The following is a 54,560-nucleotide window of genomic DNA, read 5'->3' on the forward strand; positions in this document are numbered from 1 at the left end:
AGGCCTCCCCAACAAATAACAAAAGCCGACCGCGCGCCGCCCGCCGCACTTGGCTAGTCGCGCGTGTATGTCGAGCCCCGCGCCGGATTTTTTGCCCAGGGCCCCGGGCGGCCAGCCGCGGGGGGGCCCGCGGCAAGTCACGGATGTACTGGCGGTCGCGCGAGAAGCGCGCCGGAGCGGAAGACCCCGACAAGCCGAAGCAGCAGATTGCTGCCGGCCCGGCCAAAGCGCTCCCGATCAGGCTACCAAGCATGGGAAGGCGGGATTTTGTCCCGCCTTTTTGCTGTCTGGATTTTGACCGACGATTGGCGAAACCGCAGATACAGCGTCCTTCTCCCCGTCTCTATACGGGGAGAAGTGCCCGGCAGGGCGATGAGGGGCAGCGCAACGTATCAGGACTGCCCTTCGCCAAGCCAAGCACGATGTCACAACAAAGGCTGGCGCCGCCCCTCATCTGGCTGCCGCCATCTTCTCCCCGTATAGTGACGGGGAGAAGGACGCCTTCGCCGAAGTTTTCGCCAATCGGCGACGTTGCTCGGCCCAATGTTGCTCAGCAAGATTGGCGAGTTGCACTCAACCTACCCACTCCAGCGGCACATGCCCCGGGTCGGCCTCGACCCTTTTCAGCCAGGCGGCGACCGCCGGATAAGCGTCGAGCTGAAAGCCGCCCGTCTCGGCCGTATGCGTATAGGCATAGAGCGCGATGTCGGCGACGCTGAGCGCATTGCCGGCGAAGAAGCTGCTCCCGGCCAGGTGCTTGTCCATGACGCCGAGCGCCTTGTTGCCGCGCTCCAGCGTCATCGCCAGCCGCTCGGGCGTCGCGTCCCTCGCTCTTTCAGGGAAGGTCAGCAGCGCTCTGCGCACGGCGATATAAGGCTCGTGGCTGTATTGCTCGAAGAACAGCCATTGATAGGCCAGCGCGCGTTCATATCTGTCCGACGGCAGGAAGCGCGTGCCTTCGGCGAGATAGAGCAGGATGGCATTGGATTCGGCCAGCCGGCGGCCGTCGTCGAGTTCGAGCAGCGGCACCATGGCGTTCGGGTTTTTCGCGACATAGTCGGGCTTGCGCGTGTCGCCGGTGTGCGAACTGACCTCGACATTGGTGAAAGCGATGCCGAGCTTGGCCATCAACAGGCGCGGCTTATAGCAATTGCCGCTGTCGATCATTCCATAGAGTATCATCGGTGCTCCCCTTGCTCGCAACCACCCGTCTCGGGGTTTGATCCAGCCTCTATCGCGGCAGCGGCGGCTTCATCCAGTGATTTGTTTTGGCGTAACCATCAGCGCCGCTGATGCATTCATCCGAACAAGGGGATGACGTTGCTATCCCTGCCGAGCAGCCTGTCGATCGACAGCGGCTCCTCGTCGAACAGTGTACCGGCCAGCGCCGGCCGGGCGAGGTAAAAGCCCTGCAGCAGGTCGACGCCGCCATCCAGTGCGACGCGCAGGTGCGTGGCGTTCTCGACGCCTTCGACCAGCACCTTGGCGCCGCGGTCGTGCAGCGTCGAAACCAGCGGCCGGAAAAACCGCTCAGCGGCGGCATGGCGGCAGAATTCGGCGAACCAGGTGCCGTCGATCTTGACGATGTCGGGCTGCACCAGCGCTACCCTTTCTTCGGTAGAATGCCCGGTGCCGAAATCGTCGATGGCGATGCGGACGCCGTCGCGCCGCATCTCACGCGCCAGGCTGACAAGCACCTTATCGCCGGCGGCCTGCTCGGTGATCTCGCAGACCAGCATGCCGGGATGCAGGCCGAAATCCGCCAGATGCCTGGTCATCAGCCTGATTTCGGCCAACGCCCGTGCGGGGTCATCGTTGATCAGCGGATTGTAGTTGAAGAACAGGTCGAGCCCGTCGAGGCCGATGTTGCGGAAGTTGCGCAAATGCAGCACCCGGCACATGGTTTCGACAAACAGCCGATCCGCTGCCGGCACACCTTCGAAGAAGACTTGCGGCGCCACCGGCCTGCCTGCACGATGCGGCTCGATCAGTCCCTCGACCGCGACGGCGGCGAGAAACCTGCCGCGCGGCGCGAAGACCGGCTGGTAGGCGCTCCTCAGCCGGAATGCGCCGTAGACGCCATATTCGATGCCGACCTCGTCGGCAAAGATCGCCTCGCCGACCTTGCGCCGCATGTCTGCCCGCCCGGTCACGATGCCACCCTGCGGCCAAAGGCTCGCATCGGCCGCCGCGATGGCGAAACGGCGGTGGCCACCTTCTCCGTATCGGCCGGCACCGCGGCCGCCTGCCCGCTCTTTTCGAAGACGCGGAAGCTGGTCGGCGCAAGCTCGGGGCGCGCCAGTACATAGCCTTGCACCATCGAAGCGCCCGACTTTTCGGCGAGCTCGAGCTGCCAGCCCGTCTCTATGCCCTCGAACACCGTGCGGATGCCTTGCTCTTCGAAGCTTGTCACCATGGCGGTCAGCAAGGCGAAGCCGGCACCGGATTCCATCAGCGTCATGATCCAGTCGGCATCGAACTTGACGATGTCAGGCCTGGGTTCCTTGATGCGATTGATGTCGGACTCGTCGGCGCCGTAATCGTCGACGGCAATGCGCAAACCATTGCCCCTGAGCGCCTCGACAAAATTGTAGAGTGTTTCCTGCGACGCCGATTTCTGCTCGGTGACCTCGCAGACGACGCGGCGCGGATCGATGTCGGCCTCGTGCAGCACCAGCCGCATGTCGCGCAGCGCCTTGTCGGCGATGCTGCGGTCGGTGAACACCGATGGATCGAAGTTGATGAAGATGGAGGCGTCTCGCGGCAGGCAGGCGCCGGCGTTCAGAAGGTGCAGCGTCCGTGTCAGCGCCTCGATATGCAGGCGGTCGACCGCCGGACAGCTGTTGAAGAAACTCATTGGCGGCTGGGGCTCGCCTTCGCGGAACGGCCGGATCAGCCCCTCGAATGCGACGACGGAAAGCTTGCCCTTGTTGAAGGCGAAGATCGGCTGGAACGCGCTTTGCAGCGTATAGACCCCCCAGACACCGCTGGCGGTGCCGTCGTCATGGCGGATGATATGGGCAAGCCCGATGCTGCGCGTCACGGTTCCTCGCTGTGCGAGACTGGCGGACCGGCTACGGTCCTGCCGTTCAAGCTTTTACCGATCGTTGATGAATTTATCGTTGCCGGTGTTGCGCGCTGGCTCATTCGACAATGCCTGCGCTGGGCTTGCGCTTGACCAGATGATGCGACATGAGAGGCGCCGCGGCGCCTTCGCCGCGCCGGTCGTTCTGGAGATATCTGTCATGGCCTTTCTTGCCGACGTCCTTTCCCGCGTAAAGCCTTCCGCGACCATCGCGGTGACGCAGAAGGCGCGCGAGCTGAAAAACGCCGGCCGCGACGTGATCGGGCTGGGCGCCGGCGAGCCGGACTTCGACACCCCCGACAACATCAAGAACGCCGCGATCGAGGCCATCCGCCGCGGCGAGACGAAATACCCGCCGGTATCCGGCATCGTGCCGCTGCGCGATGCGATCGCGAAAAAATTCAAGCGCGAGAACAACCTCGACTACCGGCCGGAGCAGACCATCGTCGGCACCGGCGGCAAGCAGATCCTATTCAACGCCTTCATGGCGACGCTGAACCCCGGCGACGAGGTGATCATCCCGCGGCCCTACTGGGTGAGCTATCCTGAAATGGTGGCGATCTGCGGCGGCACCTCGGCCTTTGCCGACACCTCGATCGAGAACGGCTTCAAGCTGACGGCGGCCGTGCTGGAAAAGGCGATCACGCCGCGCACCAAATGGCTGCTGATGAACTCGCCGTCGAACCCCTCGGGCGCCGCCTATACCGAAGCGGAGCTCAAGAGCCTGGCAGACGTACTGTTGAAGCATCCCCATGTCTGGGTGCTGACCGACGACATGTACGAGCACCTGACCTATGGCGACTTCGTCTTCAAGACCATCGCCGAGGTCGAGCCTAAACTCTATGAGCGCACGTTGACCATGAACGGCGTGTCGAAGGCCTATGCCATGACCGGCTGGCGCATCGGCTATGCGGCAGGCCCGGTGCCGCTGATCAAGGCGATGGACATGATCCAGGGCCAGCAGACCTCCGGCGCCTGCACCATCGCCCAATGGGCGGCGGTGGAGGCACTGAACGGCCCGCAGGATTTCATCCCGAAGAACAAGGCGATCTTCCAGGGCCGGCGCGATCTCGTCGTCTCGATGCTCAACCAGGCGCGCGGCATCACCTCTCCCTCGCCGGAGGGTGCGTTCTACGTCTATCCCTCCTGTGCCCAGCTGATCGGCAGGAAGACCAAGAGCGGCAAGGTGATCGACAGCGACGAAACCTTCTGCTCGGAACTGCTCGAGGCCGAGGGCGTGGCGGTTGTTTTCGGCTCGGCCTTTGGCCTCGGCCCGAACTTCCGCATCTCCTACGCCACGTCGGAGGCTCTGCTCGAAGAGGCCTGCACGCGCATCCAGCGCTTTACCGCCTCGCTGGCCTGAGACCATTCAGCCGCCATACTGCTCGTCGCTGACCTTCTCCAGCCAGTCGACGTGCACACCGTCGAGCGCCTCCTGCATGGCGATGTGGGTCATCGCTGATTTCGGCGCGGCGCCGTGCCAGTGCTTTTCGCCGGCCGCAAAGGAGACGACGTCGCCGGCCGTGATCTCCTCGATCGGCCCGCCCCAGCTCTGCACGAGACCGGCACCGGACGTGACATAGAGCGTCTGGCCGAGCGGATGCGTGTGCCAGTGGGTGCGGGCGCCGGGCTCGAAGCTGACCAGCGTGGCGCGTAGCCGCGCCGGCGCCTCTTTCTCGATGATCGGCGTCTGCAAAACCCGGCCAGTGAAGTATTTTTCCGGCGCAACAATCGTCGGCACGCTGCCGCAGGCAATAATCTTCATCGTAGCAAGTCCTCGATCCAATCCAGTGTCTTAGAGCCTACCACTTTCGTCCGATGCCGGCTGCATCTCCTGCCGGCTACGGGCAAGGCGCGGCCAGAACAGGCCGGTCCGCGTGCGGTAAGCGTCGTAGGCATCGGCCAACCTTGTCCGCGAAAATTTTCGCTCTTCGTCCAGGGCTGCGATCACGTAGATCGTAACGATGCCGGCGACCGGCACCACCGCCCAGACCGACCAGGTCGCGATACCCCATCCGATCCAGAAGATGATGTAGGACGTGTAGAACGGATGGCGGAGGTGGAAATAGGGGCCTTCGGTCACCAGGCTGTCAGGATTGTCCGGATCGAACGCGAAACGCAGGCGCGCCTTGCGGGAGACCGAGATCGCCCACCAGAACAGCGCCGTACTTGCCAGTTGGATGGCGAGCCCGCCGATCTTCGCTGCAACCGGTTGCCGCTCGATCCACAGCAGTGCAAGGAAGAACAGCGCCGTGCCGACCACGACGGCCGAAATGATCATCGCGCCTTGGGACATGCTCGGCGACTGGAAATGCCCGCGCATCGACCAGGCATATTGGCCGAGCGTCGCGATGCTGCTGATCGAGACGAGAAGGTCAAGCGTGGATTCCATCATCAGGCTCCGGGGGTTAGCTGTGGTGGATTCGGTCATCATACCCGGCAGAAACCGAGAAATCATTTCTTAACCACCGTTCTAAACAACATGGTGACCTCGGCATGCGATGTTGACCTGGAGACAATCCCAAGGTCCAACCAGATATGGCCGTTTCCCACCGCACGATCCGCACGCCGCACGCGGATTTGCGCCTCAGCCAGTCGTCGGGACCCGGCATCCCGCTTGTCCTGATCCACGGCTCGGGCAGTTCGCGCGCCGTATTCGCCCGCCAGTTCGACAGCCCGTTGGCCGCTGCCCATCGGTTGATTGCCTTCGACCTGCCCGGCCATGGCGAATCCTCGGACGCCCGCGATCCGGCGACGGACTACACCATCGCCGGCCTTGCCCAATCAGCGGCTCAGCTCCTCGACGCCTTGGGGATCGGCCGCGCCGTCGTCTTCGGCTGGTCGCTTGGCGGGCACGTGGCAATCGAACTCGCGAGTTTCCACCGCGCCGTCGGCGGGCTGATGCTGACCGGCGCGCCGCCGGTATCGAAGGGCCCTTTCGGCATGCTGCGCGGCTTCCACGCGCATTGGGACATGCTGCTGGCGTCCAAAAAGACCTATTCCGAACGCGATGCCGAGCGCTTCGAGACGCTGTGTTTCGGCGACACCGCCGATCCGTCCTTCCGCAAAACCATCCTGCGCACCGACGGCCGGCTGCGCGCCGCCGTGACGCGCGGCATGCTCACCGGCAAGGGCGCCGACCAGAGACAGGTGGTCGAGCAGGCGGCATTTCCGGTGGCCATCGTCAATGGCGAGAACGACCCGTTCGTCCGGCTCGGCTATTTTGAGACGCTCGCCTACGGCTCGTTGTGGGAGCATTGCCACATCATTCCCGGTGCCGGGCATGCGCCTTTCTGGGAGCGTGCGGACCTGTTCAATCCGTTGCTCGCGCGCTTTGCCGAGACGGTGGCGGTGCAGCGCGTCGACGCAACGCCGCTGGCGTCGCGCCTAACCGGCACCGGCTGAACCCAGCCCCTCAACTTCAAATCCCTTCAACTTCAAATCCCTTGCCCTCCCGGCCTGCCCGTGGGACGATGCCTTTTGGGTAGGTGGCAAATTGAAAAAAGCCTCGCCCGCGACGGCCGACAGGCCGGCCGCCGCTCACAGGGAAACGCCTGAGTGGAGGTCAGCCATGGGTACTCGCGCCGGAGGACGACGCACGGGACCGAAATGCATTGCCATAGTCGGTCCCTTCGCAAGCGGTAAGACGACACTTCTCGAAGCCATACTCGCCCGTACAGGCGCCATTCCCCGCCAGAATCCCGTTTCGTCGGGAAATACCGTTTCCGATCATTCGCCCGAGGCGCGCGCTCACGGCATGAGCGTCGAGGCGACCTTCGCCACCACCGATTTCATGGGCGAGCCGTTCACCTTCGTCGATTGTCCCGGCTCCATCGAATTCTCCTTCGAAGCCGAGCCGGTGCTGGCCGCCTGTGACGTCGCCGTGGTCGTTGCCGAGGCCGACGAGAAGAAGATCCCTGCCCTGCAGCTGATCATGCGCAAGCTCGACGATCTCGGCGTGCCGCGCATGCTGTTCCTGAACAAGGTCGACAAGGCGATATCAGGCGTACGCGACACGCTGAAGATGCTGCAGCCGGCAAGCTCGGTGCCTCTGCTGCTGCGCCAGATCCCGCTGCGCAAGGACGGCGTCGTCATAGGCTCGATCGACCTTGCTCTGGAGCGTGCCTACATCTACCGCGAATATGCCGAGAGCGAGGTCGCCCAGATCCCGAGCGACGACAAGGCGCGCGAGCTCGAGGCGCGCTTTTCCATGCTGGAGACGCTCGCCGACCATGACGACCGCCTGATGGAGCAATTGCTGGACGAGATCGAACCGCCGAAGGACGCGATCTTCGACGACCTCGCCGCAGATCTGCGCGACGGCACGGTGACACCGGTGCTGATCGGCACCGCCGAGAAGGGCAATGGCGTGCTGCGCCTGTTGAAGGCCATCCGTCACGACGCACCCGACATCGAAGCGACGCGCCAGCGCCTCGGCGCTCCCGATGGCAATGCCACCGTGGTCCAGGTGATGAAGACCATCCACACCGCGCATGGCGGCAAGCTGTCGGTGTCGCGCATCCTGTCCGGCCAGGTCGCCGACGCCGCCGAGCTGTTCCTTCCCACCGGCGAGACAGCAAAGGTCTCCGGCATCTACAAGATGCTCGGCAAGGACCAGGTCAAGCTGACTTCGGCCAAGGCCGGCGACACGGTGGCGCTCGGCAAGCTGGACGCCGTCAGGACCTGCCAGACGCTGAGCTCGACCAAGGGCGGCATCAAGCCGCTGGTCACGCTGGCGCCGCCGCAACCGGTCTTCGCCTTCGCGCTACGGCCGAAGGAGCGCAAGGACGAGGTCAAGATGTCGGCGGCCATCCAGCGCCTGGCCGAGGAAGATCCCTCGCTCAACTTGCATCACAACCAGGATTCCGCCGAAACCGTGCTTTCCGGTCATGGCGAGATGCATCTGCGCGTCGTGCGCGAGCGGCTGGAAGGCAAGAACCAGATCCCGGTCGAAGGCCATGTGCCGGCCGTGCCCTATCGGGAGACGATCCGTAAAGCGACGCAGCAGCGCGGCCGCCACAAGAAACAGTCGGGCGGCCACGGCCAGTTCGGCGACGTGGTGCTGGAGATCAAGCCGCTGCCGCGCGGGTCAGGCTTCCAGTTCACCGATACGATCACCGGCGGCGTCGTCCCGAAGACCTACATCCAGTCGGTCGAGACCGGCGTGCGCGATTACCTGAAATCCGGCCCGCTCGGCTTCCCGGTCGTCGATGTTGCCGTCAACCTTTCCGACGGCTCCTACCATGCGGTCGATTCCTCCGACATGGCCTTCCAGATGGCGGCGAAGCTGGCGATGAAGGAAGGCATGGCCGCCTGTTCGCCGGTGCTGCTCGAACCGGTGATGAAGGTCGAGATCGTCACGCCGTCTGATGCGACGTCGAAGATCATCGCGCTGATCCCGCAGCGGCGCGGCCAGATCCTCGGCTACGACGCGCGGCCGGATTGGCCGGGATGGGACGTCGTCGAGGCGACCATGCCGCAGGCCGAGATCGGCGACCTCATCATCGAGCTGCGCTCGGCCACGGCGGGTGTCGCCAGCTATCGGGCCGTCTTCGACCACATGGCCGAACTCACCGGCCGGTTGGCCGACGAAGCGCTGAACGCCAACGGCAAGGCCGCCTGAAACGGCAGCTTGCGGCAAGAACGCTAATGCATGTCGCGCAAAAGTGTGCAGCGGTTTTGCGATAACGACATGCTTCAAACAAGGAAACGGCGCCCGGATCATTCGGGCGCCGTTTCGTTGCGGACCGTCTTCGTGGGAGGCGAAACGGCAGGTCCGCCGCATACTTGCCGCCGGTGCCCGGCGGCGGAGGAAGGTTCGGACGCGGTAGCTGCCTGAGCCCGGATCGTCCGAGTGATGCCCCCATCCCCCGGACGAGCCACACCGCGTCCTATGCTCTTCTTAATCGATTTGGCGCGCCCGCGGCATGTTACCCGAGGTTACATGTCACTGTTACGCGACCGTTCCGGCCGATTTTCTGGCGATGTGTTGGTTTCGGGCAACAAAAAAGCCGGATCAATGAAGACCCGGCTGAGTTTGATTGGAAGTGCCTGTTAAGGCTAACCTCCAGAGGGGAACACTCGAGAGCGCTAATGGGAGGAGAACGCGCTCAGGAGATGAGCTATATATGTGCTCTTCATGCCCAAGAAACAAGCATCTATTTTGCAACACACACATGCAAAAAGGCGCCGGCTGTGGTCTAATCGGTCCTGAAGCGCAATAGGACCAGTTGAATCGCTGAAATACGGCGTGCGGCAAGGCAAAAATCGATCCACAGCCGCGAATCAGCAGCGATTCCTGCTCTGAAAGTCGAAAAACGCAGGATGACGTGGAATCGTGCAGCATGCGTTTGTTTTTTCGGCAGCCAGACGCTGCTGGTGCATGCCGCCCAAAAGCCCGCCATCGAGCTTGAGCTGAGGGTGCAGCGGTTTGGGTTACATGCCGGACAAGACCTGAAGCGTGTTGCGGGAGACCGTTCAAGGGCGCGCCCGTAAGGAGACCTACATGCGGGCCGCTTCGGCGATCGCCGGTAGCGTCATCTTCCTTGCTGCAGCGCCCGGCGTGGTCGCCGGACTGCTGCCTTGGCTGCTGACCGACCGTTATGGCCTGCCCTGGTCGAGACTGCCCGGTTTCGTTCCTGTGGGCTGGCTGCTGGTTATCGCCGGCACAGCCGTGCTGCTGCATGCCTTTGCCCGGTTTGCCCTGGAGGGCCTGGGTACGCCAGCCCCGGTCGCGCCGACCGAAAGGCTGGTCGTCGGCGGCATCTACCGCCATGTCCGCAACCCGATGTACGTCGCCGTGCTGTCGATCATCCTCGGCCAGGCACTGCTGTTTTCCAGCCGGACGGTCGCCGCCTATCTAGTCATCGCCGCGGCCGCTATGATCTCCTTCGTGAAACTATATGAGGAACCGACGCTTGTCCGCCGCTACGGTGACGAATACGAGGCCTACCGCCGCGCCGTACCAGGCTGGCTTCCCCGCCTGACACCTTGGCGCGGGTAATTTCTGGACGCCGACAATTGGCGAAACCGGCGATACGGCCCCCTTCTCCCGTCACTATACGGGGAGAAGGGCCCGGCAGGGCGATGAGGGGCGGCGCAACATATCAGGACTGCCCATCGCCGAGCCAAGCCAAGTACGACAAAGGCTGGTGCCGCCCCTAATCTGGCTGCCGCCATCTACAGTGACGGGGAGAAGGACGCTTTCACCGAGCTTTCGTCAATCGCCGGCGTTGCTCGGAAAAGTCGGCGCGCTCCTAGAGGCTAAAACGACCAGCTGCGCGCCTTGGCGATGATGAAATCGCGGAAGACATGCAGCTTCGCCTGGTTCTTCATCGCGTCGGGATAGGCGAAATAGGTATCGAAGGACGGCACTTCGGTTTCGGGCAGCAACTGCACCAGCCCGGAATCCTTGCTGACCACGTAATCGGGCAGCATGGCGATGCCGGCGCCGCCCTGCACCGCCCGCTTGATCGACAGGATGTCGTTGATCTGCAGCGTCGGCACCCTTTGCCCGCCTTCGAAATCGCCGACCGTCTCCAGCCAGTTCAGTTCCGACAGATGCGCCGGCACCGGCACGCCGAAGGTGACGATACGATGGGTCTTCAGCTCGGCGATCGAATTCGGCTTGCCGTATTTGTTCACATAGGATGGCGCCGCGTAGAGATGGAAATGCACTGTGAACAGGCGGCGCTGGATGAGGTCCGGCTGCTGCGGCTGGCGCAGCCTGATGGCGCAGTCGGCCTGGCGCATTGTGAGATCGAGTTCCTCATTGGCCAGGATGAGCTGCAGGCTGACCTCGGGATAGAGCTCGATGAATTCCTGCACGCGCTCGGTCAGCCAGCCGGCGCCGAGGCCGACCGTGGTCGTCACCCTGAGCACGCCGGAGGGCCGGTCCTTGGTTTCGGTCAGCCGCGACTTGATGGTTTCGAGCTTCATCAGCACGTCGTGCGCCGTGCGGAACAGCATCTCGCCCTGCTCGGTCAGCACCAGGCCGCGGGCGTGGCGATTGAACAGCGGCACGCCGACATCATGCTCGAGCGCGCTGACCTGCCGGGAGATTGCCGATTGCGACAAATGCAGTGTTTCCGCGGCATGGGTGAACGACCCCGCTTCCGCTGCGGCGTGAAACACGCGTAGCTTGTCCCAATCCAACGCCATGATTTCCCCTCGTCCTGTTTTCTGGCGTCCGCCTGTTATGGCGTCTGAATGAAAAATCAGGCTTTTGCGCGGCTCTTCTCAGCCGCTTGTCGAACAATCACTCCGCCGCTTCGCGGTGAACCTCGATCCCTGCCAGATATTTTTCCGCCTCGAGCGCGGCCATGCAACCGAGCCCCGCCGCCGTCACCGCCTGGCGGTAGATATCGTCGGTCACGTCGCCGGCGGCAAACACGCCCGGCATGTCGGTGCGGGTCGAATCCGGCGCCGTCCACAGATAGCCGTTCGGCTTCTGCTTCAGCTTGCCGGCAAACAGCTCGACCGCCGGCGCGTGGCCGATCGCCACGAACACGCCGTCGACCACCAGATGCATCTCCTGCCCGGTCACCACGTTGCGCAGCTTCAGCCCTTCGACCGAAGGCGGCAGCGGCGCCTTGCCGGGCCGGCCGGTGATCTCGTCGACCACCGTGTCCCAGATGACGCGGACATTGTCTTTCTGGAGCAGCCGCTCGCGCAGGATGCGCTCGGCGCGGAAATCGCTGCGCCTGTGGATGACGGTGACGCTCTTGGCCAGGTTGGAGAGATAGAGCGCTTCCTCCACCGCCGAATTGCCGCCGCCGATCACCGCGACATCCTTGCCGCGGTAGAAGAAGCCGTCGCAGGTGGCGCAGGCCGAAACGCCAAACCCCATGAAGGTATGTTCGCTCGGGATGCCCAGCCACTTCGCCTGGGCACCGGTGGCGATGATCAGAGCGTCGGCGGTATAGATCGTGCCAGAATCGCCCTTGGCGCGGAACGGCCGCACGTTGAGGTCGACCTCGGTGATGATGTCGTTGACGATATCGGTGCCGACATGCTCGGCCTGCCTGAGCATTTCGCTCATCAGCCATGGACCCTGGATCGGTTCGGAGAAGCCCGGATAGTTTTCGACGTCGGTGGTGATCATCAGTTGCCCGCCCTGCTGCAGGCCGGCGACCAGCATCGGCTTGAGCATGGCGCGGGCGGCATAGATCGCCGCCGTATAACCGGCGGGGCCGGAGCCGATGATGAGAACAGGCGCGTGCTTGGTGATCATGAAAAACCTCTGCGGGGAGCAGCCATGGATTGTGGCATGAACTCTCGTCGATTGTTGCGCGTAATGTAAGTGTTGCCTGCGACGCCAGCAAGGCAAGTTGCCGTTCGTCCCCGGAAAGCTTCGGCGACGGCGACGGCGACAAGCAACCCCCAGCAAGATGATGCGAAAATCCTCGATCCAGCGGATGGAATAGACAGCAAAGTCGTTTAACTACAAAGTCGCGAAAGATTCTTTCGCGTCACCACGGAAGCCACCATGCCGATCAAGGCCGATCTCGATGCCATCGACTGGAAGATCCTGCGCGAGCTTCAGCAGGACGGACGCATGACCAATGTCGAACTGTCGGGCCGCGTCGGCATTTCGGCGCCGCCGTGCCTGCGCCGCGTCCGGCGATTGGAAGAGGCCGGTATCATCCGCGGCTACCGCGCTTTGCTCAACGCACCGGCGCTCGGCCTCGACGTCGTCGCCTTCTGCCTGATCGGCCTGCATCACCAGGCCGACGCCGAGCTCAAGACCTTCGCCGAGCGCACCCGCGGCTGGCCGATCGTGCGCGATGCCTGGATGGTGTCGGGCGAATCCGATTTCCTGCTGCATTGCGTGGCGAGTGATCTCGGCACCTTCCAGACCTTCGTCATCGAGGAACTGGCCTCGGCCCCCAATGTCGACACGGTGCGAACCGCGCTGACCATCCGCCGGGTCAAGGATGAAGGTTTAGTGGCGTTCAATGCCTGATCGGGACCACAGCAACCGAAGCTTTGATATTCGACAATAGGAATTCTAAAACACCTATAATATTAATTCCAATATTAATATTCTAATAAATCTGATCGATTTAGGTAAAACTTCCAATATAATTGCCAGTTTAATTCATATTATCGTCTGCACTTACACTCCGAAATTAGACAGGCGAAGCGTTGAGCACGACAGCACTGACACGCTCAATGTCGGCAAGCGACTGGGGGCAGTTGCTGCTTCTGGGTTTTCTGTGGGGCGGCACCTTCTTCTTCGCGCGCATCGCGGTAGCCGAGATCCCGCCACTTGCCCTTGTCCTTTATCGGGTGTCGATCGCCGCCTTGGTCCTGCATTTATGGCTGAGGACGCGCGGCATTTCCTTCGCTCCCGCACTGGCGAGGCCCGGCCCCTTCCTGTGCCTGGCTTTGCTCAACAACGTGATTCCATTCTCCCTGATCTTCACAGGACAAACCGAGATTGGTGCGGGTCTTGCCTCTATCTTCTATGCAACAACACCTCTCTGGACGATCCTCGTTGCAAACCTGCTGACGGCGGATGAGAAATTGTCGGCGACCAAGCTTGCGGGAGTGGGGCTCGGAATCGCCGGAGCCGCCCTCATGATCGGCCCCGGGCTGCTGTCCAATCTTGGTGGCCCTGCCTGGGCGAAGCTCGCCGTGATCGGGGCGGCCATCTCCTACGGCTTCGGCGTCGTCTACGCCAAACGTTTCAAGAACATGAAGCCATCTGTGGTGGCGACCGGCCAACTCACTGCCTCCACCATAGTCATGTTACCGATCGTTTTCCTTCTCTACAGTCCGGAGGCGATCGTGACGTCAAGCGTCCCCATATGGGCGGCAGTGGCTGTTCTCGCGGTCTTCACGACGGCGCTGGCATTCATCCTCTATTTCAACCTGATCGCCTCGGCCGGAGCGACAAACGCTTCCCTCGTGACGCTTCTGGTGCCTGCCAGCGCGATCCTGCTTGGCACGGTGTTTCTCGGGGAAAGGCTGGAGCCGTTCGAGTTCGCGGGGATGACATTGATCATTGCGAGCCTGCTCATCATCGATGGCCGGCTTTTTCGCCGCTGGATGACGCAAAAATCCTGACTTCATCAGGCCGACGCCGAGCTCAAGACCTTCGCCGAGCGCACCCGCGGCTGGCCGATCTTACGCGAGGCGTGGATGGTGTCGGGCGAGTCCGATTTCCTGCTGCATTGCGTGGCGAGCGATCTCGGCGCCTTCCAGACCTTCGTCATTGAGGAACTGGCCTCGGTCCCAAATGTCGATACGGTGCGAACCGCGCTGACCATCCGCCGGGTTAAGGATGAACGGCTGGTGGCGTTTTCAGCTTGAGAGACCAGGCAAAGCGCCTGAGAGACAAAAACCGGAAACAAAAAAACCCGCCTCGGCGGGCGGGTCGTCGGTGGGAATCATCACCATACCCAAATTAGTAGCATAGCTGCCGGCACAAAGCAAGAACAAAATGTGGCGGCCTCGACGAATTTGCCGATCTCCCCCCTTGCGGGGGAGATGCCCGGCAGGGCAGAGGGGGGTGTGACGGATCGCCAAACGTCCGATTTCGACTCTCTACCTACCCAAATCAGCCCGTTGGCCGAGGATTGCTGTAATTGCTTGACAGGTCGGAGGGGCAGCACCCCCCTCTGGCCTGCCGGCCATCTCCCCCGCGGGGGGAGATTGCAGCTTCGCCGACGGCATCAACTCCGAATGCCCGATCACCCCACGTCGCAGAGGCGCGTTTCGACCATTTCGCAGAGATGGTGGTAGAGGCACAAATGCCCCTGCTGGATGATCGGCGTCGAGGTCGAGGGTACGCTGAGCAGGACGTCGGAGAGCGGCTTCAGCTTGCCGCCGGTCTCCCCGGTCAGGCTGATCACCGTCATGCCCATCATGCGCGCTTGTTGGGCGGCGGCGAGGATGCTTGGCGAATTGCCGCTGGTCGAGATGGCGAGCAGCACGGCGCCCGCCGCGCCATGCGCCTCGACCTGGCGTGCAAACACCGTGTCGAAGCCGTAATCATTGCCCCAGGCGGTCAGCACCGCCGCGTTGGCCGGCAGCGCGATGACGTTGTAGGCCTTGCGCTCCCTGAGGAAGCGGCCGACCAGCTCGCCGGCGATGTGGATGGCGTCGCTGGCCGAGCCGCCATTGCCGGCTATCAGCAGCGCCTTGCCCTGCGAAAGCGCGGCGACGACGGCGCTGACCGCCCGCTCCATCTCGCGGGTCAGGTCGCGCTCGACCATTGCCGAGATCGCGGCCGCCGAGCGGGCCAGGTAATCGTTCAGTTCGGACATGAAACCCTCAGTTCCCGGCGCGTAGTTTACCGATGGTGCCGGTGGTGCTCTTGCCGGCGACGAGGTCGACCAGCACGACGCGCCCGCCGGCCTTCTGCACCACATCGGCGCCAACCACCTGATCGACCGTATAGTCGGCGCCCTTGACCAGTATGTCGGGGCTCAGCGCCTCGATCAGCGAAAGCGGCGTATCCTCCTCGAAGATGACGACGGCGTCGACCGAGGCAAGTGCTGCCAGCACGCAGGCCCGGTCATGCTGGTCGTTGACCGGGCGCCCCGGCCCTTTCAGCCGGCGCACCGAGGCATCGCTGTTGAGGCCGAGCACCAGCCGGTCGCACTGGCTGCGCGCCGCATGCAACAGGCTGACATGGCCCGCATGCAGAATATCGAAACAGCCATTGGTGAAACCGACGCTCAAGCCCTCGTCTTTCCAGCCCGCCACCAGCCGCGCCGCGGCGGCGGCATCGAGGATGGCATCCTTGTGGGCAACCGGGCCGTGCGAGCGAAACAGCGCACCGGTGAGTTCCTCGATCGTCAGCCGCGCGGTGCCGCGCTTGCCGACCACAACGCCGCCGGCGGCGTTGGCGATCGATCCGGCCATGACGCGATCCGCCCCTGCCGCCAGCGCCAGCGCGAAGGTCGCGATCACCGTATCGCCCGCGCCCGAAACGTCGAACACTTCGCGCGCCTGCGTGGCGATATGGCGGGCGTCGTCCGCACCGACGACGCTCATGCCCTTTTCGCTGCGCGTCGCGACGACGAAATCGAAACCGTGCGCCGAAATCAGCCGGCGCGCCGCCGCCTCGATCTCGTCGTCGGCAAATACTGCGCGGCCGACCGCCTCGCCGAGTTCCTTGCGATTGGGCGTGATTGCCGTCGCGCCGGCATAACGCGCATAGTCGCTGCCCTTCGGATCGACCAGCACCGGCTTGCCCGCTTCCCGGCAGATCGAGATCAGTTCGCCGGCGACGCCGTCGAGCAGCACGCCCTTGCCATAGTCGGACAGGATGACGATGTCGGCGCGCGCCAGCGCTTCGCGAAAATGCCCGACCAATGTCGCGCGCTCGGCATCGCCCAGCGGCTTGATTTCCTCTTCGTCGAAACGCAGCACCTGCTGGTTGAGCGCGCTGAAGCGGCTCTTGGACGAGGTCATGCGATCGGCATCCTGCGCCAGCCCGCCGGTGTCGACGCGAAATTCGCCGAGCATGCGCATGACGTTCTTGCCGGCCTCGTCAGCGCCGATCACCGAGACCGGTATGACGGCAGCGCCGAGAGAAACGATGTTGGCGACGACATTGCCGGCACCGCCCATCGCCAGCGTTTCGCCGCGCCCGTGCAGCACGGGGATCGGCGCTTCCGGCGAAATGCGCTCGATCACGCCGTTGACGAAACGGTCGAGGATGAAATCGCCAACCACCAGCACGGTGGCGCTGCCGAAGCGCGAAATGGCGCGGTGAAGAGGTTCGGGAGAGGGCAGCTTGATCATGTCAACGCGCGGGAGGGCCGATTTTCAGTGACGGGAAATTCGATTGGCAGGGCCGGCCGTTCATGGCGATGCCGATATACCGCAATTTCAGCCGACGCAACGCCGGGGGTTTGACCGATCGCGGCGGCGAGACAGTGCGTCAGCTTTTTTGCAACGCGACATGCACGCCCAGCCCGACGAGCACCGCACCGCCGGCGCGCCGCATCAGGCGCTGCGCCCGGCTCGACTGCCGCAGCCTGGCGATCACCGCGCCGGCCAGTATCACGCAAACAATGTCGGCCGACGAGAACATCAAATTGACGATCGTTCCAAGCACGACGAACTGCAGCCAGACCGGAAAGACTGCCGAGGCATCGATGAATTGCGGCAGGAACGCCATGAAGAAAATCGCCGTTTTTGGGTTGAGCACCTCGACGGCAACGCTCTCGAAAAAGGCGCGGCGGGCGGATTTCGGCTGAATTCCCGGCAAGACAACGTCACCTTGCGCCTTGGCGCGAAACAACGAAACACCGAGCCAGATCAGATACAGCGCACCGACCAGCTTGACCGCCATGTAAAGCACCGGCACGGCATGGAAAAGCACCGACAGGCCAACGGCGGCGGCGAAGACATGAACGTAGCCGCCAAGATGGATGCCGAGCGCCGCCATCAGGCCGGACCAGCGGCCGCGCGCCATGGTTTGCGCGGCGGCATAGAGCATGGCGGGACCGGGGATATAGGCGAAGATCGCCGTCGTGGCGAAAAAGGCGACAAGCAGTTCGGTTGACGGCATTACCTTGCTCCTGTCGCCGATCGGCCGGCAGGCCGACTGAAACGTGACCTTTGCGGCGTCACTATGGCGCTCATCCGGCCGCCCCGCCACCTGCTTTGTCGACAGCCCGGCCCGCCTCCCCTATAAGGCCAGAATCCCACAAGGGCTACAACCGGCACAAAGGTACCAGAGGCTTTCATGATCATCGTCACGGGCGGCGCCGGCATGATCGGTTCCAACATCGTCGCCGCGCTCAACGCCGACGGTTTCAGCGATATCCTCGTCGTCGACGACCTCACCGACGGCCACAAGATCGCCAACCTCGCCGATCTCGAGATCGCCGACTATCTCGACAAGGGCGATTTTCTGGCGCGGATGGAGGCCGGTGACCTCGGCCGCATCGAGGCGGTCTTCCACCAGGGCGCCTGCTCGACCACCACCGAATGGGACGGCAAGTTCATGATGGAGGTCAACTACACCTATTCGAAGCGCCTGCTGCACGCCTGCCTGGCGCTGCGCGTGCCCTTCCTCTATGCCTCCTCCGCTTCCGTCTATGGCGGCGGCGCCGAGTTCCGTGAGGAGCCGCAATACGAGCGGCCACTGAACGTCTATGCCTATTCGAAAAAGCTGTTCGACGACTATGTCCGCCGTACCGTGTTCGATACCGACCATTCGCCAGTGGCGGGCCTGCGTTATTTCAACGTCTACGGACCGCGCGAGGCGCACAAGGGCGCCATGGCCTCGGTCGCCTTCCATTTGTTCAACCAGGTCGAGCAAGGCCAGAACCCGAAGCTGTTTGGCGCCTATGGCGATTTCGGGCCCGGCGAGCAGAGCCGCGATTTCATCCATGTCGGCGATGTCGCCGACGTCAATCTGTGGCTGTGGAAACGCGGCTCGAGCGGCATCTTCAACTGCGGCACAGGCAAGGCCCAGCCGTTCCGCGCTATTGCCGAAACGGTGATCGATACGCTCGGCAAGGGCCAGATCGAATTCATCGAGTTTCCTGACCACCTCAAGGGCAGCTACCAGAGCTTTACGCAAGCTGATATGTCCCGCTTGCGCGCAGCCGGTTACAATGGCCAGTTCCGCACAGTGGAAACCGGCGTCAGAGACTATGTCGAATGGCTGAAAGCCCAACGATCCTCGTGATCGGCCCACGCTGGGTGGGCGACATGGTGATGGCGCAGTGCCTGTTCTCGGCGCTGAGGGAGCTTCATCCGAACGCCGCGATCGACGTGCTGGCGCCGGCCTGGGCAGCGCCGCTGGTCAAGCGCATGCCTGAAATCCGCCAGCAGATCGACCTGCCGCTGAATTCCGGCGCATTCGAATTCCGCACCCGAAGGCGCTTCGGCCGCCTGCTGCGCGGCCGCTACGACATGGCCTTTGTCCTGCCGGGAAGCTGGAAATCGGCGCTGATCCCGTTTTTTGCCGGCATTCCGCGCCGTGTCGGCCATCTCAAGGAAATGCGCTACGGGCTTCTGACCGACATCGTGCCGTTGCCCGACCGCCTGAAACGGCGCACCGCGCAGGCCTATTTCAGCCTTGCTCGGGGTGGCGCCTTCCAGGCCCCGAAGCTTGTCGTCGATCAAGCCAGCCAGGCGGCACTGCTCGGCCGTTTCGGGCTGACGGCGGGGAAATTCGTGGCACTCATGCCCGGCGCCGAATTCGGTCCGGCCAAGCGGTGGCCGAGCGAACACTATGCCGGCCTTGCCCGTGAGATGATGGCGAAAGGGTTTGGCGTGGCGCTGTTCGGATCGAAGAAGGACGCCGAGGTGACGGCGGAAATCGCCGCGCTTGCGCCGGGCGCCGTCGATCTCGCCGGCCAGACAAGGCTCGAGGATGCCATCGATCTGATTGCGGCGGCGAGGCTCGCCGTTTCCAACGACAGCGGGCTGATGCATGTCGCCGCCGCCGTCGGCACGCCGGTCGTCGCCGTCTACGGCTCGACATCGCCTGAGAACACGCCGCCGCTCGCCGAGAGTCGCGAACTGGTCTGGCTCGGCCTGTCCTGCTCGCCCTGCCACAAAAAAATCTGCCCGCTCGGTCATCTCAACTGCCTGAAGACGTTGGAGGTCGAACGCGTCGTGGCGGCGGCGGAGCGGCTGCTGGAAATGCCGGCCGCCGCATGAAGGTGCTGATCGTCAAGACGTCGTCTATGGGCGACGTCATCCACACCTTCCCGGCGATCGAGGATGCACGCCGCGCCCGGCCGGATATCTCCTTCGACTGGTGTGTCGAAGAGGCCTTTGCCGGCATCGTGGCGCTGCACCCAGCCATCCAAACCATCCACAGCGTGGCGATCCGGCGCTGGCGCAGGAAGCTGCTCCAGCCCGGCACATGGCGGGAAGTGGTCGGCTTGCGCCGCGCCTTGCGCGATTGCCGCTACGACCTTGTCCTTGATGCACAAGGCTTGCTGAAATCGGCGCTGGTGGCGCGGCTGGCGGCAGCGCCGATCGCCGGTTTCGACCGTTCGAGCGCCCGCGAGCCTTCGGCGAGCCTGTTTTATGGCCGTCGCTACCCCGTGCCGCGCGGCCTGCATGCCATCGAGCGCACGAGGCGGCTGTTCGCCCTGGCGCTCGGCTACGAGCCGGATTTTTCCCGGCTTGAATCGGGCATCGTGCCGCCAGCCGAAAGGTCGACTTTTGCTGGTGAAAAGACCGCCTTCCTGCTGCACGGCACCAGCCGCGAGGACAAGAAATGGCCGGTCGCGGACTGGATCGAAACCGCCCGCCTGCTGGTGGACAAGGGAATGACACCGGTCACCACCTGGTCGGACGACCGGGAAAAGGCAGTTGCCGAGGCGATCGCCGGCGCCGTCTCGCAGACCGTGGTGTTTCCCAGGTCGCCGCTTGCCGAGATCGCCGCCGTCATCGGCGGCTCGACGCTGGTGATCGGCGCCGACACCGGCCTGACCCATCTCGCCAGCGCTTTCGGCCTGCCGACGGTGGCGATATTCCTCGCCACCGAGCCCGGCCTGACCGGCCCGCGCGGCCCATTCTCGTCGACGCTGCTGGCCAGGTCCGGCCGCAGCGTCACGCCGCCGGAGGTGATGGCGGAAGCAGAGAGATTGCTGGCGCTTAAATTACAAGGCGCTGCATAGGACCTTTTCAGAATTCGCTCTGGCGAGTCGAATAGCGTGGTTTTCGAGAACCGGAGCGGAGCGTACTTAAAGTACGTGAGCACCGGAAGCGCAGAAAACCGCGCTAGTCGGCCGCCAGAGTAGAATTATCAAAAGGTCCTAGATGAACTGCACCTGGACGATCTCGTAGCCCCTGGCGCCGCCCGGTGCGTTGACCTCGATGGCGTCGCCGACTTCCTTACCGATCAGGGCACGCGCGATCGGCGAGGAGATCGAGATGCGGCCGGACTTCACGTCCGCTTCCTGGTCGCCGACGATCTGGTAGGTCTTTTTCTCCTCGGTATCCTCATCGACCAGCACCACGGTGGCGCCGAACTTGACCTTGTCGCCGCTGAGCTTGGTGATGTCGATCACCTCGGCCCGCGCGATCAGGTCCTCGAGTTCGTTGACCCGGCCCTCGTTGAGGCTCTGTGCCTCTTTTGCCGCGTGATATTCGGCATTTTCGGAGAGGTCGCCATGCGAGCGCGCTTCGGAAATCGCCTCGATGATACGCGGCCGCTCCTGTTGCTGGCGCCAGCGCAGTTCTTCCTTCAATGACGCGAACCCCTCGCCTGTCATCGGGACCTTGTTCATAATGCCTGACCTTTCCTGCCGCCGCCCCCGCGATCGGGAGCGACCTTGTCGATGGTACAAAAAGAAAACGGTCCGGCAGCCTCGCTAACGGAACCGTCTCACCACAATCTTGCAAGATATAGCAATCTTCGCGGGTTTTTCACGTCCAAAAAGTCGGATTTTGAAAAATCATCCACCGATTGGGCAGCTGACCTAACGTCAAGGAGCGCATCAGGTGCGCCGTGATGCCAAATTCCGGGTTCGGGGCAGCATTCCAGCACAGCAAAAAACCGGCTGCGATCGCTCACAGCCGGTTATGAGCAGCGTTCCGGAGGTCGGATCAGCTCCTCATGAAATGATCGATCTGCTCCGACAGCATGCCGTATTCGCGAGATCCCTTGCCCGTGCGCTTCTCGATTTCGCGGAGCTGTTCCTGGGCGCCGGCAAGATCGCCAATCTGCAAGTGCGCCTCGCCGAGATATTCGCGTACCAGCGTGTAATTCGGGTCGATGCGCAGCGCTTCCTCGTAGTAGCCGAGGCCAACGGTGACACGGCCGGAATGGCGATGCGAATAGCCGAGATAGTTGAGGATGCGCGGGTCCTGCTTGTTGGCGGCGAGGCTGAGCACGGCGATCGCCTCGTCATAGCGTCCATCCATCGCCAGCGCGCGACCGGCATCATAGATGCTGTCGTCGTCCAGCATGCCTTGCTTTGGCGAGACACATTTCTTCTGCTTCTTGTCCCAGACCTGCCCCTTCTTGCACTGGCTCTGGCCGCCATCGCTGCCGCCTCCCCCGCCTTCACCAGCCGAAAACGCCGGAGCCGCAATCAGCGGCAGGGCGGCGATGGCCATGGCGTAAATCAGCAATCGTCTGCGCATCGAACTCTCCTTTGAACCTGACAATGCAACACTAACGCCGGGCCGAAGCCGTTTCGTCCCCGGAAAATGCCATCCTATCTCAAAACCGCGATCTCTCCCAGGAAGGCATCTTATCCCGGGAACGGAGCGCATCGGAAATCATGCTTCACGATTAACGCCGACGCGCAAGATAACGTGACGAGCGCTGCAAATCCGCTATCATCGGGCCGACCGAGCACGAAGCAGGGAGACGGCCGGTGCAGCAGCGCGTTGAACGAGACTGGGAGCTTTCGATCGGTCCCGACACCGTGCGTCTGTTCATCCTGAAGGCGAAGGCGCTCAGCGCCGCCGTCAACGAAGACTATGCCGACGGCGCCGAGCACGAGGTAGAGCTCGACGGCAACGCGCACGACAACCACCATCATGACGGCCTTGCCGAGGAAAGCTCCGAAGATCTCACCGAAGAAGAACTGCGCGAGCTGATCGACGATCTCAATGTCGACGAAGCGGCCGAACTGATTGCGTTGGCCTGGGTCGGCCGCGGCGACTATGACGCGACGGAATGGATGGACGCGCTGACCGCCGCCCGCGAGCGCGCCAACAAGCGCACGGCAAAATATCTGCTCGGCATGCCGCTGCTGGCCGACTGGCTCGAGGAAGGCCTGGAAGCGATCGGCGCGTGACGGCGCGGTTACCGATTGTGATCGGCCGCCCCCCTCGCCCAAGGCAACTTCCCTGCATTCTGGCCGTTGCGACGTAATGGCGGCGCTAGGTTTTTCCAAAATGCGCAGATTGCTGCTGGCCGCTGCGGCTACGCCGCTGGCGGGACCCGTTTTAGCCAAGGCGCCCGAGCTGCCGCAAACTGCACCGGTTCCGCAGCTCAACCAGCAAGTCACTCCGCCGCCACCAACCGAGATCCCGGTCCCCGAACCGCGCCCGGCGGATGCCCCGGCGGCTGAGCCGCCCCAGGCCACTCAGCCGCAAAGCGGTCAGTCCCGGAACGGCCAGCCGCAAAACGGCCAGCCCAAGACGGAGCAGCCGGAACCGCCGGCGACCGCCCCAAAACCTCCTGAAAAGCCGGCACAGGCAGAGCCACCGGCAAGCCCACTGAACCCTTCAGAAAAACCGGCCGAGGCGGGGGAGAAAAAAGAGGAGCAAAAAATCATTCCAGATCCTCGATCGGCTGCCATTGCCGGGAAAGAAATGCCGGCGGAGGAATTGGCCTGCCGCAGGCGGCTGAAATCGATGGGCGTCGATTTCGAGGAGCGCAAACCCGAGCATGATACGGCGGTCGGTTGCTCGATCCCTTACCCGATCGTGCTGAAGACCCTCGGCAAATCCATCGCCATCGGCCCGGACCCCGAGCTCAATTGCCAGATGGCGGAAGCGGCCGCACGCTTTGCTGCTTCGGTCATCCAGCCTGCTGCAAAGGCCGAGTTCGGCACGGATATCAAATCGATCGGCCAGGCCTCCGCCTTCGTCTGCCGCCCGCGCCACGCCGGCGGCAAACTGTCGGAGCACGCCTTCGGCAACGCGCTCGACATCGCCAGCTTCACGCTCTCCGACGGGAAGGAGATCGATGTTGGTGCAGCGCCGCCAGAGAAGGACGCGAAATTCCTGGATACAGTGCGCAAGGCGGCCTGCGGGCCGTTCAAGACCGTGCTTGGCCCCGGCAGCGATGCCGATCATTCGCTGCATCTCCACTTCGACCTCGAACCGCGCCGCAATGGCGGCACGTTTTGCAAATGATGGCGGGCGCCGCAATTTGGCCGCAGGCGTGAACGGCGCCGCTGATTTTTCCTTTACTCTTCAGGTTTAGAGTCTGTGCCATCTGGGGACAGGAACCCTTCCGATGGCCGGGCTACTTCGCGCTGCGTTTGCCGCTGCGCGGCACACAGAATGCGCGCGCATAGCCGGCAGGCTTGCCGCCCTGCTTGCCATTGCGGCGGTCTCGGCCTGCAACACCGGCAGCGTCCTGTCGCTGCAGCCGGCCGTCGATGTCGGCAGCCAGACCGCTGCCGTCCCGCCCAATTCCGACCCACAATATTCCGGCCCACAAGATTCCGGCCCGGAATATTCGGGTATGCAGCGCCTCGTCCCGTCCAACCCCTATATGACGGCCGCCTATCCGCGTATGGATAACCCGATGTCGCCGACCGAACAGATGCCGGCCACGGAGATCGATTGCCGCAAGGAACTGAAGCGCCTCGGCGTCGTCTACACCGACGTTGCGCCGATCCACGAAGGCCAGTGCGGAATCGATTATCCGGTCAAGATCTCGGCCATCGGCAGCGTCGAGATGAAGCCGGCCGCGACGCTGACCTGCGACATGGCCGCCACCTTTGCCGGCTGGACCAGGAACGAACTCGTCCCGTCGGCCCGCTGGCGCTATTTCTCAGGCGTCAAGACCATCCACCAGGGCTCGAGCTATTCCTGCCGCAGGATTGCCGGCGAAGGTGTTTTGTCGGAACACGGCAAGGGCAATGCGCTCGACGTAATGAGCATCGAGCTCAACAATGGCGACGACATCGACGTCCGCAAACCCGGCCTGTTCGCCTTCCGCACACGCGGCTTCCTCAACAATGTGCGCGCCGACGGCTGCCAGTATTTCACCACTGTGCTCGGCCCCGGCTACAATTACGATCACCGCAACCATTTCCATTTCGACATCAAGAACCGCAAGAACGGCTACCGCGCCTGCCGCTGATTGCAGCCCCTGCCCAAGACCTGCTGCGCCGATTAAGATGATGCGCAGACGCTTGGGTGGTGCCTCTTGAGCCAACGAAGCCTTCGACGACGTGCGACGACCTGGTTGGTGGCATGCTGTGCCGCTTATCTTTCGCTCGCCTATTTCGCCGCGCCTGAGTTCTGGACGTTGCGGGACCGCAATTTTCGCAATCAGCAATTCGAGATGGTGACGCACACGCCGCAAGGCATTCCGGGCGATCCCATCAATGTCGGCCTGGTCGGCACGAAGAAGGAGCTTGTCCATGCTTTTGCCGTCGCCGGCTGGGATACGGCAGACGCCATCACGCTGAAGACCGCCATCGAGATCGGCGAAAGCGTGCTGTTTAACCGCCCCTATCCCGACGCGCCGGTCAGTCGGCTGCTGTTCGAAGGCCGCGCCCAGGACCTCGCCTTCGAAAAACCGGTCGGCGACAGCGCCGACCGGCGCCACCACGTCCGCTTCTGGCAGACCGATTCAACCGGAGACGACGGCCGGCCGCTTTGGCTTGGCTCGGCAAGCTTCGACCGCGGCGTCGGCCTCAGCCATGACACCGGCGCGATCACCCATCATATCGGCCCCGACATCGACGCCGAGCGCGATGCGCTGATGCGCGACCTCTCCGCCGCCGGCATGCTGATCTCGACCAGCGAGATACCAGGCGTCGGCGCCACAAAGACCGGGCGCAACGGCGAAGGCGATCCCTATTTCACCGACGGCAAGGCCATCATCGGCGTCCTGCTGCAACTGCCGTAGGCGCGCAATCGGCCTTCCCGTCTGACAGCCATTTCGTCCCAACGGGCTCAGGGCACGGTGATCACGATCTTGCCGAACGGTCCTGTCTCCAGACGCTCAAATGCCTGCGGCACATCGTCGAAGCCAAACACCTTGTCGATCACCGGCTTGATCGTGAGCGTCTCGATCGCCTGGTTCATTCGCTCGAAAGCGCGGCGGTGGCCGATCGATATGCCTTGTACGACGATCCGGTTGCGCAGGAACGGAATGATCGGGAAACTGAGCTCCATGCTGCCGAGAAGGCCGATGAGCGACAGCCTGCCGTCGGCGCCCAGCGCATTGAGCGAGCGCCGCGCATTGTCGCCGCCGACCATTTCCAGCACATGGCTGACGCCGGCCCCGTTTGTCAGTTCGCGCGACGCCTCGTCCCATGCCGGCTGGCTGCGATAATTGATCCCCTTCCAGGCGCCGAGCGCCTTCGCCCGCTCGAGCTTCTCATCGCTGCTCGAGATGACGATGGCGCGCAGGCCGAAGGCGGCGGCAAATTGCAGCGCAAACAGCGACACGCCGCCGGTGCCCTGGATGAGAACGGTTTCGCCCGGGATCGGCTTGGCCGCCTCGACCAGCGCGAACCACGCCGTCAGCGCCGCGATCGACCACTTCGCCTACCGCGTCCGATGTCGGCACGAACGGAAAGCTGAGGTCCGGTATCAGCACGCCATCGACGATCATCCTGTCCTTGTAATTCAGCGATACCGCTGTGACGCGTACCAGCAGATCATGCGGTCCGGGTTGGGGCAGCTTTCCCTCAGCCGGCTTCAACCTGGACAGGCCGAAACCGTTCATCTGCCAGGATCTGTTTTCGGTGCTCATTTGGTTCGCGCTCCGTGGTTGATGGCTGCGCGAGACATTTACGCCGTTTCACTATGGAGAAAAGTGCTTCCATGTGGCATGTTCTGCAACAGATTAAGGAGCAAAACTCTACAATAGGGGCGCTTTATTGGAATCGGCCAATTTGCAAGGCATCGTCGCATTCGTTCACGCGGTGGAGGCCGGCAGCTTCACCGGCGCCGGCGCGCGGCTGCATGTCACGAAATCGGCGGTCGGCAAGTCGATCGCGCAGCTGGAACAGCGATTGGGCGTTCGCCTGCTCAACCGCACCACCCGCAGCCTCAGCCCGACCAGTGAGGGCCTGAGCTATTACGAAGCCTGCGTCAGGGCATTGGCCGAGATCGAAGCCGCCCAGTCGCTGTTGGCATCGCGCAAGCAGGTGCCTTCCGGCCGGCTGCGCGTCGACCTGCCTTTGGCTTTTGGCCGCCGGTGCGTCGCCCCGCTGCTGTTCGACATTTCCAAGAAATTCCCGGACCTGACGATGGAAATCTCGTTCAACGACCGGCGCGTCGACCTGATCGAGGAAGGCATCGACCTGGCGGTGCGCATGGGCGACCTCGACGACAGCTTGTCGATCGCCGCGCGCCGCATCTATGCCCAACGTTCGGCCATCTGCGCCGCCCCCGCCTATCTCGACGCCCATGGCAGGCCGCAATCGATCGAGGACCTGGCCAGGCACAGCCTCATCGGCTACGGCCGCGACGGCACGGTCCATCCCTGGACCGTGAGGCATGCCGACGGCCGCCTCGAAAAGTTCGCGCCCAGGGCGCGGCTGGTGCTCGGCCACGGCGAACCGATGCTCGATGCGGTACTGGCCGGCTGCGGCATCGTCTATCTGCCGACATGGCTGACGGCCGACAGCATCAGGCGCGGCGAACTCGAAATGGTCCTGTCGGACCGTCTTGTCGAAAACACCGTGGTGCATGCCATCTGGCCGGTAACACGCAACCTCGCGCCAAAGGTGCGCGTCGTCGTAGACGCCCTGATCGAGCATTTTTCCGCACCGCCGTGGGATGCCGGATGGGTGCCGCCTCACTGCTCCGCTCGCTAAATTTAAAAAGCGCGACCGTCCTATTTTCGAAAACCGCGCGGCAATGCTATGGACCCGGCATGCTTTATGCTGAAATTGCCATCGTGGTCGTCCTCATCTGCGTGAACGGCCTTCTGTCGATGTCCGAGCTCGCCATCGTCTCGTCGCGGCCGGCGCGCCTCAAGACGATGATCGACCGCAACGTCAAGGGCGCCGGCCGGGCTCTGGCGCTCGGCGCCAATCCGGGAAAGTTCCTGTCCTCGGTGCAGATCGGCATCACTTTGGTCGGCGTCCTGTCCGGCGCGTTTTCCGGCGCCACGCTCGGCGAGCGGCTGGCCACCTTCCTGGCGTCGGCCGGCGTCCGCGAAAGCCTCGCCGACCCGCTCGGTGTCGGCATTGTCGTCGCCATCATCACCTATGGCTCGCTAGTCATCGGCGAACTGGTGCCCAAGCAGATCGCATTGCGCGACCCCGAACGGGTCGCCGTCAGGGTCGCTCCGGCGATGACCATCCTCGCCAGCGTTTCGGCGCCGCTGGTCTTCCTGCTCGATTTTTCCGGCCGCGCCCTGCTGTGGCTGCTTGGCCAGCACGGTCAGAGCGAGGATAAGGTCACCGACGAGGAGATCAAGATGCTGGTCGCGGAAGCTGAGCACCACGGCACCATCGAATCCGACGAACGGCGCATGATCGCCGGCGTCATGCGGCTCGGCGACCGTGCCGTGCGCGCGGTGATGACGCCGCGCACCGAGGTCGACTGGATCAATCTGCAGTCCGACGAGGCGGCCATCAGGAAGCTGCTGATGGACACCCAGCATTCGCGCCTACCGGCCGGCGACGGCGGCGTCGACGCCATGATCGGCGTCGTCCAGACCCGCGACGTGCTGGCGGCGATGCTCGGCGGTCGCGCTCTCGACCCGCGCCGGCACGTGCGCACGGCCCCAATCGTGCATGACCAGGCCGATGCGCTGGACGTGCTTGCGACGCTGAAGGAATCCGACGTGCCGATGGCGCTGGTACATGACGAATACGGCCATTTCGAAGGCATCGTCACCCCGGCCGACATACTGGAAGCGATTACCGGCGTCTTCCGTTCTGATCTCGATGCCGGCGAAGAGGAAAACGCCGTCAAGCGCGAGGACGGCTCATGGCTGCTCGCCGGCTACATGCAGGCCGACGAGATGGCGGAGGTCCTCGGCATCGACCTGCCCGAGAACCGCGATTACGAAACCGTCGCCGGCTATGTGCTGTCGCATTTGCACCATCTGCCGGCGACCGGCGAATGTGTCGACGCGCAAGGCTGGCGCTTCGAGGTCGTCGACCTCGACGGCCGCCGCATCGACAAGCTCATCGCCACCCGCCTGCCCGGCGGCCACCGCGAGGTCGTGCGGTAACGAGCGACGCGACTTATGGGCTAAATGCTCGCGGCGACACCGCTCGCACAGTCAAAGTTGATTGGGAATACCGCCTATGGTCGACCACCTTTTCGCCGACTCATATCTCGCTGCCGTCTACGATGCCTGGCACCCGAGATCTGCGCGCGACGACTATGATTTCTACCTGCCCCGCATTCTAACAGCAGACGCGGTGCTTGATGTCGGATGTGGAACGGGCACCCTCCTTCACGAGGCACGCCTGGCCGGACATTCAGGGCGGCTCTGCGGCATCGACCCAGCACCCGGCGTGTTGAATCGCGCACGAACGCGCACGGATATCGAATGGGTCCTCGGCGATCTCCAATCGGCCGCCTGGACAGCCGAGTTTGATCTCATTGTGATGACGGGGCACGCATTCCAGGCCCTTGTCAGCGACGAAGACCTGGGGGATTTCATGGCGGCTGCGCGACACGCCCTTGTGCCAGGCGGATGCTTCGCGTTCGAAACGCGGAACCCTTCGGTGCGGGCGTGGGAACGCTGGACACCCGAAAATGCGGTCGTCGTTGAGCTACCTGACGGATCTCTGGTGCAGATCACAACAGAGGTGATCATACCGTTCGACGGACAGACGGTGACATTCACCCACAGGTTCGGCGGAAAGCATCCGAGCCTTCCGCAAGTTAGTCGCAGCACCTTGCGCTTCCTCGACACGGACGCCTTATCGAGCCTGCTGGGGAACGCAGGGCTACGGATCGAACAGCAATTCGGCGGCTTTGACGGCAGCCCGCTTGGCCCTTCGAGCCCCGAGATCGTTACGTTCGCGGCGAGATGAAAGGAAGCATCCGCTCTCCAGCCCGTGCAAGGAACGACAACTCACGGACCCATTGCGGACGTGGAGCCGTATTTCGCGGCGGCTGCGACGCAGAAATGAGACTGCCGCCGACCGTCAGCCAGGTCAATCTTGGCAATCGCAGGACTTCGCGATCAATCGATCGCCTCGATGCCCTGCGCCTTCAGCCGTTCGAGATGGTCCTTCATCTCTTTCAGCCTCTCGGGCGAGTGGCCCTGCCACTCGGTGACCTCGCCCGTGATCCTGAGCGGCTCGCGACAGCGATAGGACTGCGTCGGATTGCCGGGAAATTTCTTGTCCGTAAGATTGGGGTCGTCGATGATCGGGCCGGTTGGCTCCACGACGTAGATCCTTTCGCGTCCGTCACCGGCGGCCAGTTCTGCACCCCAGATAGCCGCGTCCAGAGTGCCGGTCAGATAGACCCAGCCTGCCTGCTTTCGCGCGCCGTAATTGGAGCTGTAACCGGCTTCGATCAGGTCTCCCGGTTTAAGGTCGGCCCGGGTGCCGTGGTAGAATTGGCGCGGCTTGTCGGAGGCTGTCATCGGCTCGCTACTCATCCTCGTTGTCTCAGGCAGCATGGCGTCGTGGCGCGCACTATGTCATGCATGTCATCGAATCAAGCGTCTGGCCGCGCGGTTATCGGCTTCCGACACCCATTCCGGTCATCCCGCCCGATGCGCGCTAGCCGTCGGCTGCCGGCGCGGTTATTATCGGCGCCCTGTACCGTCGCTATGGTGAAAAATGGATCTGCAAGCCTTCAGGGATTCGATTGCCAAACCACAGCCTCCAGCCGGCTTGAGCCCTGCCCTGCAGGCGCTGTGGTGGGATGCAAAGGGCGATTGGGCTAAGGCGCACGAGTGCGCGCAGCAGCGCGACGATACGGCGGGCATGCACGTGCATGCCTACCTCCACCGCAAGGAAGGCGACCAGTCGAATGCGGAATACTGGTATCGCCGCAGCAATGCGGCGCCGTCGACCTTAACGCTTGACGAGGAATGGCAAGAGTTGGTGCGTGCATTTTTTGCAGCAAAGCTGACGCTGCTCAGTCACCGCAAAATAGCCGGTCCTGCAACCACTCGCCGGAGTTTCAGCTGGCGCCCTGTGGCTTGTCCCGGCCGTTCCATTCCGCATTGCGCGCCCGCGCCTCTTCGGCGATCAGCTTGAACTCCCGCATCTTCGCAGCTTCGATGGCGAATGCGCTGCTCGGCAGGACGCCAGGGTCCTCCTGACTGTTCTGAAACTGAAAACGTGCCTCCAGTTCGGCCCATATTCGCTCGGGTGCCGTATCGAGGCTAGCAAGCAGCGCGACGACCAGCGCCAAAGTCTCGCGATGGGCGTTCAGCCGTCCCTCGATCTCTTCATTCGGCAATTTGGACATGCAGGTCGCTTCCAGTTTCTGGCTCAACGGCAAAATCGCACCCTTGTTCCGGAATTCAGCGCCGGCACGTGAGCAATTCCGAAGACGCGAGCAACAGTTTTTCCCGTTAACCGACAGGGTCCGACCGGGGCTGAATTCCGCACCGTCGACCCTCCAGGTTGACAGCGCAGGCCCCATCGATTTAAGTTCGCGTTAGTGGCCACTAACGCGAAACATTGGACAGCGCTCGGAGACTCGACGAGGCGCACGATATTCGAACTGTTGGTCGAACAGCCTTGTTCGGTCAGCGGACTTGCTCGTGTGCTGCCTGTGACCAGGCCGGCGGTCTCTCAGCACTTGAAAGTACTCAAGGATGCCGGGCTCGTGGCCGACACGCGCTCTGGCAAGGAACGAATATACCGTATCGATCCGAACGGCCTGGCAAGTCTGCGCGCGGAAATCGATGAGTTCTGGAGCAAGACCCTGGCAGGCTACAAATTGGCAGTCGAGCATCCAAAGAAGGACCAGCCATGAGCAAGTATCCTGCAACCGCGCCCGTAAAGCATTTCGTCGTTGTCGACGCACCTATCGAGCGTGCCTTCAAGGTCTTCACCGAGGGTTTCGGGAGGTTCAAACCTCGCGAGCACAATCTTCTTGCCGTGCCGATCGCAGAGACGATCTTCGAACCCAGGGTCGGGGGTCACGTTTACGATCGCGGCGTGGACGGCAGCGAATGCCGCTGGGCTCGTGTGTTGGCTTACGATCCCCCCGGCCGGCTGGTTCTGAGCTGGGACATCAGTCCTCGGTGGCAGATTGAGAGCGACCTGAACAAGACCAGCGAATGGGAAGTCAGGTTCACGGCTGAGACGGAGAACCGAACCCGGGTTGAGATCGAGCACCGGAACCTCGAACGCCATGGCGAAGGCTGGGAGGGCGTGCGCGTTGGGGTTGATAGCGATCAAGGCTGGCCGCTGTACCTGCGGCGGTTCCAGGACCTTTTCCCTGGTGCGGCGGCCTGAACCGTCCGCGCCTTCGCGAGCATGACTCGCAAGCACCGTCTGGTTCACTGCGATTCCAGGGAGCGGAGACAACATGGAAGTCTATTGGTTAAGCATTCTCGGCGTGCTCGTGCTCTGTTTGCTATCGGTAGTATCGGCAGTCTACTCGGGTTCGTCCAAGGGATTTGCAGGAGCGCTGGCGGGACCGGTAGTCCCGGCAGACGACGACAATCGGCTCTATAGGATAGACCGCGTTCACATGAACTCGGTCGAGGCACTGGCGCCCTTTATCGTGCCCGCGGCGCTAGCGATGATGGTTGGCGTCGGAGCGGCCACTTTGGCGATATTGGTCTGGACCCACCTGGCGATACGCCTCCTCCACCTGGGAGTCTACCTGCGTGGCGGAAACGCCGCCAAGGGAGGTAGTGTCAGGACGATCTTGTACGTCTCTGGAGCGCTGGTCACGTTTGCCCTTATTCTTGTGACTGGATGGACAGCGCTCAATTAACGTTGGCGCCACTCCGTGGAGGCTGCAGTTCGCGACACTCGGCGGCTGACGCTATGAAACCTTCTGATTTATAAGCCGTTATCGCCGGATGCCCGAGGCTAAATTAAAGCCGAAATCGGTTGACGACGCCCAATCGCGCGATGCCGAGAAGTCGCGCCACGAGAAACAATCGACCTTCGAAGTCGCGTCAGAGGTCGTCGGCGAGCCCGCGCCGCCGCCGGATGTCACCGAACCCGATCCTGAGCTGACACCGGAAGAGGCCGAGCGGGCGCGCAAGAGATACCTGCTTAAGCGCTTCTGGATCAGCGCGCGCGGTTATTGGGGCAGCAGTGGCGACAAGCTCGCTTGGCCGTTGACGATCGGGCTTTTGGTTCTGATCGTCACCAATGTCGGCTTCCAGTATGGGATCAATGTCTGGAATCGCGCAATTTTCGACGCCATCGAGCAACGCGATGCCCATACCGTATATTGGCTGAGCGCCGTGTTCCTGCCACTCGTGTTCGGAAGTGCAAGCCTTGTGGTGGCACAAGTCTTCTTTCGCATGAGGATACAGCGCCGCTGGCGCTCCTGGCTCACCACAGCGGTCATCGCGCGTTGGCTGGCGAGCGGCCGCTACTATCAGCTGAACCTCGTCGGCGGCGACCACAGCAATCCCGAAGCCCGCATCGCCGAGGATTTGCGGATTGCCACCGAATCGCCCGTCGATTTCATCGCCGGTGTCATCGTCGCATTTCTGTCGGCCTCGACCTTTATCGTGGTGCTGTGGACGATCGGCGGCGCGCTGACCCTGCCGATCGCAGGTTCGACCGTCACCATTCCCGGCTTCCTTGTCATCACCGCGGTGCTTTATGCCGCGATCACGTCCACCTCGATGGCGGTCATTGGCCGCCATTTCGTCCGCCTCTCCGAGGGAAAAAATCAGGCGGAAGCCGAGTTCCGCTACACGCTGACGCGCGTGCGGGAAAACGGCGAGAGCATCGCATTGCTCGGCGGCGAGGAGGAGGAGCGCAGCGGCATCGACAAGACGTTCGCCAATGTGCTCCGGCAATGGGCGCTCCTTGCAGGCCAGCACATGCGCACGGCGCTGGTGTCGCAGGGGTCGAGCCTGTTTGCGCCCGTCGTGCCGGTCTTGCTTTGCGCTCCAAAGTTTCTCGAAGGCAGCATGACACTTGGACAGGTCATGCAGGCTGCCTCGGCCTTTGCCATCGTGCAGGGCGCGTTCGGATGGCTGGTCGACAACTACCCCCGTCTCGCCGATTGGAACGCCTCTGCACGGCGCATCGCCTCGCTGATGATGTCGCTCGACGGGCTCGAGCGCGCGGAACAGAGCAACACGCTGGGCCGCATAAAGCGCGGCGAAACCGGCGGCGATGCAATGCTCAGCCTGAACAATCTCTCCGTGTCGCTCGACGACGGCACCGCCGTGGTCAAGGAAACCGAGGTCGTGATCGAACCGGGCGAACGGGTGCTCGTGGCCGGCGAATCCGGCTCGGGCAAGAGCACGCTGGTGCGGGCCGTCGCAGGTCTGTGGCCATGGGGTAGCGGCAGCGTCAACATCCGCGCCGACAGACGGTTGTTCATGCTGCCGCAACGGCCCTACATCCCGACCGGGACGCTTCGCCGCGCGGTCGCCTATCCAGGCGCCGCCGACAACTGGACGCTGGATAAGATCAAGACCGCCCTCGACAAGGTGGGGCTCGATTATCTCAACGACAGGATCGAGGAGGACGCGCCATGGGACCAGACCTTGTCGGGTGGAGAAAAGCAGCGCCTCGCCTTCGCGCGTCTTCTGCTGCACCGCCCCGATATCATCGTGCTGGATGAGGCAACGTCGGCGCTCGATGAGAAGAGCCAGGACAAGATGATGGAGATGATTATTCGCGAATTGCCGAAGGTCACCATCATAAGCGTAGCGCATCGCGCCGAGCTGGAAGCCTTCCATAGCCGCAAGATCACATTGGAGCGGCACAAAGGCGGCGCAAAACTTGTCAGCGATATCGAACTCGTCCCGCGCAAGGACAGACGGAACTTGCTCATGCGCCTTCTGAGGCAACGGCGCGCCAACGGAAAGCCAGCGCGACCTTGAGCAAAGCGGCGCTGCCCCAGACAAAAAGTGAGGCCGCCGGTCGGACCAGGCCGACCATCGCCCATTCGAGTCACTGCCCGCATCTGGTCCTGAAAGCACCAGCCGTGATACCTTGATTCCGGGCAGGTGTTGCTGTCGGAACGTCGATGGCACGAGCGCATTTCCATGTTCGTGGTGCAACGCCGAGGCCGGTTGTGAAAAACCCGGGTTGATTTCAAAAGCCCAGATTGATTTCGAAAGCAAAGGGACCAGCAATGACAATCGCCAAGAACACGATCTGCCTTTGGTACGACAAGGACGCCGAGGCTGCGGCTCGCTTCTATGCCGAGACTTTTCCCGACAGTTCGGTGAAGTCCGTCCACCGCGCCCCCAGCGACTACCCGTCCGGCAAGGCGGGCGACGTGCTGACGGTCGAGTTCACAGTCGCCGGCATCCCCTGTCTCGGCCTTAATGGCGGGCCCGCGTTCAAACACAACGAAGCCTTCTCCTTCCAGATCGCCACCGACGATCAGCAGGAGACCGACCGCTACTGGAACGCCATCGTCGGCAATGGCGGCCAGGAAAGTGCGTGCGGTTGGTGCAAGGACAAATGGGGCATCTCCTGGCAAATCACGCCGCGCGTGCTGACCGAAGCGATGGCCGCCGGCGGCGATGAAGCAAAGCGCGCATTCGACGCGATGATGGAGATGAGGAAAATCGACGTCGCGGCGATCGAGGCGGCGCGGCGCGGTTGACAGTCCGGGGGTGGAAGTCGGTGCATAACCCGGGCGAGGAGGTCATCGAACAGAGCGGCGCCAGGAATGCCGTCCTAGTCCACGAACCAGTCTTCTACAGCCTGGACGTCGATGCCGCTTACCGCGGACGGGTGCTTTTCGACTCGCGTGCCTGGATCATCACCGCAGTTCGGGCGAGCAGCTAGTAACCGCTCGATTTGATCTGTAGACGATCCTGTTTTCTCGGTCTTCCCGTCAACCCATTTGCGGCGCGACTTCTGAAAGCAGCCAATCCCGGAAAGCCTTGACCTTGCGCTGACGGATCGCCTCCGGCGGGTAGACGAGATAGAAGCTGGAGGGGGATTTCAGGGCGTGGCCGAAGGGGCGGACAAGTCGCCCGGCGGCAAGGTCGGCCGCAACCAGCATGGTCCGGCCGAGCACCACCCCCTCGCCCTGTGCGGCCGACTCCATGGCAAAGGTGGCAGAGTCGAAGGTAATCCCGCTCCGTGGGTCCACGCCCTCGACCCCGGCGCTCGCCAGCCAGGTCGCCCAGTCGATCGGAAAGCTGTCACGGATCAGCGTGTGGTGTCTGAGGTCCTGAGGCGTTCGGAGCGGACGTGCACCCTCAAGAAGCTTTGGGCTGCACACTGGAAACACCTCCTCGCCGGTGAGGAACTCTGACGTGAGCCCCGGATAGTGCCCGCTGCCATAACGGACGGCGACGTCGATGCCGTCGCCGAGGAAGTTGGTCAGCTTCCCGCTTGTCGAAACACGCACGTCGACGTCGCCATGTGCTCGGTGAAAGCGGTAGAGGCGCGGCACCAGCCATCTCCCCGCGAAGCCATCGGAGGTACTGACGTTCAATGTCGAGCTCGAATAGCGAGCTGTTGCGGCAGCGGTGGCGGCCGCCAACTGGTCGAGCACCTCGCGCACCGCCCGCGCATAGGGCTCGCCAACGGCTGTCAGGCTCACCGAACGCGTAGCGCGCTCGAACAGCTGCACACCGAGCTGATCCTCAAGGTTCTTGATCGCCCGGCTGACGGCGCCGTGGGTGACATGAAGTTCCTCTGCCGCCTTGGAGAAACTCAACAGGCGCGCCGCCGCCTCGAAGCTCGGCAAGGTGGTGAGGGGAGGCAGCTTCCGGGGCATGGATCGATATCTGTATGTGTGAGTACTGCTCACACATTGTCGCCGATAAGTCGTTTGTCGTCCAGGTCGGAAGACGGCATGTTTGCTCGCGTATTCAGTCACTCATCGCCGCTGCAAAGGCAGGTTTGATGTGACTGAAACTCTCGCTGATGAAAGTCGAGGGGTAACTGCAACACCAAAACTGCCGCCACTCTGGGAGAGCACCATGAACCCCAAACGAGTTGAACCTATCGTCGACGCCCTCGCCGGCAGGGCCGGCCGCATCCTCGCCTCGAGCAGCCGGCGCCGGACCGAGCGGCTTATTGCACGCTTCTCGGCCCGCCGGCTCGAAGACCTCGGGTTTGCCCGCGACTGGGACGGCTCGGTCTATCGGCCGTCGCACCACCGCTAGCCTGAACGAAAGCAACAGCGGACAGGCTCTTCGCCAAAGATCGCTGTCGCAAGGAATTAACGGAGAACGGACATGGCCACCATCCACCCATTCCTCTGGTTCAACACCAATGCGGAGCAAGCCCGCGATTTCTATCTCTCAGTCTTCAAGAACAGCAAAGCGCTCCAGACGATCGAATACACCGACTGGGTGTCCGGAACCAACAAGACGGTCCCGCATGCCACCTTCGATTTCGAGCTCGAGGGCCTGCACCTTACAGCGCTCAACGCCGGGCCGCAGCCGCCCTTCAACGAGCGGCTCTCGCTCTACGTCGAGACCAGGGACCAGGCCGAGACCGACTACTACTATGAGGCGCTCACCGCCGGCGGCGGCAGGGCACAACCCTGCGGCTGGCTTACCGACAAGTTCGGCGTCTATTGGCAGGTCATCCCGGAAATCCTGCCGCGGCTCAGTGGCGACCCGGACCGCGAAAAGGCCAACCGCGTCCGGCAGGCGATGTATGGAATGCGCAAGATCATCATTGCCGACCTCGAAGCCGCCTATGCCGGCAAGGCCTGACCCTCACCGAAATCGCAAACGAATGGAGAACCCCCAATGACATCGCTCGTGGACAGGAAAGTCATCGTCGTCGGCGGCAGCTCCGGCATCGGTCTCGGCGTCGCGGAAGCTGCTCTCAACAGCGGAGCGAAGGTCGTGATCGTCGGCCGCTCGCCCGAGAAACTGCAGGCAGCCAAACGGCCGCTCAATGCAGGCCGCGCGACGAGCGTGGTCGCCGACATGACCAACGAAGCAGACGTTGCTCGCCTGTTCGAAGAGGTCGGTCCCTTCGATCACCTGATATCGACCGCCGGAACACTGCCGCCCGGCGATCCCATCGGCAGTACAGACATGGAGGCTGTGCGACGCTTCGTCGATAACAAGCTGATTGGCGCCGTCATGCTCTCCAAGCACGCTGTGAGCACCCTGAAGGCCGGCGGCTCCATGACCTTCACCTCGGGAATAAACAAGGATCGGCCGCCGGTGCCGGGAGGCTCGGTCGTCGCCGCGATTGCCGGTTCATTCAGCTACTTCGCCCGCGCCCTGGCGCTCGAACTGGCTCCGACGCGCGTCAATGTCGTGTCGCCCGGATGGGTAGACACACCGATGTGGGACATCGTTGGAGAAGCCAAATCCGGCTTCTTTGCCGACATGGCTGCCCGGCTGCCATCCAGAAAAATTCCGACCGCTGCGGGCGTCGCCGCCGCCTATGTCTATCTCATGGAAAGCGACTTCACGACCGGCGAGACAATCCGCATCGATGGCGGCCATAACCTGATCTAGCCGCCATTTGCATACCGCGACCGCTAGTCCGGTGCACTGCTGCCGAAGGCGGCGGACGTCGGCGGGTCATGCCGGCGTCGCTCAATCGGGGTTTACATCGGCAGCCAGGTCCCTAGTTTTAGCGTTTCGCGCCGCGCACCCGAGTGCGTGGATGATCGAGGACGGGACCGTGAGCTTTGGCCGGCCCCTCGAAACTTTCAAAGGATGGCTATCATGACACAGGCCAAGAATGGCGACACCGTGCGCATCAATTACAATGGCCGCCTGGCTGACGGCACTCAGTTCGATTCTTCCGGCAACGAACCGCTGCAATTCACGTTGGGTGAAGGACAAGTGATCGCCGGTCTCGAAACCCATGTCGAGGGCATGGAGGCGGGCGCGAAAAGCACCGTCACCATTCCCGCCGACGCCGCCTATGGCCCCCACCGCCCCGAAGCGGTGATGACCGTCGATCGCGCCCGCGTGCCAGACAACATCAACGTCGATATCGGCACTCGATTGCAGGTCAGAACCCCAGAAGGGCGCCCGATGCCGGTAACAGTCGTCGGCGTGGACGACACCAGCGTCAAGCTCGACGGCAATCATCCGTTAGCGGGACGGGATCTGGTGTTCGACGTTGAACTGGTCGAGATCGTTCAGGCGGCATAGGGCACGGCAAAGCGCGTATCCGCCACGATTTTCGGGTGACGCATTTCGACCGGCGGTTCCGGCGATGCGTCACCTGTCGGAGGGAAAGACCGCGACGGCGGAAATCGTGTAGCTTACAGCAACCCATAGAGACATTCGGCATCTGGAATGTCCAATTCAGCGTCGCAGTCTCCAGGACCTGTGGAAGCGTAGTGTCTCAGTTTGAGATCTAGACTGTAATCCCATTATCGCACGTGTCGAAGTTCGCACGCTAGCGCACTTTCAGTACACCGCCATCTTGTAGATTAGCGAGGCTTGATGATTGGCTGCCATGTGAGTGCGTGCGAATTTGCGACAGCGCTCATCTGTGTTGATTTGCTGCTTCCGTGGAACTATCCGGAATAATGTAGCAGACGCCACAAGATCGTAGCTTCGTATGCCACGACTGCTTCAATCTCCCATCAGAATTACACCCACGCCGTCCTCTCAGCCCTTTGTCGAGCAGTCGCTGCGATGACCGGCTCGCTGCGCCATGATCTGTGCTGCATCCTCGATCAAGGCTCTGACAATGTCAGACGCTGGTAGAATCTCATGCACCAATCCGACGGACTCGCCCGCGTAAATGGCGAAGTCGTCGATTTCCCCCTGACCTCCACTGAGAAGGCTGGCGAACGAGTAGCGCCGCACTGGGTTGCCATCGGGAGTGCGGCCAATCTCTTCGCCCTCCCCAGGTCTCGAACCGGACTCGGGGTGCCCCACCGCTTCCCATGCCTCGACCGTGCGGTTCCGCAGCACGCGGCTCGGTGCATCCGGCCAGCCTCCGTCAAAAAGAGTGGTCTCGATCGTGTCACTCGCGGCAGCTTCGATGAGACGCCGCTTGTAATCGGCGTGACAAGCCGCTTCAGTCGACGCAAGAAACCGTGTGCCGAGCCATACACCTGACGCGCCCAGCATGAGAGCCGCAGCAAGGCCTCGCCCATCGGCAATTCCACCAGCCGCGAGAACGGGCACCTTCCCGGCCACATCGGCCACAAGTGGCACGAGCACCATGGTTGATAGCTGGCTCCACACGTGACCACCGGCTTCATTGCCCTGCGCGACCAGAATATCCACACCGAGATCAATTGATCTACGCGCCTCTTCCGGAGTCCCGACGGTGTGAACGACCAGCGCACCCGCGGCTTTTGCACGATCCATGTAGGGCGCGATGTCACCCCAGAAGAAAGAGACGATCCGAGCGCCGGCCGATAGCGCAGTTTCCATCCTCTGGTGCTGATCCCATTCAAGGACGAAGTTGGCGAGGAAGGGAGCATCATCAGTAAGCCGCCGCACGGCACCGACTAGCTCTTCGATGCGCTGCGGGCTGTCCCAACTGAACCCAAGCCCGCCGAGGCCCCCGGCGTTGGTCACTGCTGCGGCAAGTTCCGGCCGTGATGCACGCCCCATCGGGGCCGACACGATTGGATGGCGAATACCGAGCAGGCGAGTGAGAGGAGTGACAATCGGTCCGTCGGCATCCATGAAGGTGCTTCGTTTTCTGAACGCGCTTGAACACTCGCGCTCGAATGCACTCGCGACAATGCCACGCTACGGTCTACGTGTTCTTTGACGTGCGATCCCGCGTGGTCCGCTGCGGATATTATTGCTTGACATTCGAGCCTAATGTCAACGACCGGTAGTAGCGCATTTCGAAGGTCAACGATCTTCCATTGCTGGCCGCAAAGCTGCCGCCGGGCGCGGCCGGCGGGGGTGGCATCTACATAATCCCGGAATTATCCCGCCATGGTGTGAGCGGCACACCGCTTTTGTGGCGTTCGACCCAACGTCGCCAGTGAGGATCTGACAAGGCAATGCGTTCCGCTTCGAGGAGACTTACGCCGTGCCTAGAGCGAAGCTCTTTGATATGAATTATCCAACGATCTCGATCTGCCATGGACGATCTTACCGTTTCTTTTAGGAACCGCGCTTGCCGGGCTTGGGCGCAACGGCGTCCATCTTCTCGCACAGATCATCCATTGACCAAGCAAACCGGGATAGGCGCTTTCGCATATTTCAAATTTCAAACTGAGACACTACCGTGGAAGACCTCGCTTGACAGCCGACTTCTCGTGACAGCAAAGTCTCGTGATGCGGGCGATTGGCTGGAATAGAATTGCGCGTGCCGGGGCAATCGTGCTGATGATTGGCACAAATGTTCCTTGGCCGGCGCGTTCCGACTCGCTCCTTCTCACAAGCCCGTCCCAGCCAGCCAATGTCGGCGATGCGATGCTGGCGGCCGCCAATTATCATGATTCCGGCGACTATGATCGCGACCTTGCCGCAGTGGCGAAGCAGGCCGGCGACTGGGTCGTCAAGCGCGCAATGGAGGTGCGTCGCCCAGCACTGGTGCTCGACATCGACGAGACGGCTTTGGCCAACTGGGAAGTGATCACACGTGATAATTTCGGCCGCCCGATCGGCGGCGCCTGCGACATCGCAATCGACGGTCCCTGTGGCTGGGCCGCCTGGGACCAGCTTGCGAAGGATCCGGCTATCGACCCTGTGCTGGAGGTTTTCCGGCAGGCGCAAACGGCGAAAGTCACAGTGTTCTTCATCACCGGACGTCCGGAGGACCAGCGTCAGGCAACCGAACAGAACCTGCAGTCGGCCGGTTATGCCGGCTATGAGCAACTTTACATGGTCCAGCCTGGGGCCAAATACGGCTCCGCCGCAGATTTCAAGGCACCCATAAGGGCCGAAATCGAAAAGGCCGGCTACACGATAATTGCCAATGTCGGTGACCAGCCATCCGACCTGTTCGGCGGGCATGCCGAGAAGCTGTTCCTGCTGCCTAATCCGTTCTACCGAGTTCGCTGACGGCCGGAACGGCACAAGCCCGGATCCTCGGATCCTTGCGGAGCACCACGCTAAGGTATCAAGACTACCTTGCCGGTCGCGCCGCGCTCCTCCAGCAGGCGATGCGCGTGGGTGGCCTGGTCGAGCGGGAAGCGGCCGCCGTTGGTCACCTTGAGCTCACCGCTCGCGGCCAGATCGAAAAAGCTCCAAAAGGCCGTCACGGAGGACGTCTGGAGACAGCAACGGCAGCAGGGCAAAACCCCTCAGCGACTGGTTGCGGCCGATCATCGCCTCCATCTGCGGGGCGCCGAGCCTGTATCTCCCCAGTGCGGCAAATACCAGCTCTCCACAAGGCGCAAGGGCCCCGAGCGCGGCCGCCGTCAGCGGGCCGCCGACGATGTCGTAGATGATGTCGACGCCGGCGCCGCCTGCCGCTGCCCGGACGTGCTCCGGCCAATCCGTCTTGCTGTAGTCGACGGCAGCGTCGGCCCCCAGCGACAAAGCAAGGTCGAGCTTGGCCTTGTTGCAGCCGCGATGACGCGGCTCGCGCCGGCGCACTTGGCAAGCTGGACAAGCAACGAACCGACGCCGCCCGCGGCAGCCGCGACCAGCACCGATTTGCCGGCCGGCGGGCTTTGCCGCGATAGATGCAGCGCCGTCAGCCCTTGCACCATCAATGCCGTCGCGTCTTCGAACGACAGCGCATGCGGCAGCGGCACGGCCAGGCTTGCGTCGATCGTCACATACTCGGCATAGCCGCCAAACGGGCGGCTCGAGGCGAACAACGGCGCGGCGACGCGCATGCCGAGCAAGGAAGCCTCCACCCCATGCCCGAGCGCCTCGACGATCCCGGCGGCCTCGACGCCAGGGATCATCGGCAGTTGCGGCGTCACCGCATAGCGATCCGCGCGCATCAGCACTTCGAAGAAATTCACCCCGGCCGCATGAACGCGGACCAGGACCTCGCCGGCTTGCGGCTCAGGCTTCGGCACCGCGACTATGTCGAGAACGTCAGGCCCGCCGAAGCGGCTCAGTTGAATGGCTCTCATCGCATGCACCGATCGCTGTTGGCATCGGCCGCTGTTTGCCACTATCTGCCTGGCTTCGACTACACACCGATTTGTCGGCTGCTGACCGGGAGGTGACCATGGCCAAGCTGATCAAGAGACTGCCGATGCTGCCGGCAGAGCGCGCGCTTAAAGTGATTTCGGGCCGCTGGAAGGCGGTCATCCTGTACCATCTCTTCGACGGGCCGCGGCGGCTGTCGGCGCTGCAGGCGCTGATGCCCGATATCACCCAGAAAGTGCTGATCCAGCAGCTTCGCGAAATGGAAGAGCACGGCCTCGTGCGCCGCGAGATCTTTGCCGAGATCCCCTCGCGCGTCGAATATTCGGCGACGCGGCTCGGCCTCAGCCTCGAGCCGATCCTGCTGGCACTTTGCCAGTGGGGCCAGCATCACGCCGACGAGCTGAACGAGATGGACCGCCTTGCCGATTGCATCATCAGGCCACGGCAAACGCAGGACGCCCATGCCGTGTGAACAAAAAGGGCGGCGCATGCGCCGCCCCAATGCTTGGGAGAATTAATCCTTGGGAGGACTGTTCGAACCTGTGCTCAGGCCGCTTTGACTTCCTCGGCGACGGCATCGGCCTGACGCGCCGTCTTCAGCACCCTGGCCCACCATGCAATGTCGTTGACCAGCGCGGTTGCCGCCTGGTTGAGGTGCTCGAACTCGTCGAGCTTCTTGTCGCCTTGCTTGACAGCAAGGAAATCGGCCCAGGCGATGTGTACGGCGGACTTCACCGGCGCCATCTGCAGCTCGACCGCATGCAGCCTCAGCTGCTCGACCGCGCGCGCGCCACCGACGCTGCCATAGCCGACGAAGCCGGCCGGCTTCTTGTTCCACTCGTTGGCGGCGTAGTCGATTGCGTTCTTCAGCACGGCCGTCGGGCCATGATTGTATTCGGCGGCGGTGAAGATGAAGCCGTCGAATCCGGCGACCTTCTTTTGCCAGCGCTGCGCCACTTCGTTCTGCGACGGCACCCAGGCGGAGGATGCGACCTCATCGAAGAACGGCAGCGGGAAATCGCGCAGGTCGACGACTTCAACGTCGATGTCGGCGTGCGACTTGGCGATCTTGGCAATCCATTGGGTCGGGACGTCGGCAAAGCGGGCCGCGCGGGTCGAACCAATGATGATGGCGATTTTGGGTTTTGACATAGAGGGGGCTCTCCTTACGGGAATACTGGTATCGTTTAGATACCTGAGCTATATGAGTAACTGGCACCTCAATGTGCAAGGAGGCACTTTTTTGTTACCAAGGCACCCGCACCGCACCGAGGACTGCCGCGCCATCTCGGAAATCCTGCAACGTGTCGGCGACAAATGGACGGTGCTCGTCGTCGGCAAGCTCGGCAACGGGCCGCTGCGTTTCAACGAGCTGCGCAGCGCCGTCGGCGGCATTTCGCAAAAGATGCTGACCACGACCTTGCGCGGGCTCGAGCGCGACGGCTTCGTCACCCGCACGGTATTCCCGACCATCCCGCCGCGGGTCGACTACGAATTGACCGATCTTGGCTACGAGCTGCTTGTGCCGGTCGATGCGCTCGGCGAATGGGCGCGCAAGAACACAGAGCGCGTCAAGGCGGCGCGCGAAAAATTCGACGCCATGCACAGCTGAACCCTTGCGCTGCAAGGGTTTGAACCTGTCGGAATCCTCCGGACGAGCCCTACTGCTGTAACTGCATCTTGCTCTTCGGCAGCTTCTCGATCCGGTTCCATTTCGGGTTGGGACTGACCACCCTCCCGCCAATCGTACAGGTCGTGGTCGTCTCCTTGCGGCAATTGCTCACCGTCGTGCCGCTGGTATCGCATTTCGTCGCCGAGCAGATCTCGCACTTGGCCGCCTGCCCGTTGATGGTGCGGTTTTCCGACGTACAGGTAGCGCCTGGATCGCCTTTTTTGACCTCGGCAAAAGCGCTCGCGGACGACAGGCAGAGCAAGGCTGCAAAGGCACCCGCCAGGGCAGCGTTCAGCATGTGTTGACGCATTGTCTTTCCTCCCAATATCCCGCCGGTCGCGCTGCAGGCGCATGCGGGAACCCGTTAGTCAAAGACCACGCGGGATCGCTGCCCGCATCCCCCGCGCGGGAGAGACGGCTGTTTATATCCGTCTTCTGGAATCAGGCCGGTCAGCCTTCCGCCGGAACTGCCTTCGGCTTGCCTTCGCCGTCCAGCGCCACCATGACGAAGTCGGCATGGGTGACCTTCTCCATCAGGTCGGAGAGATAGCGCTGCGCCCAGGCCTCGACCTTGAGCGTCATCGAGGTGCGGCCGACGCGTTCGACATGCGTATAGATGCACAGCGTGTCGCCGATCTTCATCGGCTTGGCGAAGGACATTTCCTTCACCGCCGCCGTCACCACGCGGCCCTTGGCGCGCTCGGCGGCGCGGATGCCGCAGGCGAGATCCATCTGCGCCATCACCCAGCCGCCAAAAATGTCGCCTGCCGCATTGGCGTCGGAAGGCATGGCCAGCGTCCTGAGCGTAAGATCGCCGATCGGCCGCCCGTCCGCGTAATGCACCATGGCCAATCCTCTCGAACCGATTGTCCCGATCCCGTACCGTCACGGCACGGACAGGTCAACGCGCCATTGAACAGGTCGCGGCCCGATGGCGAAGGCCGAGCCGCCACGGGCCAATATCTACAACAGAGTTCGACTTGGCTGCTTTCGAGATCAGATCAGCACCACCTTGCCCTCGCCTGCGGATCTCGCCGCATGTTCGAGCGCGAAACTGAAATTTTCCAGGCCATACCGGGCAATTACCGGCAGCGTGCCGGGATGTTCGGCGAGCAGCGCCCAACATTCGCGTGCGGCGTTGGCAAGCGTCTCCCGGCTGGCGCTGCGCTGCCAGCCACTGAGCGCGAAGCCGCACCAGCGCAAGGACTTGTAAAGCAACATGGAGGCCTTAACTTCGAACGAGCGATCGTCGAGAACGCCATAGGAGAACAGGCTTCCGCCCGGCGAGATGCGCTCGATAAGTGAGACCGTATCGGGGCCGCCGACGGGATCAAGCACCAGATGGTATGGCTCCGCGGTGCTCAGCGCTGCTGCAACAGTGGCACCGGATCCGATGACCTGGAATTGGGCATCAAGGAGACGATAGGATTCTTTTTCGCGCACAAGACGTTCGACAATCATGCCGCGCTTGCGCGCCAGTTGATCGGCAACGGCGGCAACCGCGGAGCGCGCTGCTGTGAGTAGAACCCGATGGGCAGGCGCCGTCGGCGCCAGATCCAGAAGGCCCCAGGCGGTGAGCGGGTTGAGTGGAAACTGACAGACTAGCTCGTCACTAAGGCTTTCGCTGAGTTCGAGCGGAACCGGATGCACGTGCTCGACCGGCACGGCAGCGTGCTCGGCCCATGCTCCCGGGCTGCGAAATGCTACGCGGCGACCGACGTCGAGCTCGCGAACCTCTTCGCCCACCTGCTCGACGATGCCAGCACCGTCGTAACCCGCGACCTGCGGATAGACGGGCTGGGTCACGTACTTGCCGGCAATGAATAGCCGATCGGCCGGTTGGATTACCCGGGCGGACACGCGCAGCAGCACTTGGCGAGGACCGCAGGCGGGCTTGGGCACCTCTCGAAAGCGTAGAACATCTTCGGCGGCGCCGGACTGCTCAAACACGATCGCCTTCACAAATATCTCCTTTCCCAATCTTTCGCTCGCAACCATAAGCAGGCAATATCGATACCGAAAAGGACATTGTTCATATAAGGTCAGACCAAAAGGGTATGAGATGGACCTGCGACACCTGAGATATTTCGTTGCGGTTGCAGAGAGCGAACTGGTGACGAGGGCCGCGCAGCGGCTGCGCATATCGCAACCGCCGCTGAGCAGAGCTATTCGCGAATTCGAAACTGAACTGGGCGTCGACTTGTTCTGGCGGCAGAAGCAGCGCTTGACCTTGACACCGGTCGGTGAACTGCTCTTGGGCGATGCGAAGACCATCCTCAGTCGAGTGGACGGCTTCAGGCGGCGCGCCCAGTCGCTGTCATCAGGAGAGCAGGGGCGGATCCGGGTTGGATATGTCGATGGAGCGATGCAAGGAGGCCTGCTGTCGAAGCATCTTCGGGAACTCCGCGCGCAATGCCCCTCGCTCGCGGTGGAGCTTATGCCACTTAGCACTGAGATGCAGCTTGCGGCGCTTGCAGATGGGGTGATCGATGCCGGGATCATTTATACGCCACGCGCCGAACACGACGACGTTGTGATTCATCGGCTTCTAGCGGATCACCTGCTGCTGGCACTGCCGGCGGATGACAAATTGGCCTTAAAGCGGCAGATAAGGCCAGCCCATCTGGATGGGGTGGCATGGGTCGTGGTGCCTCGGGAAGGAGACGCAGCATGGCAAGGACGGTTTGCACAACAATGCGCCAGGGCTGGGTTTCGGCCAGAAATCCGTTACGAAGTGTCTCAACTGTCGGCGATGCTTGGCCTGGTCGAGGCGGGTGTGGGACGAGGCTTCGTCCCTGAGAGCGCCACGCGGGCTCAGGTTCCCGGCGTCAAGTTCCGATATTTGTCGTGGTGGCCGCACACCATCGACTTCTGGCTCGCCTGGAGAAAGCACAATCCTGCTCCCGCCGTACGCCAGTTGCTGCTCGCCAATCGAATTTCCGGGACGTAGATTTTGCTTTCACTGCATAACCAAGTCATGGTCGGCAATAAACTTAACGCACGTCGCGCAAAAGTGTGCGGCGGTTTTGCGATAACGACATGCATAAAACAACAACCTAAAGCGCGTCGCATGAGGCCGGTCGAGGCGACGCGCTTTAGACCGGAACCGTCCCGTTCACAAAGCGGGCCAGGGCGTCGGGACGTAGGCGTAGGCGTTGCCTTCGCGGATAACATGACCGATGCCCGGGAACGGTAGGTGCATGCCTGCGACGAGCAGGCCATCCGCAGACACCATGTCGAGCACCTTCTTGCGTGTGGCGATTGCAGCCTCCTGGTCCACATCGAAGGCGATTGCCCATTCCGGATGCGCAAATTGCAGCGCGGAGGCGTGGATTACGTCAGTCAAGAGCAGCAGGTTGGCGTCACCAGAGCCAATTCGAAGCGCGAGATGCCCCGGCGTGTGTCCAGGCGCAGGCAATGCGGTGATCCCGGGCGCGATCTCGACCTCACCTTCGATCTTCCGGATCTTGCCATGGTAAGGCACCAGCGATTTGCGCGCTATTTCGAAGTACGGCTTCATCCGGTCGGGCGCCTTGGATAGGATCCCGTCATCGTGCCAGAAAGCGAATTCCGGCATGGCAACCACGACCTCCGCTGCCGGGAAGGCGGCCGTGCCGCCACTACCAACAAGGCCGTTGGCATGGTCGGGATGGAGGTGGGTGATGATTACCGTGTCGATTTCTTCCGGCCTGACGCCGGCGGTGGCGAGTGCCTCAGGTAGATGTCCCAGTATGGGCCCCATCGCCGATGCCGTGCCGGTATCGATCAGCACCCGTCTGTCGCCCCTGGTGACAAGGTAAGCATTGACCGAGGTCGGGAGTAGTTTTGGCAGGAATGCCTTTGCCAGCAGCGCTTCAGCGGCAGCCGGATCTGCGGAAGGGAAGAGTTCTAGGCCGAGATTGAGGTAGCCGTCGCTCAGTGCCGTGATCTCGAGGTTGCCGAGCATGAACCTGTGGGCGCTCGCAAGCGAAGCCGGAGACGGGGCGGCGATAGCCGCAGCGTTGCTCCCAAAGAGGCTGATCGGGGAAAGTAGCAGGGCGCCGGCGCTAAGAGTGCCGAGGCCGAACGTTCGACGGTCGATATTCATGGTCTTGTCCTTCGAATTGTAGACGAAGCTAGGCGCAGGCTACGGGATCGCTGCCAGGGGCGGATGCCGACCGTTGGACTACCCCGCGGGAAATGGAAATCTTCGGGCGGGTTAACGCGGTTCATGGCGAACTCCTTGCGACATCAATAAGGCGCCTCATAAACAGCGGGAATAGCGATGGGATGCACTTCACTGCTGCATATTGTGCAGCAGTGAACTTAAGCGGGTAAGGCCGCTGGTTTGCCCGTGCGCTAAGCGGCCTCGAAGAACTCACTCGATGCCGAGCCCTGGCTTGGCCTACTGGACAGGCTTCCGAGGTTCGAGCGCCCGGCGCAATTTCGGCGCCTCTTGCTCGATATAGTCCCACAGACGGTTCGAGATCGGCCCGTGCGGCCGGTCGCGGCGGCGCGCCACCACCAACTCCTCGGTGCGGCCTGGCAGATGACGGCCGGCAATGGATTGCAGGCGTCCGTCGCGCAGTTCCTCCTCGATCAGGAAGCGGGGCATGTGGCCCCATCCGAGGCCCTGCAGGATGATTTCCTTCTTCATGCCCTGATCGGCCACCATGCATTGAGGCGCACCCTCGATCATGAAGTAGTCTTGTTGCGGTGAATGGCGGGCCGTGTCGCGCATGACACATTGGGTGAACGCGTGCATCTGATCCGGCGTGATGGGGTGCTTGATGCGCTCCGGCAGAAAGCCCGACGCCACAACTGGGACGAATGGCACCTTGCACAGATCGATCCATTCCACCCGCGGATCGCTCTTGTCGATCCAGTGCAGGATCAAATCGGCTTCGTCATCGAAGAGGCGCTCCCACGGCCCGCCCACCGCCTCGAAGTGCAGATGCAGGCGTGTGCCCGGGCACTGGGCGAAGAACCGTCCGAGCATGCCCAGTGCCTGCGGGCGCGGGCAAAGGTCGCCGATCACCACATGGATCTCGCTTTCTTCGCCCATTGACAGCTGAGCAGCATGAAGCCGCAAACCTTCCAGCTCGCGCAGCAGCGATTGTGCCCTGCGATGGAACGACAGCCCTGCCTCGGTGGGGCGCACGCGATAGCCGCTGCGATCCAAAAGGACGAGGTCGAGTTGCCGCTCCAGCTTTGCAACGGCGGCGAACACCGCCGGATGCGAGCGATGCAGCATGGCCGCCGCAGGCTGGAAGCCGCCGCAGCGGACCACGGCATCGAAGCATTGCAGGTCGTGCAGGGTGAATTCGGCCATGTCAGCTTCTATTACAGAGATCGTCCTATCTTTGTAATATCATCAAAAGCACGCCACAGCTAGGCTTTGCCACATTCAACGCTTCAAGAAGGAAGGTGTATTCACCATGAATGAGCTGGATTTCGTGACCGTCGGCGATGGCACACGCATCGCCTACCGCATCGACGCCAACGCCGGGAAACCCGTGCTGATGCTGTCGAATTCCATCGCCACCACACTGCGGATGTGGGACATGCAGGTCGACGAGTTGTCGAAGCATTTCCGTGTTCTGCGTTATGATTTTCGCGGCCACGGAGGGTCGAGCGTTCCGGCCGGCGCTTATTCGCTCGACCGGCTTGGCCGCGACGTGATCGAGTTGCTCGATGCCCTGGGCATTGAACGCGTTCACTTCCTCGGTCTGTCGTTGGGCGGCTTCGTCGGGCAGTGGCTCGGCATCCACGCGCCCGAGCGGATCGAGCGCTTGATCCTGAGCAACACCTCGTCCTATCTCGGACCGGCAAAGCAGTTTGACGAGCGGATTGCCGCCGTGCTGCAGGCGCCGGACATGTCGGAAACCGCCGAGATGTTCCTGGGCAACTGGTTTCCTGCGCGTATGCTGGCGGCCAACGAGCCCGTCATCGAAGAATTCCGCGCCATGCTGCTGGCCATCGACCGGCAAGGCTTGGCTGGCCTGTTCGCGGCGGTTCGCGATGTGGATCTTCGCCGAACCGTAGCGCTGATTTCCAGGCCAACGCTGGTGATCGCCGGCCGCCACGACACGGTGACAGCCGCCAGCCACAGCGAGCTGATCGCGGCGACGGCGCCCGGCGCAAAACTGGTTGTCCTGCCCGCGGTCCACTTGTCGAACGTCGAGTACCCTGCCGAATTCATGGAGGCCGTGCTCGGTTTTCTGCGCTGAGCCGGAGCACGGCGGGGATGCTGAGTGAATGCCCGTTTCGAACATCCCCCGCATCGACCGCAACCTATGATGCGCTAGCGCGCAGTGCAGGCTAGACTGGGCAACATCGATAGCGAATGACGGCTGACATGGAACTCAGCATTCGCCCACTGACGCCCGATCTGTGGCCGGCGCTCGAGGACCTGTTCGGTGACAGCGCCGTGTGCAGTCGTTGTTGGTGTATGTACGGGCGGATCGGTGGTTCTTATCGAAAGCGGCCCGGCGAGGAAAACAAGGCAGCGTTCCGGCAAGCCGTCCAGCATGGTCCGCCTCCGGGTTTGCTTGCTTTCGACGGCGATGTGGCTGTCGGCTGGTGCCAGGTGACACCGCGAGATGCCCTGCCCTGGCTCGATCGGCTGTGGCAGCTCAAGCGCGTGGACGACAGGCCGGTCTGGTCCGTGTCCTGCCTCTACGTGCGAAAACAATACCGCCGGCGGGGCGTAACATCCCAGCTGATTGCACAGGCTCTGGAAGTCGCAAGGCGCGCAAATGCTCCGGCACTCGAAGCCTATCCTTTCGACGCCGACGTGTCGCCGAGCGCTTCCGGCAGCGGATATGCCTCCACCTTCGCGCGCGCCGGGTTCAAGGTCGTTGCCCGCAGGACGCCGGCCCGCCCGATCATGCGCTATGAATTCAAGCAGATTGCCGATCATCGCCTGTGATCGCAGCTTGAAGTTCGGCTACGGGTGGCAAGTTGTCATCCAGCCGCTATTGCGCCCGCTTCGCTTCTCGCTTTTGCGAGGATGGTCGTCTCCGGCGCAACGGCAAATTGCTCACAAAATGCGTCGATGTGATGCTGGCCCCGATCCGCGTCTCCAACGGCAACAAGGGCCAAGCCCCAGGCGAGGTCTGTTTGCACATAGTTTTCCAACGAAAAACGTCGAAATTTCATCTTGGATCGTTGTTCGAAACTAGCAGCAACGTCCTTTAGTTCGGTGATTCTGGACCAGTCCTGCTGGGCAGCATTGAGCGCCGCCAAAGTGGCGCGTTCAACCTGATAGGCGCTATCGTTACTATAGAATGAGCACCAGTTGGGAATCCGGCCCGATGAATCAATCGGGTCAATGCAAAGGTCAAAATTCGCTGACTTCGCCGTTCTTTTCCACCGGAGGCTTCCGCCTTTGAAAATTGGTACAAAGTCGATCGAGACGCCCCAACACGCGGAGAAGGTCATGCCTTTCAACGCCTGAAATTTCAGCAGATAGCGTATATGATTTGTCGGACTGCCAACCCAGAACAAATCCCCTACTCGTTGAAAATCGGATGCCAAGCCGCCTTCCAATGCTCCAGCGGCAATGTCGCCCAACGCTTTACCACGCTGAGGCGCACGACCGAGGTCTGGCTGCCGACGAAATCTTTCGATCAAGCTGGAGAACATCTAACCTCTTCAACGGCAATCGTAATGTTGAGCGTCACCGGCGAACATTACTGAACGCAAACAGATCAATCAAAGCCGTAGCGAGGCTCACCGACATTGCAACAGCTGGACTTCCGCAGCGGATCGCAGCTTGGCAAGTCTCACGTCTCCGGCCGAACGAACTGGCTGGCAACCCTAGTTGTAGGCGCGAAAGTCACCGTCGGGCGTGATTACCAACTCTGTGATGTTCGCCCGTTGTTTTCGATGTGATAGGTCAGGTTGACAAGGTAGACCCTAGGAACCCGTCAAAGTGGGTAAATGGAGCTATTAGGGACAATGCGTTCGCAGGAAGAATGGTCAAGCAATGAAGACGCTCGTGCATACAGAGAGCTCCGAACCCTAGTCGATAAATGGAAACGCCTCGGGCAGAAGACCTATCCGGATGGAACGGAGTGGATTGGCCATACCCCACATCGAGCGCCTCAAGCGCATTTGCATCAGCTGTATGCGCCACTTGGCGCCATCGGAATTAAGCAGCTTGAGTTTGAACTTTCGCATCGACTTCCAGATAATTTCCGTTGTTTTCTCATGCTTCACAACGGGATGGGTCTGTTTGCGAATTGTATAAGCGTATATGGGCTGCGACGTAGCTGGTCACGCACAAATTTGGTGGAGGCAGGTCAACAACCATTCTCCATACTGGAACCGAATATAGAGAGACGGCCAAGCAATGCACCAGACGATGTTCTCTTTATTGGTGCGCTAGGGGACAACGGAGATTTAATTTGCATGAATTCGGATGGGAGGGTCTTTCGCTGGGAGAGTGATGATCCTCTGTCCGGTTCGATCAAATCCTACCCAAGCGTGTTCACTTTCCTGCTGGAAGAAGCCAACGAGGTGGCGGCCCTGTTCGACCCGGGTGGGCGCGAACGCGACTGAACTCCGGCAACAGGCCACAGGCGGCCATTCAAACCGACTATCACCAGTCGCTTTTTTCACATCGGATGCCGGAAGACCCGGCGACGCCGCGTCGCGCCGAAGCCTAGGTTAGAGCCGAATTCCGGAGCCAGCCGCAGCCGCCATGCAGACCTATGACTTCATCATCGTCGGTTCCGGCTCGGCCGGCTCGGTCCTGGCCGAAAGGCTGTCGGCTTCCGGCCGCTTCTCGGTGCTGGTGCTCGAGGCCGGCGGCAGCGACCGTCGCTTCTACGTGCAGATGCCGCTCGGCTACGGCAAGACGTTCTTCGACCCGGCGGTCAACTGGAACTACAAAGCCGAGCCTGACCCTGGGCTTGCCGGCAATGCCGACCACTGGCCGCGCGGCAAGCTGCTCGGCGGCTCGAGTTCGATCAACGCCATGGTCTGGATCAGGGGCGCGCGCGAGGATTTCGACGCCTGGGCAGCGGCCGGCAATCCCGGCTGGGGCTTCGACGACCTGCTGCCCGCGTTCAAGGCGCTGGAGGACAATCAGGCCGGCGCCGACCAATGGCGCGGCGTCGGCGGGCCGCTGCATGTCACCGACTGCTCGACCTCCGTCCATCCGCTCACCAAGCGCTATCTCGCCGCCGCCAACCAGGCCGGCCTGCCGCTCAACCCGGATTTCAACGGCGCCTCGCAGGAAGGCGTCGGCGTCTACCAGATCACCACCAGGAACGGCCGCCGCATGTCGGCGGCGCGTGCCTTCCTGCGCCCGGCAATGAAGCGCAAAAACGTCCGCGTCGAGATCAACGCGCTGGCGACAAAAATCCTGTTCGAGGGCAAGCGCGCCGTCGGTGTCGAGTATCTCCAGAATGGCGAGACAAAGACCGCCCGTGCCGGCCGCGAGGTCATCCTGTCGGGCGGTTCGGTCAATTCGCCGCAACTGCTGCAGCTTTCCGGTGTCGGCCCGTCGGCGCTTCTCGGCGCGCTCGGCATTCCTGTCGTTCACGTCAACGAAAATGTCGGGGCAAACCTGCAGGACCATGTCGGCATCAACTACACCTTCAAGGGCCGGTTGCCGACGCTCAACCAGATCCTGCGCCCGTGGTGGGGCAAGCTGCTGGTCGGCATGCAATACGTGTTTTTGCGCTCAGGCCCGCTGTCGCTGTCGATGAACAATGCCGGCGGTTTCTTCCGCACTGACCCTGCGGCGGCACGGCCCAACATGCAGCTCTATTTCCAGGCGTTTTCGACGGTCATTCCAAAGAGCGGCGAACGGCCAATCCTGACACCCGATCCATGGCCGGGCTTTTCCATCGGGCTGTCCAATTGCCGTCCGTCGAGCCGCGGCGAAATCATGCTCCGTTCCGCCAATCCGCGCGACTATCCCAGAATCGTCGCCAACGCCTTTTCGACCGAGGCGGATGTCGCCGAAATGCTGGCGGCGGTGAAATTCGTCCGGAAGATCGCCTCGATGCCGGCGATGGCGGAGATCATCGAGGAAGAGGTTTTGCCGGGTCCGTCGATCACCTCCGATGCGGATCTCATTCAGGATTTCAGGAAGC

Annotated in this window: 58 protein-coding genes and 3 pseudogenes (1 of these 61 running past the window's edge); 35 read left to right on the top strand and 26 right to left on the bottom strand. The window is 62.4% G+C overall.

The window, feature by feature from the left end; translation table 11 throughout:
* Positions 1–573 precede the first annotated feature (573 nt).
* From NKG60_RS15755 to NKG60_RS15765, 3 genes are all read right to left on the bottom strand, one after another.
* Positions 574–1,182: a glutathione S-transferase family protein gene (locus NKG60_RS15755; protein ID WP_352670661.1), complete on the bottom strand. Its 609-nt coding sequence runs from the start codon at positions 1,180–1,182 to the stop codon at positions 574–576.
* 116 nt (positions 1,183–1,298) lie between these two features.
* Positions 1,299–2,153, bottom strand: coding sequence for an EAL domain-containing protein (locus NKG60_RS15760; protein WP_352670658.1), 855 nt, complete (start codon positions 2,151–2,153; stop codon positions 1,299–1,301).
* A complete protein-coding gene (locus tag NKG60_RS15765; protein WP_352975123.1) occupies positions 2,150–3,043 on the bottom strand; it encodes an EAL domain-containing protein in 894 nt (297 codons plus the stop codon). The genes NKG60_RS15760 and NKG60_RS15765 overlap by 4 nt, the downstream gene beginning before the upstream one ends.
* Before the next feature lie 202 nt (positions 3,044–3,245).
* Between NKG60_RS15765 and NKG60_RS15770 the strand changes: the two genes are divergently transcribed.
* Positions 3,246–4,448 carry a pyridoxal phosphate-dependent aminotransferase gene (locus tag NKG60_RS15770; RefSeq protein WP_352975124.1) on the top strand — a complete coding sequence of 401 codons (1,203 nt, stop codon included), beginning with the start codon at positions 3,246–3,248 and terminating at the stop codon, positions 4,446–4,448.
* A 6-nt stretch (positions 4,449–4,454) separates the two neighbouring features.
* Here the strand turns inward: NKG60_RS15770 and NKG60_RS15775 are convergent, their stop codons facing one another.
* On the bottom strand, positions 4,455–4,850 hold the full coding sequence (locus NKG60_RS15775; protein WP_352670653.1) for a (R)-mandelonitrile lyase: 396 nt from the start codon (positions 4,848–4,850) through the stop codon (positions 4,455–4,457).
* Between the two features lie 30 nt (positions 4,851–4,880).
* Complete coding sequence (locus NKG60_RS15780; RefSeq protein ID WP_352670650.1) at positions 4,881–5,477, bottom strand: methyltransferase family protein; 597 nt, start codon at positions 5,475–5,477, stop codon at positions 4,881–4,883.
* A 146-nt stretch (positions 5,478–5,623) separates the two neighbouring features.
* Between NKG60_RS15780 and NKG60_RS15785 the strand changes: the two genes are divergently transcribed.
* The 3 genes from NKG60_RS15785 to NKG60_RS15795 all read left to right on the top strand — a co-directional run bounded on the left by NKG60_RS15785 (position 5,624) and on the right by NKG60_RS15795 (position 10,088).
* The gene (locus NKG60_RS15785; protein WP_352670648.1) at positions 5,624–6,490 is read left to right on the top strand and encodes an alpha/beta fold hydrolase; all 867 of its coding nucleotides are present in this window, start codon (positions 5,624–5,626) and stop codon (positions 6,488–6,490) included.
* Positions 6,491–6,656: 166 nt separating this feature from the next.
* Positions 6,657–8,708, top strand: a complete 2,052-nt coding sequence (locus NKG60_RS15790; protein WP_352670645.1) for an elongation factor G — start codon at positions 6,657–6,659, stop codon at positions 8,706–8,708.
* An 882-nt stretch (positions 8,709–9,590) separates the two neighbouring features.
* Positions 9,591–10,088: a methyltransferase family protein gene (locus NKG60_RS15795; RefSeq protein ID WP_352670642.1), complete on the top strand. Its 498-nt coding sequence runs from the start codon at positions 9,591–9,593 to the stop codon at positions 10,086–10,088.
* Positions 10,089–10,348: 260 nt separating this feature from the next.
* Here NKG60_RS15795 and NKG60_RS15800 read toward each other — a convergent pair whose 3' ends face one another.
* Entirely contained in the window at positions 10,349–11,245 is an 897-nt protein-coding gene (locus NKG60_RS15800) for a LysR family transcriptional regulator (RefSeq protein ID WP_023678345.1), read from the bottom strand.
* A gap of 97 nt (positions 11,246–11,342) precedes the next feature.
* Complete coding sequence (gene trxB / locus NKG60_RS15805; protein WP_352670639.1) at positions 11,343–12,317, bottom strand: thioredoxin-disulfide reductase; 975 nt, start codon at positions 12,315–12,317, stop codon at positions 11,343–11,345.
* Between the two features lie 255 nt (positions 12,318–12,572).
* Here trxB and NKG60_RS15810 point away from each other — a divergent pair, with 255 nt between their 5' ends.
* The 3 genes and pseudogenes from NKG60_RS15810 to NKG60_RS15820 form a co-directional block, all read left to right on the top strand.
* Positions 12,573–13,049 (top strand): Lrp/AsnC family transcriptional regulator, encoded by a 477-nt coding sequence (locus tag NKG60_RS15810; protein WP_352670636.1) that lies wholly within the window; start codon positions 12,573–12,575, stop codon positions 13,047–13,049.
* 209 nt (positions 13,050–13,258) lie between these two features.
* The gene (locus NKG60_RS15815; RefSeq protein ID WP_352670634.1) at positions 13,259–14,155 is read left to right on the top strand and encodes a DMT family transporter; all 897 of its coding nucleotides are present in this window, start codon (positions 13,259–13,261) and stop codon (positions 14,153–14,155) included.
* Between the two features lie 3 nt (positions 14,156–14,158).
* Positions 14,159–14,401 (top strand): annotated as a pseudogene (locus tag NKG60_RS15820) (Lrp/AsnC ligand binding domain-containing protein); the annotation flags it as partial.
* A gap of 380 nt (positions 14,402–14,781) precedes the next feature.
* Here NKG60_RS15820 and NKG60_RS15825 read toward each other — a convergent pair.
* The 3 genes from NKG60_RS15825 to NKG60_RS15835 all read right to left on the bottom strand — a co-directional run bounded on the left by NKG60_RS15825 (position 14,782) and on the right by NKG60_RS15835 (position 17,615).
* Entirely contained in the window at positions 14,782–15,357 is a 576-nt protein-coding gene (locus NKG60_RS15825) for a D-sedoheptulose-7-phosphate isomerase (RefSeq protein WP_352670631.1), read from the bottom strand.
* A gap of 7 nt (positions 15,358–15,364) precedes the next feature.
* Positions 15,365–16,843: a D-glycero-beta-D-manno-heptose-7-phosphate kinase gene (gene rfaE1, locus NKG60_RS15830; protein WP_352670629.1), complete on the bottom strand. Its 1,479-nt coding sequence runs from the start codon at positions 16,841–16,843 to the stop codon at positions 15,365–15,367.
* Between the two features lie 139 nt (positions 16,844–16,982).
* Positions 16,983–17,615 (bottom strand): LysE family translocator, encoded by a 633-nt coding sequence (locus NKG60_RS15835; RefSeq protein WP_352670626.1) that lies wholly within the window; start codon positions 17,613–17,615, stop codon positions 16,983–16,985.
* 177 nt (positions 17,616–17,792) lie between these two features.
* Here NKG60_RS15835 and rfaD point away from each other — a divergent pair, with 177 nt between their 5' ends.
* The 3 genes from rfaD to waaC are packed head-to-tail and all read left to right on the top strand — an operon-like array spanning position 17,793 to position 20,694.
* Positions 17,793–18,743 carry an ADP-glyceromanno-heptose 6-epimerase gene (gene rfaD / locus NKG60_RS15840; RefSeq protein WP_352670623.1) on the top strand — a complete coding sequence of 317 codons (951 nt, stop codon included), beginning with the start codon at positions 17,793–17,795 and terminating at the stop codon, positions 18,741–18,743.
* Positions 18,716–19,723, top strand: a complete 1,008-nt coding sequence (gene waaF, locus NKG60_RS15845; RefSeq protein WP_352670621.1) for a lipopolysaccharide heptosyltransferase II — start codon at positions 18,716–18,718, stop codon at positions 19,721–19,723. The genes rfaD and waaF overlap by 28 nt, the downstream gene beginning before the upstream one ends.
* Complete coding sequence (waaC, locus tag NKG60_RS15850; protein ID WP_352875449.1) at positions 19,720–20,694, top strand: lipopolysaccharide heptosyltransferase I; 975 nt, start codon at positions 19,720–19,722, stop codon at positions 20,692–20,694. The genes waaF and waaC overlap by 4 nt, the downstream gene beginning before the upstream one ends.
* A 138-nt stretch (positions 20,695–20,832) precedes the next feature.
* On the opposite strand, the gene greA is transcribed toward waaC, so the two are convergent.
* A complete protein-coding gene (gene greA / locus NKG60_RS15855; protein ID WP_352670616.1) occupies positions 20,833–21,306 on the bottom strand; it encodes a transcription elongation factor GreA in 474 nt (157 codons plus the stop codon).
* Positions 21,307–21,625: 319 nt separating this feature from the next.
* Positions 21,626–22,165 (bottom strand): tetratricopeptide repeat protein, encoded by a 540-nt coding sequence (locus NKG60_RS15860; protein ID WP_352670614.1) that lies wholly within the window; start codon positions 22,163–22,165, stop codon positions 21,626–21,628.
* A 236-nt stretch (positions 22,166–22,401) separates the two neighbouring features.
* Here NKG60_RS15860 and NKG60_RS15865 point away from each other — a divergent pair, with 236 nt between their 5' ends.
* The 4 genes from NKG60_RS15865 (at position 22,402) to NKG60_RS15880 (ending at position 25,625) form a co-directional block, all read left to right on the top strand.
* Positions 22,402–22,827 (top strand): DUF3775 domain-containing protein, encoded by a 426-nt coding sequence (locus NKG60_RS15865; protein ID WP_352489072.1) that lies wholly within the window; start codon positions 22,402–22,404, stop codon positions 22,825–22,827.
* 520 nt (positions 22,828–23,347) lie between these two features.
* Entirely contained in the window at positions 23,348–23,893 is a 546-nt protein-coding gene (locus tag NKG60_RS32260) for an extensin-like domain-containing protein (RefSeq protein WP_502894907.1), read from the top strand.
* A 103-nt stretch (positions 23,894–23,996) separates the two neighbouring features.
* On the top strand, positions 23,997–24,851 hold the full coding sequence (locus NKG60_RS15875) for an extensin-like domain-containing protein (protein ID WP_352670609.1): 855 nt from the start codon (positions 23,997–23,999) through the stop codon (positions 24,849–24,851).
* Positions 24,852–24,917: 66 nt separating this feature from the next.
* Positions 24,918–25,625 (top strand): LssY C-terminal domain-containing protein, encoded by a 708-nt coding sequence (locus NKG60_RS15880; RefSeq protein ID WP_352670606.1) that lies wholly within the window; start codon positions 24,918–24,920, stop codon positions 25,623–25,625.
* Between the two features lie 47 nt (positions 25,626–25,672).
* Here the strand turns inward: NKG60_RS15880 and NKG60_RS15885 are convergent, their stop codons facing one another.
* Positions 25,673–26,170: a zinc-binding dehydrogenase gene (locus NKG60_RS15885; RefSeq protein ID WP_352975125.1), complete on the bottom strand. Its 498-nt coding sequence runs from the start codon at positions 26,168–26,170 to the stop codon at positions 25,673–25,675.
* Complete coding sequence (locus NKG60_RS32265; RefSeq protein ID WP_502912306.1) at positions 26,100–26,477, bottom strand: alcohol dehydrogenase catalytic domain-containing protein; 378 nt, start codon at positions 26,475–26,477, stop codon at positions 26,100–26,102. The genes NKG60_RS15885 and NKG60_RS32265 overlap by 71 nt, the downstream gene beginning before the upstream one ends.
* A 127-nt stretch (positions 26,478–26,604) precedes the next feature.
* On the opposite strand from NKG60_RS32265, the gene NKG60_RS15890 reads away from it, so the two are divergent.
* The 3 genes from NKG60_RS15890 (at position 26,605) to NKG60_RS15900 (ending at position 29,730) form a co-directional block, all read left to right on the top strand.
* Entirely contained in the window at positions 26,605–27,546 is a 942-nt protein-coding gene (locus NKG60_RS15890) for a LysR family transcriptional regulator (protein WP_352670602.1), read from the top strand.
* A 59-nt stretch (positions 27,547–27,605) separates the two neighbouring features.
* Positions 27,606–28,916 carry a hemolysin family protein gene (locus NKG60_RS15895; RefSeq protein ID WP_352670598.1) on the top strand — a complete coding sequence of 437 codons (1,311 nt, stop codon included), beginning with the start codon at positions 27,606–27,608 and terminating at the stop codon, positions 28,914–28,916.
* Positions 28,917–28,992: 76 nt separating this feature from the next.
* Positions 28,993–29,730 carry a class I SAM-dependent DNA methyltransferase gene (locus NKG60_RS15900; RefSeq protein WP_352975126.1) on the top strand — a complete coding sequence of 246 codons (738 nt, stop codon included), beginning with the start codon at positions 28,993–28,995 and terminating at the stop codon, positions 29,728–29,730.
* A 152-nt stretch (positions 29,731–29,882) separates the two neighbouring features.
* Here NKG60_RS15900 and arr read toward each other — a convergent pair whose 3' ends face one another.
* Positions 29,883–30,290, bottom strand: coding sequence for an NAD(+)--rifampin ADP-ribosyltransferase (gene arr / locus NKG60_RS15905; protein WP_502894906.1), 408 nt, complete (start codon positions 30,288–30,290; stop codon positions 29,883–29,885).
* A gap of 199 nt (positions 30,291–30,489) precedes the next feature.
* On the opposite strand from arr, the pseudogene NKG60_RS15910 reads away from it, so the two are divergent.
* Positions 30,490–30,765 (top strand): annotated as a pseudogene (locus NKG60_RS15910) (hypothetical protein); the annotation flags it as partial.
* A gap of 70 nt (positions 30,766–30,835) precedes the next feature.
* On the opposite strand, the gene NKG60_RS15915 reads toward NKG60_RS15910, so the two are convergent.
* A complete protein-coding gene (locus NKG60_RS15915) occupies positions 30,836–31,126 on the bottom strand; it encodes a hypothetical protein (RefSeq protein WP_352670590.1) in 291 nt (96 codons plus the stop codon).
* Positions 31,127–31,321: 195 nt separating this feature from the next.
* Between NKG60_RS15915 and NKG60_RS15920 the strand changes: the two genes are divergently transcribed.
* The 5 genes from NKG60_RS15920 to NKG60_RS15940 all read left to right on the top strand — a co-directional run bounded on the left by NKG60_RS15920 (position 31,322) and on the right by NKG60_RS15940 (position 35,431).
* Positions 31,322–31,639: an ArsR/SmtB family transcription factor gene (locus NKG60_RS15920; protein WP_352670588.1), complete on the top strand. Its 318-nt coding sequence runs from the start codon at positions 31,322–31,324 to the stop codon at positions 31,637–31,639.
* Complete coding sequence (locus NKG60_RS15925; RefSeq protein WP_352670585.1) at positions 31,636–32,124, top strand: SRPBCC family protein; 489 nt, start codon at positions 31,636–31,638, stop codon at positions 32,122–32,124. Before NKG60_RS15920 ends, NKG60_RS15925 begins: the two co-directional genes overlap by 4 nt.
* 73 nt (positions 32,125–32,197) lie before the next feature.
* Positions 32,198–32,611 (top strand): MAPEG family protein, encoded by a 414-nt coding sequence (locus NKG60_RS15930; RefSeq protein ID WP_352670582.1) that lies wholly within the window; start codon positions 32,198–32,200, stop codon positions 32,609–32,611.
* Between the two features lie 88 nt (positions 32,612–32,699).
* Positions 32,700–34,697 (top strand): ABC transporter ATP-binding protein/permease, encoded by a 1,998-nt coding sequence (locus NKG60_RS15935; RefSeq protein WP_352670580.1) that lies wholly within the window; start codon positions 32,700–32,702, stop codon positions 34,695–34,697.
* Positions 34,698–34,957: 260 nt separating this feature from the next.
* The gene (locus NKG60_RS15940; RefSeq protein ID WP_352670664.1) at positions 34,958–35,431 is read left to right on the top strand and encodes a VOC family protein; all 474 of its coding nucleotides are present in this window, start codon (positions 34,958–34,960) and stop codon (positions 35,429–35,431) included.
* A gap of 234 nt (positions 35,432–35,665) precedes the next feature.
* On the opposite strand, the gene NKG60_RS15945 is transcribed toward NKG60_RS15940, so the two are convergent.
* Entirely contained in the window at positions 35,666–36,559 is an 894-nt protein-coding gene (locus NKG60_RS15945; RefSeq protein WP_352670578.1) for a transcriptional regulator GcvA, read from the bottom strand.
* A 205-nt stretch (positions 36,560–36,764) separates the two neighbouring features.
* On the opposite strand from NKG60_RS15945, the gene NKG60_RS15950 reads away from it, so the two are divergent.
* The 4 genes from NKG60_RS15950 to NKG60_RS15965 all read left to right on the top strand — a co-directional run bounded on the left by NKG60_RS15950 (position 36,765) and on the right by NKG60_RS15965 (position 38,918).
* Positions 36,765–36,950 carry a DUF1127 domain-containing protein gene (locus NKG60_RS15950; protein WP_352975127.1) on the top strand — a complete coding sequence of 62 codons (186 nt, stop codon included), beginning with the start codon at positions 36,765–36,767 and terminating at the stop codon, positions 36,948–36,950.
* A gap of 72 nt (positions 36,951–37,022) precedes the next feature.
* On the top strand, positions 37,023–37,508 hold the full coding sequence (locus tag NKG60_RS15955; protein ID WP_352670572.1) for a VOC family protein: 486 nt from the start codon (positions 37,023–37,025) through the stop codon (positions 37,506–37,508).
* Between the two features lie 36 nt (positions 37,509–37,544).
* Entirely contained in the window at positions 37,545–38,270 is a 726-nt protein-coding gene (locus tag NKG60_RS15960; RefSeq protein ID WP_352670570.1) for an SDR family oxidoreductase, read from the top strand.
* 213 nt (positions 38,271–38,483) lie between these two features.
* The gene (locus tag NKG60_RS15965) at positions 38,484–38,918 is read left to right on the top strand and encodes an FKBP-type peptidyl-prolyl cis-trans isomerase (RefSeq protein ID WP_352975128.1); all 435 of its coding nucleotides are present in this window, start codon (positions 38,484–38,486) and stop codon (positions 38,916–38,918) included.
* Between the two features lie 465 nt (positions 38,919–39,383).
* Here NKG60_RS15965 and NKG60_RS15970 read toward each other — a convergent pair whose 3' ends face one another.
* Complete coding sequence (locus NKG60_RS15970) at positions 39,384–40,418, bottom strand: NAD(P)H-dependent flavin oxidoreductase (protein ID WP_352671800.1); 1,035 nt, start codon at positions 40,416–40,418, stop codon at positions 39,384–39,386.
* Between the two features lie 606 nt (positions 40,419–41,024).
* Between NKG60_RS15970 and NKG60_RS15975 the strand changes: the two genes are divergently transcribed.
* Complete coding sequence (locus tag NKG60_RS15975; protein WP_352664772.1) at positions 41,025–41,753, top strand: HAD family acid phosphatase; 729 nt, start codon at positions 41,025–41,027, stop codon at positions 41,751–41,753.
* A 50-nt stretch (positions 41,754–41,803) separates the two neighbouring features.
* Here NKG60_RS15975 and NKG60_RS15980 read toward each other — a convergent pair.
* Positions 41,804–42,781, bottom strand: a pseudogene (locus tag NKG60_RS15980) (quinone oxidoreductase family protein).
* Between the two features lie 98 nt (positions 42,782–42,879).
* Here NKG60_RS15980 and NKG60_RS15985 point away from each other — a divergent pair.
* Positions 42,880–43,272 (top strand): winged helix-turn-helix transcriptional regulator, encoded by a 393-nt coding sequence (locus tag NKG60_RS15985; RefSeq protein WP_352664754.1) that lies wholly within the window; start codon positions 42,880–42,882, stop codon positions 43,270–43,272.
* 74 nt (positions 43,273–43,346) lie between these two features.
* Here the strand turns inward: NKG60_RS15985 and NKG60_RS15990 are convergent, their stop codons facing one another.
* Entirely contained in the window at positions 43,347–43,952 is a 606-nt protein-coding gene (locus NKG60_RS15990) for an NADPH-dependent FMN reductase (protein WP_023678377.1), read from the bottom strand.
* Positions 43,953–44,043: 91 nt separating this feature from the next.
* On the opposite strand from NKG60_RS15990, the gene NKG60_RS15995 reads away from it, so the two are divergent.
* The gene (locus NKG60_RS15995) at positions 44,044–44,412 is read left to right on the top strand and encodes a winged helix-turn-helix transcriptional regulator (protein ID WP_023678378.1); all 369 of its coding nucleotides are present in this window, start codon (positions 44,044–44,046) and stop codon (positions 44,410–44,412) included.
* Between the two features lie 49 nt (positions 44,413–44,461).
* Here the strand turns inward: NKG60_RS15995 and NKG60_RS16000 are convergent, their stop codons facing one another.
* The 3 genes from NKG60_RS16000 to NKG60_RS16010 all read right to left on the bottom strand — a co-directional run bounded on the left by NKG60_RS16000 (position 44,462) and on the right by NKG60_RS16010 (position 46,434).
* Entirely contained in the window at positions 44,462–44,770 is a 309-nt protein-coding gene (locus tag NKG60_RS16000) for a hypothetical protein (RefSeq protein ID WP_352664752.1), read from the bottom strand.
* Between the two features lie 152 nt (positions 44,771–44,922).
* Positions 44,923–45,318: an acyl-CoA thioesterase gene (locus tag NKG60_RS16005; RefSeq protein ID WP_023678380.1), complete on the bottom strand. Its 396-nt coding sequence runs from the start codon at positions 45,316–45,318 to the stop codon at positions 44,923–44,925.
* A 150-nt stretch (positions 45,319–45,468) separates the two neighbouring features.
* A complete protein-coding gene (locus NKG60_RS16010; protein ID WP_352664750.1) occupies positions 45,469–46,434 on the bottom strand; it encodes an alcohol dehydrogenase catalytic domain-containing protein in 966 nt (321 codons plus the stop codon).
* 100 nt (positions 46,435–46,534) lie between these two features.
* Here NKG60_RS16010 and NKG60_RS16015 point away from each other — a divergent pair, with 100 nt between their 5' ends.
* Positions 46,535–47,422, top strand: a complete 888-nt coding sequence (locus NKG60_RS16015) for a LysR family transcriptional regulator (protein WP_352664748.1) — start codon at positions 46,535–46,537, stop codon at positions 47,420–47,422.
* Between the two features lie 165 nt (positions 47,423–47,587).
* On the opposite strand, the gene NKG60_RS16020 is transcribed toward NKG60_RS16015, so the two are convergent.
* Both NKG60_RS16020 and NKG60_RS16025 read right to left on the bottom strand, forming a co-directional pair.
* A complete protein-coding gene (locus tag NKG60_RS16020) occupies positions 47,588–48,559 on the bottom strand; it encodes an MBL fold metallo-hydrolase (protein WP_352664747.1) in 972 nt (323 codons plus the stop codon).
* A 297-nt stretch (positions 48,560–48,856) separates the two neighbouring features.
* Positions 48,857–49,783 (bottom strand): LysR family transcriptional regulator, encoded by a 927-nt coding sequence (locus NKG60_RS16025; protein WP_352664745.1) that lies wholly within the window; start codon positions 49,781–49,783, stop codon positions 48,857–48,859.
* A 106-nt stretch (positions 49,784–49,889) separates the two neighbouring features.
* On the opposite strand from NKG60_RS16025, the gene NKG60_RS16030 reads away from it, so the two are divergent.
* Entirely contained in the window at positions 49,890–50,681 is a 792-nt protein-coding gene (locus NKG60_RS16030) for an alpha/beta fold hydrolase (protein ID WP_352664743.1), read from the top strand.
* A 116-nt stretch (positions 50,682–50,797) separates the two neighbouring features.
* Positions 50,798–51,382, top strand: a complete 585-nt coding sequence (locus NKG60_RS16035) for a GNAT family N-acetyltransferase (protein ID WP_352664741.1) — start codon at positions 50,798–50,800, stop codon at positions 51,380–51,382.
* Between the two features lie 35 nt (positions 51,383–51,417).
* Here NKG60_RS16035 and NKG60_RS16040 read toward each other — a convergent pair whose 3' ends face one another.
* Complete coding sequence (locus tag NKG60_RS16040) at positions 51,418–52,098, bottom strand: hypothetical protein (protein WP_352664739.1); 681 nt, start codon at positions 52,096–52,098, stop codon at positions 51,418–51,420.
* Positions 52,099–52,413: 315 nt separating this feature from the next.
* Between NKG60_RS16040 and NKG60_RS16045 the strand changes: the two genes are divergently transcribed.
* Positions 52,414–53,016: an SMI1/KNR4 family protein gene (locus NKG60_RS16045; protein WP_352863562.1), complete on the top strand. Its 603-nt coding sequence runs from the start codon at positions 52,414–52,416 to the stop codon at positions 53,014–53,016.
* A gap of 142 nt (positions 53,017–53,158) precedes the next feature.
* On the top strand, positions 53,159–54,560 hold the 5' portion of the coding sequence (locus NKG60_RS16050) for a GMC family oxidoreductase (RefSeq protein ID WP_352664735.1). 215 nt of this gene lie beyond the right edge of the window; 1,402 of the gene's 1,617 nt are visible here — the first part of the coding sequence; its start codon is at positions 53,159–53,161; its stop codon lies off the right edge, out of view.

Origin of the sequence: Mesorhizobium sp. M1428 (genome assembly GCF_040317515.1) — a bacterium.
Classification (GTDB): Bacteria; Pseudomonadota; Alphaproteobacteria; order Rhizobiales; family Rhizobiaceae; genus Mesorhizobium.

What these genes read in the sequence shown, in the direction of transcription:
- rfaD (WP_352670623.1), top strand. Translation starts at nt 17,793, where the DNA reads ATGATCATCGTCACGGGCGGCGCCGGCATGATCGGTTCCAACATCGTC.
- NKG60_RS16045 (WP_352863562.1), top strand. Translation starts at nt 52,414, where the DNA reads ATGCGTTCGCAGGAAGAATGGTCAAGCAATGAAGACGCTCGTGCATAC.
- NKG60_RS32260 (WP_502894907.1), top strand. Translation starts at nt 23,348, where the DNA reads ATGCCGGCGGAGGAATTGGCCTGCCGCAGGCGGCTGAAATCGATGGGC.
- NKG60_RS15925 (WP_352670585.1), top strand. Translation starts at nt 31,636, where the DNA reads ATGAGCAAGTATCCTGCAACCGCGCCCGTAAAGCATTTCGTCGTTGTC.
- NKG60_RS15775 (WP_352670653.1), bottom strand. Translation starts at nt 4,850, where the DNA reads ATGAAGATTATTGCCTGCGGCAGCGTGCCGACGATTGTTGCGCCGGAA.
- NKG60_RS15975 (WP_352664772.1), top strand. Translation starts at nt 41,025, where the DNA reads ATGCGGGCGATTGGCTGGAATAGAATTGCGCGTGCCGGGGCAATCGTG.
- NKG60_RS15935 (WP_352670580.1), top strand. Translation starts at nt 32,700, where the DNA reads ATGCCCGAGGCTAAATTAAAGCCGAAATCGGTTGACGACGCCCAATCG.
- NKG60_RS15815 (WP_352670634.1), top strand. Translation starts at nt 13,259, where the DNA reads ATGTCGGCAAGCGACTGGGGGCAGTTGCTGCTTCTGGGTTTTCTGTGG.
- NKG60_RS15755 (WP_352670661.1), bottom strand. Translation starts at nt 1,182, where the DNA reads ATGATACTCTATGGAATGATCGACAGCGGCAATTGCTATAAGCCGCGC.
- NKG60_RS16005 (WP_023678380.1), bottom strand. Translation starts at nt 45,318, where the DNA reads ATGGTGCATTACGCGGACGGGCGGCCGATCGGCGATCTTACGCTCAGG.
- greA (WP_352670616.1), bottom strand. Translation starts at nt 21,306, where the DNA reads ATGAACAAGGTCCCGATGACAGGCGAGGGGTTCGCGTCATTGAAGGAA.
- NKG60_RS15835 (WP_352670626.1), bottom strand. Translation starts at nt 17,615, where the DNA reads ATGCCGTCAACCGAACTGCTTGTCGCCTTTTTCGCCACGACGGCGATC.
- NKG60_RS15990 (WP_023678377.1), bottom strand. Translation starts at nt 43,952, where the DNA reads ATGTCAAAACCCAAAATCGCCATCATCATTGGTTCGACCCGCGCGGCC.
- NKG60_RS15790 (WP_352670645.1), top strand. Translation starts at nt 6,657, where the DNA reads ATGGGTACTCGCGCCGGAGGACGACGCACGGGACCGAAATGCATTGCC.
- waaC (WP_352875449.1), top strand. Translation starts at nt 19,720, where the DNA reads ATGAAGGTGCTGATCGTCAAGACGTCGTCTATGGGCGACGTCATCCAC.
- NKG60_RS16025 (WP_352664745.1), bottom strand. Translation starts at nt 49,783, where the DNA reads ATGGCCGAATTCACCCTGCACGACCTGCAATGCTTCGATGCCGTGGTC.
- NKG60_RS16015 (WP_352664748.1), top strand. Translation starts at nt 46,535, where the DNA reads ATGGACCTGCGACACCTGAGATATTTCGTTGCGGTTGCAGAGAGCGAA.
- NKG60_RS15915 (WP_352670590.1), bottom strand. Translation starts at nt 31,126, where the DNA reads ATGTCCAAATTGCCGAATGAAGAGATCGAGGGACGGCTGAACGCCCAT.
- NKG60_RS16040 (WP_352664739.1), bottom strand. Translation starts at nt 52,098, where the DNA reads ATGTTCTCCAGCTTGATCGAAAGATTTCGTCGGCAGCCAGACCTCGGT.
- NKG60_RS15860 (WP_352670614.1), bottom strand. Translation starts at nt 22,165, where the DNA reads ATGCGCAGACGATTGCTGATTTACGCCATGGCCATCGCCGCCCTGCCG.
- NKG60_RS15960 (WP_352670570.1), top strand. Translation starts at nt 37,545, where the DNA reads ATGACATCGCTCGTGGACAGGAAAGTCATCGTCGTCGGCGGCAGCTCC.
- rfaE1 (WP_352670629.1), bottom strand. Translation starts at nt 16,843, where the DNA reads ATGATCAAGCTGCCCTCTCCCGAACCTCTTCACCGCGCCATTTCGCGC.
- NKG60_RS15810 (WP_352670636.1), top strand. Translation starts at nt 12,573, where the DNA reads ATGCCGATCAAGGCCGATCTCGATGCCATCGACTGGAAGATCCTGCGC.
- NKG60_RS16030 (WP_352664743.1), top strand. Translation starts at nt 49,890, where the DNA reads ATGAATGAGCTGGATTTCGTGACCGTCGGCGATGGCACACGCATCGCC.
- waaF (WP_352670621.1), top strand. Translation starts at nt 18,716, where the DNA reads ATGGCTGAAAGCCCAACGATCCTCGTGATCGGCCCACGCTGGGTGGGC.
- NKG60_RS16020 (WP_352664747.1), bottom strand. Translation starts at nt 48,559, where the DNA reads ATGAATATCGACCGTCGAACGTTCGGCCTCGGCACTCTTAGCGCCGGC.
- NKG60_RS15780 (WP_352670650.1), bottom strand. Translation starts at nt 5,477, where the DNA reads ATGGAATCCACGCTTGACCTTCTCGTCTCGATCAGCAGCATCGCGACG.
- NKG60_RS32265 (WP_502912306.1), bottom strand. Translation starts at nt 26,477, where the DNA reads ATGAGCACCGAAAACAGATCCTGGCAGATGAACGGTTTCGGCCTGTCC.
- arr (WP_502894906.1), bottom strand. Translation starts at nt 30,290, where the DNA reads ATGACAGCCTCCGACAAGCCGCGCCAATTCTACCACGGCACCCGGGCC.
- NKG60_RS15825 (WP_352670631.1), bottom strand. Translation starts at nt 15,357, where the DNA reads ATGTCCGAACTGAACGATTACCTGGCCCGCTCGGCGGCCGCGATCTCG.
- NKG60_RS15970 (WP_352671800.1), bottom strand. Translation starts at nt 40,418, where the DNA reads ATGGATGCCGACGGACCGATTGTCACTCCTCTCACTCGCCTGCTCGGT.
- NKG60_RS15965 (WP_352975128.1), top strand. Translation starts at nt 38,484, where the DNA reads ATGACACAGGCCAAGAATGGCGACACCGTGCGCATCAATTACAATGGC.
- NKG60_RS15795 (WP_352670642.1), top strand. Translation starts at nt 9,591, where the DNA reads ATGCGGGCCGCTTCGGCGATCGCCGGTAGCGTCATCTTCCTTGCTGCA.
- NKG60_RS15945 (WP_352670578.1), bottom strand. Translation starts at nt 36,559, where the DNA reads ATGCCCCGGAAGCTGCCTCCCCTCACCACCTTGCCGAGCTTCGAGGCG.
- NKG60_RS15770 (WP_352975124.1), top strand. Translation starts at nt 3,246, where the DNA reads ATGGCCTTTCTTGCCGACGTCCTTTCCCGCGTAAAGCCTTCCGCGACC.
- trxB (WP_352670639.1), bottom strand. Translation starts at nt 12,317, where the DNA reads ATGATCACCAAGCACGCGCCTGTTCTCATCATCGGCTCCGGCCCCGCC.
- NKG60_RS16000 (WP_352664752.1), bottom strand. Translation starts at nt 44,770, where the DNA reads ATGCTGAACGCTGCCCTGGCGGGTGCCTTTGCAGCCTTGCTCTGCCTG.
- NKG60_RS15900 (WP_352975126.1), top strand. Translation starts at nt 28,993, where the DNA reads ATGGTCGACCACCTTTTCGCCGACTCATATCTCGCTGCCGTCTACGAT.
- NKG60_RS15895 (WP_352670598.1), top strand. Translation starts at nt 27,606, where the DNA reads ATGCTTTATGCTGAAATTGCCATCGTGGTCGTCCTCATCTGCGTGAAC.
- NKG60_RS15785 (WP_352670648.1), top strand. Translation starts at nt 5,624, where the DNA reads ATGGCCGTTTCCCACCGCACGATCCGCACGCCGCACGCGGATTTGCGC.
- NKG60_RS15985 (WP_352664754.1), top strand. Translation starts at nt 42,880, where the DNA reads ATGGCCAAGCTGATCAAGAGACTGCCGATGCTGCCGGCAGAGCGCGCG.
- NKG60_RS15930 (WP_352670582.1), top strand. Translation starts at nt 32,198, where the DNA reads ATGGAAGTCTATTGGTTAAGCATTCTCGGCGTGCTCGTGCTCTGTTTG.
- NKG60_RS15800 (WP_023678345.1), bottom strand. Translation starts at nt 11,245, where the DNA reads ATGGCGTTGGATTGGGACAAGCTACGCGTGTTTCACGCCGCAGCGGAA.
- NKG60_RS16035 (WP_352664741.1), top strand. Translation starts at nt 50,798, where the DNA reads ATGACGGCTGACATGGAACTCAGCATTCGCCCACTGACGCCCGATCTG.
- NKG60_RS15875 (WP_352670609.1), top strand. Translation starts at nt 23,997, where the DNA reads ATGGCCGGGCTACTTCGCGCTGCGTTTGCCGCTGCGCGGCACACAGAA.
- NKG60_RS15950 (WP_352975127.1), top strand. Translation starts at nt 36,765, where the DNA reads ATGAACCCCAAACGAGTTGAACCTATCGTCGACGCCCTCGCCGGCAGG.
- NKG60_RS15955 (WP_352670572.1), top strand. Translation starts at nt 37,023, where the DNA reads ATGGCCACCATCCACCCATTCCTCTGGTTCAACACCAATGCGGAGCAA.